This is a genomic window from Mycolicibacterium peregrinum (assembly GCF_001665625.1).
Classification (GTDB): domain Bacteria; phylum Actinomycetota; class Actinomycetes; order Mycobacteriales; family Mycobacteriaceae; genus Mycobacterium; species Mycobacterium peregrinum_B.
Map to the genome: position 1 here is coordinate 169,534 of NZ_LZSY01000110.1, position 56,886 is coordinate 226,419.

Sequence of the window (56,886 nt, forward strand, 5' to 3'; positions counted from 1 at the left end):
CGGCCGACGTACTCAGGTGCGGCGCCGTTCTGTGCGACCGGCGCAGCCCAGTTGCTGCCCGGCGCGCCCGCGGGAATCCACTGCCCCTCGGCGGGTGCCGGTTGCCAGCCTGTGGCGGCAGGTTCGGCAGCCGGTTCCGGCGTGCTCGGGGGCTCGGGTTCCGGCGCTTCGATGGTGGGTGACGGCTGCATCGGCGGCATCGTCGGCGGAGGTGGAGGCGGCGCCCAGGTCGAAGGTGGCTCAGGCAGCCTGCGGGCGGCCGGCTGAGGTTTCGGCTCCGGCCGCGGCTGGGGCTCCGGCCGCCCCTGGGGTTCGGGTTGGGGTTGGGGTTCCGGTCGGGACACCGGTTGCGGTTCTGGCCGCGGCACCGGTTGCGGTTCTGGCCGCGGCTGAGGCTGAGGTTCCTGGCGCGGGGGTTCCGGCTGTCGCGGGGGTTCCGGCTGACGCGGGGCTTCTTGCTGACGAGCCGGTTCCGGCTGACGCCGGCGACGGCGGGCAGGTTCACCGGCAGGCGTCGGCCGCGACGGCAGCCGATGCACCCCGCCCGAGGTCCCCCAGTCGCTCTCCGGTGGATGCGGTTCGGCCGGGACATCGATGATCGGGCTTTCCTGCGTGCGCGACATGCGAATGTCGGTGACCTCGACCGCCGGTATGTCCAGGCGACTGGCGGTGACCCGGCCCGCGGTCCGCACCGCGCTCTTGTCGGTCTCGATGGCCGGCCGGTCCACCAGCTCGGTGTCGAACAGGATCTCGAGGTTCGCCCGCAATGCGGCCAGCTCGGAGCGCAGTGCGGCCACCTCGTCGGCGGCCTGGGCACGCAGCTCGGAGGCCAGCTCCCGGCGCAACTGGGTCTCGACGGTCAGCTCGTACTCGCGCCGCGCCGAGATCTCGCGGTCCAGCTGCAGGTCGTAGACGAACTTCAGATCACGGGCCTTGGCCTGGTCCAGGTCACTCTGGCGCCGGTAGATGACGGAGACGAAGGCCGCCACGACGGCAGCCCACAGGGCCAGGATGACGGCGAGCTTCAGCAACTCGACGCGATCGGTGAACACCAATGCGGAACTGGCCAGAATGGCGAGCACCAGCAATACCGTTAAGAGCAGCCAGCCTGGCCTTCGGCCGCCGCGCCGTGGCCGGCCGCCGCGGGGCAGAACGGTCATGCGCCGACTGTACCCGTCACGGGTCATCTAGCCCGGGGACCGCTGCGGCGATTCGGCCAACTACCTGGCCGAAATCGTTCACTCGGTGGCGGTATCGCCGTTGTCCGGCGGTTCCTCCGGGGACTTGCAGCAATGCTGCAGCCACACCGCCGCGACGATCAGCGCCACGGCACTGACCGCGGCCACCACCGCGCCGGGAGTGTCCTCGCCGGCCACCCTCAGATCGCCGCGCCGCGGCAACAGGTACACCAGCACCCCGATCCACCAGCCCGCCACGATGGCACCGACCCAGGCCGAGGCCTTGGCGATGACAACGGACCGGGCGACGGTGAGCGGGTGCAACCGGCCCGCCCCGACCCCGATCTGTCCGTCGTTGATCCTGGCCCGCACATAGAACGCCCAGCCCGCCTCGGCGATCGCGACCGCCAGTAGGGAGAGCCCGGTCCAGATCGTGAGCGGCGGGAACCACCGGTAGAGCACTCCGACCAGCACGTAACCGACGATGGCGACGACCGCCACCGCGCCGGCCAGGTCGCGCTTGCGGGTCGGACCCATCAGTCGGCCGCCGGTTCGGTGTGAAAGTCCAGCGCCAGATCGGTGGGCCTGACCCCGGCGCGTTCGGCGGGGTCGATCTCCTCGAGCAGGTGTGCGACCCGCCGGGACCGGCCGACGACGGTCAACGTGGCATCCGGATCCACCGCCAGCCACGGGATCAGGACAAAGGCGCGCAGGTGGGCCAGCGGGTGCGGCAGCGTCAGATCCTCGTCGCGGGACAGCACCTCCACGTCACCGTCATGGCAGGTGACCAGGTCCACGTCGAGGGTGCGCGGACCCCACTTCTGTTCCCGGACCCGGCCAGCCTCGTCCTCGAGCCGCTGGCCGCGCTGCAGCCAGTCGTGGCAATCGAGGCCCGGGTCATCGGCGAGCAGTACCGCATTCAGGAAGGGACTCTGTTCGACTCCGCCCCAGGCGTCGGTCTCGAACACCGGCGACACGGCGCGAACGGCGTTCCCCAGTCCGTCGACCACTGACTGCAATCGGGCCAGCCGGTCGCCGATGTTCGATCCGATCGAAAGGACGGTGGATGTCATTGGGTACCCCCACGGCGCGACCGGCGGGCCACCACCGCGACATCGTCGAAGGTCAGCGGAATCGGGGCACTCGGCTTGTGCACGACAACCTCGACCGCGTGCAGACGCTCGTCGGCCATGACCGCGTCGGCGATCTCGGCCGAGACCATCTCGATCAGGTTCCGCGGCGGGCCCGCGACGATGTCGGCGGCCAGCTGGGCCAGCGCGCCGTAATCGAGCGTGTCGGCGAGATCGTCGGTGGCCGCCGCCCGGCGCAGGTCCACCCATGCCGTGATGTCGACGACGAACTCCTGGCCGTCGCGGCGTTCATGGTCGAACACACCGTGGTTGCCGCGAACCCGTAAGCCGCGCAACTCAATCCGATCAGCCAACCTGACCTCCAGATTCCCAGGCTTCCAGTACGGCGAGCGCGTCGACGGAAGCCACCACATCGTGCACCCGAACACCCCAGGCTCCGTGCTGGGCCGCCAGCAACGAGATCGCCGCGGTGGCGGTCTCCCTACCGTCCGGTGGCCGCAGGGTTCCGTCCGGTCCGGACAGTAGGGCGCCGAGGAAGCGTTTGCGTGACGCACCGACCAAGACGGGGATCCCGGTCGCGATGAATTCGGGCAAGGCATGCAACAGGGCCCAATTGTGCTGCGCGGTCTTGGCGAATCCCAGCCCCGGATCGATGATCAACCGCTCCGGGGCAACGCCCGCCGCGACCGCGGCGTCCACCGCGGACAGCAGTTCGGTCCGAACCTCGGCCACCACATCTCCGTAGCCCGGAGCACGGTGCGGCTGCTCGGCGCCGACCGAACGCCAGTGCATCAGGATCCACGGCACCCCGGCCTCGGCGAGCAGTGGCGCCATGTTCGGGTCGGCCAGACCGCCGGACACGTCGTTGACGATGTGCGCGCCGTGGTCCAGCGCCACCCTCGCCACATCGGCGTGCATGGTGTCGATGCTGACCGTGATGCCTTGGGAGGCAAGCGCTTCGATCACGGGGGCCACCCTGGACGCCTCCACCGCAGGGTCGATGCGCACCGCACCGGGCCGGGTCGATTCCCCACCTACGTCGATGATCGCCGCCCCGGCCGCGGCCAGCGCCAGTCCGTGTTCGACCGCGCGGTCGCGGTCGATGAACCTGCCACCGTCGGAGAAGGAATCGTCGGTGACATTCACCACCCCCATGACCTGCACGCGCTGCCCGCGAAGGTCCATCGGCTCGGGTGGGTTCACTTCCGAAGGATCAGTTCCAGCGCCTCGGCCCGAGAAGCCTTGTCGGTCTTGAACTGTCCCCGTACCGCCGACGTGGTGGTGACCGCGCCCGGCTTGCGCACCCCGCGCATGGCCATGCAGAGGTGCTCTGCCTCGATCACCACGATGGCTCCGCGCGGATCGAGCTTGCGCATCAGCGCGTCGGCGATCTGAGCGGTCAGGCGCTCCTGCACCTGCGGACGCTTGGAGTACAGGTCGACCAGACGCGCGATCTTCGACAGTCCGGTCACCCGGCCGTCCACCCCGGGGATGTACCCGACGTGTGCCACCCCGTGGAACGACACCAGGTGATGCTCACACGTGGAGTACAGCGGGATCTGCTTGACCAGCACGAGCTCGTCGTGCTCCTCGTCGAAGGTGGTGTTGAGCACCGCGTCCGGGTCGGTGTAAAGCCCCGCCATCAGCTCTTTGTACGCACGCGCCACGCGGGCCGGGGTATCCAGCAGACCCTGACGATCCGGGTCCTCACCGATGGCGATCAGCAGCTCACGTACAGCCGCCTCGGCGCGCGGTTGATCGAACACCCGCGTCGCCGTATCGGTGTTGTTGTGATGCTCGCGCAACGACTGCGACATCGAAGCCTCCGTTCTCGGATCAGCCGTGGGCCGGCGGGTTGGACCGGTCGGCCCGCTCATGACCGCCATCCTGACCCGCCTCCTCGTTGGGAGCAGGCTGGCCGGGATGAGGATAAGGCTGATACGGGTACGGATGGGGCTGCTGCCATCCCGACGGATGCGGCGGCGGGTACCAGTAGCCCGGCTGTTGCTGTTGTTGCTGCGGCGGCTGGTATCCCGGCTGCGACGGCGGGGGCGGCCAGCCAGGGGCGTGCCAGCCGGCCGGTGCACCGTAATCGGGTTGCGTGGAACCGTTCTGGTTCGACCCGTTCGGCGGGGCACCGTTGGCCCCGGCGCCGTTGGTCTCCTTGGCCCGCTCGGCCTCACGGGTGGCGGCGGCGATGGCCGCCTTGAACGCAGGCTCGGGCACCGGTGGTGGCCACGGCTCGCCGCGCTCGATGGCGATCTCACCCGGGGTCTTGATCGGCGGCTTGTCCGACGGCACCCGGCCACCGAAGTCGTCGAACATGGTCAGCCGGGGGCGCTTCTTCACGTCGCCGAAGATGGCCTCGAGCTCGGCGCGGTGCAGCGTCTCCTTCTCCAGGAGCTCACCGGCAAGTGTGTCGAGCACGTCGCGGTACTCGGTGAGGATCTCCCACGCCTCGGTGTGCGCGGCCTCGATGAGCTTGCGCACCTCGTCGTCGATGTCGCGGGCCACCTCGTGACCGAAGTCAGCCTGGGTGCCCATGGTGCGGCCCAGGAACGGGTCTCCGTGCTCGGTGCCGTAGCGCACCGCGCCCAGCTTGGAGCTCATGCCGTACTCGGTGACCATCGCGCGGGCGATCTTGGTGGCCTGCTCAATATCCGACACCGCACCCGTGGTGGGCTCGCGGAAGACGAGTTCCTCGGCGGCGCGACCACCCATGGCGAACACCAGGCGGGCGATCATCTCCGAGCGGGTCATCAGACCCTTGTCGTCCTCGGGCACCGCGACGGCGTGGCCGCCGGTGCGTCCGCGGGCCAGGATGGTGACCTTGTAGATCGGCTCGATGTCGGGCATCGCCCACGCGGCCAGGGTGTGCCCGCCCTCGTGGTAGGCCGTGATCTTCTTTTCCTGCTCGCTGATGATGCGGCCCTTGCGGCGCGGGCCACCCACGACGCGGTCCACGGCTTCTTCCAGCGCCGCACTGGTGATGACGGTGCCGTTCTCGCGGGCGGTCAGCAGCGCGGACTCGTTGATCACGTTGGCCAGATCCGCGCCGGACATGCCGACGGTCCGCTTGGCCAGCCCGTCCAGGTCGGCGTCGGGGGCGATCGGCTTGCCCGCCGAGTGCACCTTGAGCACCGCGCGACGGCCGGCCAGGTCGGGGTTGGACACCGGGATCTGGCGGTCGAACCGGCCCGGGCGCAGCAGGGCCGGGTCCAGGATGTCGGGCCGGTTGGTGGCGGCGATGAGAATGACGCCCTGGCGGTCGCCGAAGCCGTCCATCTCGACCAGCAACTGGTTCAGGGTCTGCTCGCGCTCGTCGTGGCCACCGCCCATTCCTGCGCCGCGCTGGCGGCCGACGGCGTCGATCTCGTCGACGAAGATGATGCACGGGCTGTTGGCCTTTGCCTGCTCGAACATGTCTCGGACGCGGGAGGCGCCGACGCCGACGAACATCTCGACGAAGTCCGAACCGGAGATCGTGAAGAACGGCACCCCGGCCTCGCCGGCGACGGCGCGGGCCAGCAGGGTCTTACCGGTTCCGGGCGGACCGTAGAGCAGCACGCCCTTGGGGATCTTGGCGCCCAGTGCCTGATACCGAGACGGGTTCTGCAGGAAGTCTTTGATCTCGTAGAGCTCTTCGACCGCCTCGTCGACACCGGCGACGTCGGCGAACGTGGTCTTGGGCATGTCCTTGCCGAGTTGCTTGGCCTTCGACTTGCCGAAGCCGAAGCCCATCCGGCCGCCGCCGCCCTGCATCCGGGAGAACATCACGAACAGGCCGACCAGCAACAGCAGCGGCAGCATGTAGATCAGCATCGAGCCGAGGAAGCTGCCCTGGTTGACGGTGGTGCCGAACTTGACGTTCTTGGCATCGAGTTGGTCGACGAGCTTCACCGCATAGCCGGTCGGGTACTTCGTGATGACCTTGTCGCTGTTCTCGGTCTCTTCTTTGCCGCTCTTCAGGTCGAGCCGCAGCTGTTGCTCGCGATCGTCGATCTGGGCGTTCTTGACGTTGTCGGCACCGATCTGGGCCACCGCCACCGAGGTGTCGACGGGTTTGTAGCCACGGGTGTCGTCGCTGAAATAGAAAAACGACCAGCCCAGCAACAGCACGACCGCGATCACGGTCAGCGTACGGATCACATTTTTGCGGTTCATCGATCACTCAGCCGAGTTCGGCCCGGTCCTTCCAACGTGCGCAGTTGAGACATTCAAGGCTACCGCTAGACCAACGTCCGGCAGTTCCCGACGGTATCTAGCCGACGGCGGACCACTGTGCTTGGGTGAGATCGTGCTCACACCGACCGAGCGGTTAGTCGATACCAATGGCGTGACGTTGAAGGTGACCGAGGCGGGTGAACGCGGAAATCCGGTGGTGGTGCTGGCCCACGGATTTCCCGAACTGGCCTATTCGTGGCGCCATCAGATCCCGGTGCTGGCGGCGGCCGGCTATCACGTTCTGGCCCCCGACCAGCGCGGTTACGGTGGCTCGTCCCGGCCCGACGAGATCGACGCCTACAACATCACCGAGCTGACCGCCGACATCGCGGGGTTGCTGGATGATGTCGGCGCCGAGCAGGCAGTGCTGATCGGCCATGACTGGGGCTCGCCCGTCGCCACCAATTTTCCGTTGTTCTTCCCGGACCGGGTCACCGCGGTGGCCGCACTGAGTGTGCCCCCGGTCCCGCGGGCTCCTGCTCCGCCGACGCAGATCTGGCGCAAGATCGTCGGCGACAACTACTTCTACATCCTGCACTTCCAGGAGCCCGGGGTGGCGGACGAGCAGCTCGGTGCCGACCCGCGGCACTCACTGCGTCGCTCGCTGGCGATGCAAGGTATCGGCGAACCGCTCGAAACCCTGGCCGACCAGCCCCTGCCCCCGCTGCCGGACTGGATAAGTCCGGACGAGTTCGAGCATTACGTGCAGGCCTACACCGAGACCGGCTTCACCGGGCCACTGAACTGGTACCGCAACTTCGACCGGAACTGGGAGCTGACCGAGTCCACGCCCGCGTCGACCATCACCGTGCCGACCCTGTTCCTGGCCGGCACCGCCGATCCGGTGTTGACCTTCACCCCGGCGCGACCGCGTGCGTGACGTGGTGACCGGCGACTATCGCGAGGTGTTGATCGACGGTGCCGGGCACTGGCTGCAGCAGGAACGTCCCGATGAGGTGAACGAGATACTGCTCGATTTCCTGGGAGGTCTCAAGTGAGCCCGCTGAACTTCGGCGTCTTCATCACGCCGTTTCACCCAGTCGGCCAATCCCCCACCACCGCACTGCAATACGACATGGACCGGGTCGAGGCGCTGGACCGGCTCGGCTATGACGAGGCCTGGTTCGGCGAACATCATTCCGGCGGTTACGAACTCATCGCCTGCCCCGAGGTGTTCATCGCCGCCGCGGCCGAGCGGACCAAGCACATCCGCCTGGGCACCGGCGTGGTCTCACTGCCGTATCACCACCCGCTCATGGTGGCCGACCGTTGGGTGTTGCTCGACCACCTCACCCGCGGCCGGGTGATGTTCGGAACCGGACCGGGTGCGCTGCCGTCGGATGCCTACATGATGGGCATCGACCCGGTGGATCAACGGCCGATGATGCAGGAATCCCTGGAGGCGATTCTGGCGTTGTTCCGCGCCGCGCCCGACGAGCGGATCGACCGCAAGACCGACTGGTTCACCCTGCGGGACGCCGCGCTGCACATCCGTCCCTACACCTGGCCGTATCCCGAGATCTCCACCGCGGCAATGGTTTCCCCGTCCGGACCACGACTGGCCGGCGCCTTGGGCACGTCACTGCTGTCCTTGTCGATGTCGGTACCCGGCGGCTACGCGGCCATCGAGACCACCTGGGACACAGTGCGCGATCAGGCCGCCAAATCTGGTCGACCCGAGCCGGACCGGGCCGACTGGCGGGTGCTCGGCATCATCCATCTCGCCGATACCCGCGAGCAGGCCATCGAGGACTGCACATACGGCCTGCAGGATTTCGCCAACTACTTCGGCGCAGCCGGTTTCGTGCCGCTGTCCGAGAAAGTCGAGGGAACGCGCTCCCCATACGAGTTCGTGGAAAACTATGCGGCAGGCGGCAATTGCTGCATCGGCACCACGGCCGACGCGATCGCCTACATCCAGGACCTGCTGGACCGGTCCGGCGGGTTCGGCACCCTCTTGCTCCTCGGCCACGACTGGGCTCCGCCGGCGGCGACGTTCCACTCCTACGAACTGTTCGCCCGTGAGGTGATCCCGCACTTCAAAGGCCAACTCACGGCGGCACGGGCGTCGCATGACTGGGCCAAGGGCATGCGGGATCAACTGCTGGGCCGCGCCGGGCAGGCGATCGTCAACGCGATCACCGAACACACTTCCGAAAGCAACGAGGAGAAGAACTAATGCGCGCCGCGGTCCTACGTGACGGGCGGATGATCGTCCGCGACGACGTACCCGATCCGGTGCCCGGCCCGGGGCAGGTACTGGTCGAGGTGAAGGCCTGCGGGATCTGCGGATCCGACCTGCATTTCGCCACCCACGGCGCCGACATGCTGGCTGCGAGCGCCGACCTGGAGGGGATGCCCGACATGGACATCGACCTGGCCGGCGATGTCTACATGGGCCACGAGTTCAGTGCCGAGATCCTCGACGCGGGCCCGGGAGCCGACGCCCCTGCCAGCGGGACGCTGGTGACCTCGGTGCCGGTGCTGATCTCTGCTGCCGGGATCTCACCGATCGTGTACAGCAACACCACCGTCGGCGGTTATGCCGAGAAGATGCTGCTGTCGGCACCTCTGCTGCTGCCAGTGCCCAACGGTCTGAGCGCCGCGCATGCCGCGCTCACCGAACCGATGGCGGTCGGCCTGCATGCGGTCAACGCGTCACGCATCGAACCGGGCGAGGTGGCACTCGTCGTCGGCTGCGGCCCCGTCGGCATCGCGATCATCGCCGCCTTGAAACTCCGGGGCGTGGAAACCATTGTGGCGTCTGACTTCTCCCCCGGCCGGCGCGAACTCGCCGCCACCATGGGCGCCCACACCACACTGGATCCGGCCGCGGATTCACCGTTTCATCAGTGCCGGCCCGCAGTGGTGTTCGAGGCCGTCGGCGCCCCCGGAATCATCGACGACGTGCTGCGTCGCGCACCCGCGGGCGTCCGGTTGGTGGTGGCCGGGGTCTGCATGCAGCCCGACACCGTGCACCCCTTCTACGCGATCACCAAACAGATCAACATCCAGTTCGTGTTCGGCTACGACCCGGCCGAGTTCGCGAACTCGCTGCGCGCCATCGCCGAGGGCGAGATCGACGTCGCACCGATGATCACCGGGACCGTCGGCCTCGACGGCGTCGCAACCGCATTCGACGAACTCGCCTCGCCGGAGCGGCACTGCAAAGTCCTGGTGACGCCGTGACGTCCCGGTAGGGTTTTGGTCATGCCGATCGCCGGAAATGCGAAATTACGGGTCCTCGGTGTTGCCGCGGCGGGATTGATCGCCGTCAGCGCCAGTGCGTGCGATACGACCTCAGGCCCCGCCGGGGGCGCGCCGGACGGCGCCAGGCAGGTGACCGTCGTCGGATCCGGTCAGGTGCAGGGCGTTCCGGACACCCTGACGGCCGACGTGGCGATGGAGTTCACTGCCCCGGACGTGTCGGGCGCGCTCAACCAGTCCAGCCAACGCCAGCAGGCCGTGATCGATGCGCTGGTCGGATCGGGCATCGACCGCAAGGACATCAGCACCACTCAGGTCAGCGTGCAGCCGCAGTTCACCGACAGCAAGATCTCGGGTTACCAGGCCAGCAATGCGATCAAGGTCAAGATCCGCGACACCGCCAAGGCTTCGCAGACCTTGGCTTTGATCGCCGGCACCGGCGGCGACGCCACCCGCATCAACTCGGTCGACTACTCGATCGAGGACGACTCGGATCTCGTGCGCGACGCCCGCGCCCGGGCATTCGACGACGCCAAGAACCGCGCCGATCAGTACGCCGGGTTGTCCGGAATGCACCTCGGCAAGGTGATCTCGATATCCGAGCAGTCCGGCGGCTCCACCCCGCCCACGCCCACTCCGATGCCGCGCGCGGCGATGGAAGCGGTTCCGCTGGAACCCGGTCAGCAGACGGTGAACTTCTCGGTGACGGTGATCTGGGAGCTGACCTAGTTCCCGCCGAAACGGCATTCCAGCAGCGAAAGTGCGAGTAGGAGCCTGCTGGAATGCCGTTTCGGCGAAAAAGCTCAGCCCGCCGGCGCGATGTCGACCGGAATCCCGTTGAGCACCGCTGTGCCCGACAGCGGATCGAGATGGGTGCCGTCGTTGAGCTGGTTGACGTTGGCCCCGGGATGGCTGGCCGCGAGCCGCTGCCCGGTGCCACTGCGGTCGTGACCCCAGCCGTGCGGTAGCGAGACCACGCCGCGCCGCATGCCGTCGTCGACCTCGATCGGGGCCATCAGCTCGCCGCCCGGACCCTTGATCACCGCGATGTCGGTGAGGCCCAGATCAGCCGCGTCGTCGGGGTGGATCTGCAGGGTGCACCGGTTGGAGCCACCCGACAGCGCCGGGAGGTTGTGCATCCAGCTGTTGTTGGACCGCAGGTGACGTCGGCCGATCAGCAGGAATCCGCCGGCGGAGCGGGCGAGGGCGTCGCGCAGGCGTGCCACATCGGTGACGATCGGTTCGGGCGCGAGTTCGATCTGCCCACTTGGGGTTCGGAGAATCTCGGGGATCCGCGGTCGCAGCGGCCCCAGGTCGATGCCGTGTGGGTTGGCCTTCAACCGCTCCATGGTGAGCCCGTCCGGCTTGGCGCCGAAGGCGTCGCCGTATGGCCCGACCCGCAGCATCATGTCCAGGCGCCGTTCGTAGCCGGGCCCGTCGTACAGCATGGCGGTGAGCTCGGCGACGTCGCGCCCCGCCACGGGTGAATCGGGGTTGGCGACCTCTTTCGCCAGGGTTGTCGCGATCACCTGGGCGTCGACGAGGGCGGGATCGCCGTCGGCGCCGATGCCGTAGAGGATGAGGGCGAGCCGAGACAAGATCTCGGGCTCGTCCGGCCGGCCGTCGAGCGGCAGTGCTGGCGCTGAGTACCGCACGTTGTTGCGTACCGCGAGATTGTTCAGCGCGACGTCGAAGTGGGCGCTCTGCGACGGCGGAGGCGGCGGCAGGATCACGTCGGCATGGCGCGTGGTCTCGTTGAGGTAGGGGTCGACGCTCAGCATGAAGTCGACACTGTCGAGGGCCTTGTCGAGGCGGTCGCCGTCCGGCGCGGACAGCACCGGGTTGCCTGCGATGGTGATCATCGCCTTGATCTGGCCCTCGCCCGCGGTGTCGATCTCCTCGGCGAGTGCGGCCGCGGGCAGTTCGGAGAGCGCCTCGGGATAGCCCGAGACCCGACTGGCCCACCGCCCGATCCGGAAACCGCGGCCCGGTTTCGGCGGCCGCGGCGCGGGGGCGGCGGCCCCGAGCGCGAACATCGCGCCGCCGGGGCGGTCGAGGTTCCCGGTGAGGATGTTGATGACGTCGACGAGCCAGCTGCCGATGGTCCCGAACTCGACCGTCGACGTGCCGATCCGGCCGTAGACGGCCGCGGTCGGCGCCGCCGCGAGTTCCCGGGCCAGATCCCGGATCTCCTCGGCGCCCACACCGCAGGCTGTCTCCACGGCTTCAGGCGAGAACTCGTCCGCCAGCGCGCGGACCTCCTCGATGCCGGTGACATGCTCGGCGAGTCGACCGAGATCGACGAGATCCTCCTCGAACAGCACGTGCACGACGGCGAACAGCAGCGCCGCGTCCGTGCCGGGCCGCGGGGCGAGATGCCGGTCGGCGAGTTTGGCCGTCTGGGTGCGGGCGGGGTCGATGACGACGAGCTTGCCGCCGCGTTTGCGCAGGGCCCGCAGCTTGCCGGGGAAATCGGCCGCGGTGGCCAGGCTGCCGTTGGACACCATCGGATTCGCACCGATGATCACGAGGTAGTCGGTGCGGTCGAGATCGGGCACGGTGAACGCGACCGGGCTGCCGAACATCAGACCGAGTGCGACGTGCTTGGGCATCTGATCCAGCGTGCTGGCGCTGAACACCTGCCGGGTGCCGAGGCCCTTGATGATCAGCGGCGCGTACAGGCTGCCGGCGACGGTGTGCGCGTTCGGATTGCCCAGGTAAACCCCGACCGAGCTGCCGCCGTGCTCGGCGATCACGGCGCCGAGGCGCTCGGTGATGACGGCGTAGGCCTCGTCCCAGGTGGACTCGGTCAGGACGCCATCACGACGGACCAGCGGGTGAGTCAACCGGTCCGGGTCGTTGTCGAGTTCGCCGAAGCTGGCGCCTTTCGGGCAGATGAATCCCGCGCTGAACACGTCGTCGCGGTCACCGCGGGCACCGGTCACCCGGCCGTCGGAGATCGTGAGCGTGAGGCCACAGGTGGCCTCGCAGAAGGGGCAGATCCGAAGCGCCGTGCAGGTATCAGCCATGCACCGAATTCTGCGCTGCTTAGGGCGCTTCGTACACCTTCGGTTCGAGAGTGCCGATGTAGGGCAGGTCGCGGTAGCGCTCGGCGAAGTCCAGACCGTAGCCGACGACGAACTCGTTGGGGATGTCGAAGCCCACGTAGGCGACGTCGAGTTCGGTCTTGACGGCCTCGGGCTTGCGCAGCAGCGTGCACACCCGGAGCGAGCGCGGGTGACGGGTGGCGAGGTTGCGGAGCAACCAGGACAGGGTCAGACCTGAGTCGATGATGTCCTCGACGATCAGCACATCGCGGTCGTTGATGTCACGGTCGAGATCCTTGAGGATCCGGACGACGCCGGAGGACGAGGTCGACGATCCGTACGAGCTGACCGCCATGAACTCCAGCTGCGTCGGCAGCGGGATGGTCCGGGCCAGATCGGTGACGAACATGACCGCGCCCTTGAGCACGGTGACCAACAGCAGGTCGTCGTTGCCCAAATTGTCGCGGTACTGCTCGGCGATCATCTCGGCGAGTTCGACGGTGCGCGTCCGGATCTGCTCCTCGGACAACAGCACCGATTTGATGTCTCCCGCATACAGCTCGGCAGAGTCGACAGCCACTGCAACAGCGTGCCACGTGAAGGGGCCGCATTCCAACGCGGATCGCTAGACCGGTTCGGTGTGCATCACCAACACGCCGGCCCGCCGCGCCGCGAACAACCGCTGTTTGCGCAGCCCGGAACCGACGGCCACCCCGCCCTGCCCACGCCAGGCCGCCACCAGTCGGTCCACCGCGCGGATCTGGGTGTCGGTCAGATCACACGCGCCACCGGCCAGCAACCAGGCCCGGATCACCCGGCGCCGGAGCGCGTCGGGCAACGCCGACAACCGGGCCGTGTCCAGACCGCCTGCCTCCGTTCGCGTCGCCGCCAGCGCGTCACCGGCCAGGGCATCGAGCGTCTCGGTGTCTTCCCGCAGCGCCGTGGCGGTGCGAGCCAGGGCTTCGGCCACTCCACCGCCGAGCACGTCCTCCAGCAGCGGCAGCACCTCGTGCCGCAACCGCACCCGGGTGAACCGCCGGTCGGCATTGTGCGGGTCCTGCCACGGGGTGACGCCGAGTTCGTCGCACGCCGTACGGGTCAGTTCCCGCCGCACCCCCAGCAGCGGCCGGTGCCACGGCGGGTCGTGCGGGCGCATACCGGCGATCGAGCGCGCTCCCGATCCGCGGCCGAGCCCGAGCAGCACCGTCTCGGCCTGATCGTCGAGGGTGTGCCCGAGGAGTACCGGTGCGTTGTCCCGCGCGGTTCCCAGGGCCGCATAGCGTGCCTGACGGGCAGCGGCCTCCGGCCCGCCGACACGGCCGACGTCGACCGAAAGCACTTGCGCCCCAACACAACCCAGTTTCAGCGCCTGTCGGCGGGCGGTGTCGGCGACAGCATCGGATCCGGCTTGCAACCGGTGGTCGACGATCAGCGCAGTGGTGGGCCGCAACTCCGCGGCCACCGCGGTCAGCGCCAGGGAATCCGAGCCTCCGGACAGTGCCACACACCAGCTCGCGCCGTCGATCCGCTCGCCGGCGGCGGCCACCGCCCGCCGCAGTGCGGCTACAGCACCCGATCGATCCATCGCTGCGGTTCGTCGATCTCGTCGGGCAGCGGCAGGGTGTCGGGGTTCGACCAGATCGTGTTGAACCGGGCCATCCCGACCGTCGTGACCACATGGTCGACGAAGGCCTTACCCCGCGTGTACTGGCTGATCTTGGCGTCGAAGCCCAAAAGCGCGCGCACGAGACGCTGCAGCGGCGGCTGCTTGCGCTGCCTGCGTTCGTCGAAGCGACGCCGGATCGTCGAGACGGTGGGCACCACCGCCGGGCCGACGGCATCCATCACGTGATCGGCGTGCCCCTCCAGCAGCGTGCCCAGCACCAGCAGCTGATCCAGTGCCCGGCGCTGAGGCTCGGCCTGCACGGCACGCATGAGGCCCAGCACACCGGTCGAATTCGGGTCCGGCGCTTGACCATTGCGCTGGGTCCGGACAAACTCCGCGAGTCGTCCCACCATCTCGGTGACGTCCTCGCCGGCATCCTGGGTCAGCACCGCCAGGGCCTGTGACATGTGGTCGGCCAGCCAAGGGTTGGCGCGGAACTGGACCCGGTGGGTGACCTCGTGCAGGCACACCCACAACCGGAAATCGGCTGGGGTGACCCGTAATTGACGTTCCACCGCGATGACGTTCGGATACACCAGCAACAGCTCGCCGCCGTCGGGGCCGAACGGGTCGTACTGGCCCAGGATGCCCGAGGAGATGAATGCCAGCACCGCACCGGTTTGCGCCCCGGTCACCCGCCCGGTGATGAATCCCGGCTTGTGCTCGTCAGTTTCGTCGCCCGGTTGGATCCCGGTGGTCATCACCCGCATCGAACGGGTGGCCGCCCGGATCCACTCGGGGCGGTCCACCACCCGGGCCTCGGGCACCTCCGCGCCCTCGATCAGACCCGTCACCTCGCGCACCGGCAGCTCGGCGGCCTTCGAACTCTCCGAGAGCTGCTGAATCACCTGGTTGCGGGTGTAGTCCGTGGCTGCCGGGGCCGGCCGGGCCAGCTTCGCCCCGACTGTCGCGGCGAAGTCCCAGTCGACCGCGCGGCCCGCGGTCACGGCGACCCGGTCGCTCACGTGCCACATCCGCACGACCGCAGCACGGCAGCCAGCTCGTCGATCGCGGTGCGTCCGGTGGGCCCGGCGTTGTTGGAGATCAGCGCGAACGTCAGCACCCGGCCGTTGTCGTCGGTGACGATGCCGGCCAGCGCGTTGGTCCCGGTCAGCGATCCGGTCTTGGCTCGCAGCCAGCCCGCGGCGTCACGGCCGGCAGCGGTGTCGAGGTAGCGGTTGGACAGCGTGCCGCTGCCCCCGGCGATGGGCAGCAGATCTACCAGCGGCCGCATGGCCGGTTCGGTGTTGCCCGCCGCGAGGTTGACGACCTCGTCGAGGATCCGGGCGGTCAGCCGGTCATCGGTCGACAGGCCGCTGGAATCGACCAGCTTGGCGGCCGACATGTCGATGCCAACGCCTTCGAGTTGGCTCGTCACCGCGTCGACACCACCGTCGAAACTCTGCGGCCGGTGCAGTTGTGCGGCGACCTCGCGGGCGATCGACTCGGCCATCACGTTGTCGGACTCGTTCATCATCTGGCGCAGGCGCTCGATCAGTGGCGCGGACTGCACCGCGGCGATCTGCCTGCCACCCGAGACCTCTGCGGGCAGCACCGTCACCGTCGCGGGGTCCACCCGCAGGGCGGTGGCCAGGGCCCGGCCCGCGTCGAGTGCCGGTGTGGTCGAACGCCTGGATTCCACCGTCGTCGGCTGGATGCGTCCACCGTCGAGCATCACCGGCTCCATCGGTGCGATGTCACCGCCCTCGATGTCGGCGGGATCCCAGCCCGGTGCCATCGTCGGGCCGCTGTAGTCGCTGGTGTCCACCCGCACCGCGGTGACCGTGATCCCGCTGCCGCGCACCTGCTCGGCGAGGTCGCTGATGCGGGCCGCGCCCTTGTACCAGGTATCGGTGTCGTCCGGCGCCGCCGAGAGCGTGGTGTCCCCGCCGCCCTTGAGCACCACCAGACCGGGTTGCGAGTCGACGGCCAGTACCGTCGTGGCCAGCCGGGCGTTGCGGTCCAGAGTGAGCAGCGCTGCGGCTGTGGTCAGCACCTTGTTGACCGACGCCGGCTGCATCGGCACCCCGGAATTCTGCTCCCACAGTTCGGCGCCGGTCTCGGCGTCGGTGATCCGGCCGGTCACCAGACCGAGATCGGGATTGGCCAGAGCCGGGGCCAGCGCGGCGGCCAGGCCGCTCACGGTCGGGCTCGGCGCCGACATGTCCACCGGGACGATCCCCGGGCTCGCAGTCGCAGGCGGAGGTGCAGGTGTGGCCGCCGCGGCATCACTGGAACGGTGCCCGGTGAGCACGGCAGCAAGCGCGACGACACCGGCGACCAGCATCAAGACCACGACGCCAACCGCCACATGGGTGGACTGCCGCCACCGAGTGGGCCGCATATTTCTCCTGCTCTGCCGGTGGTGGGAACGAGCCACCCGTTTAGGCCAGACTATCGCTCGATTAGGGTTGACCCGCGTCGTCGCCCGACGACCCAAGACTGACCGCAGATGCGAAGGAGCCGCGACGGTGAAGTTCGACGTCGTCATCGAGATCCCGAAGGGTTCGCGCAACAAGTACGAGGTTGACCACGAAACCGGCCGGGTCAAGCTCGACCGCTACCTCTACACCGCATTCGGCTACCCCGCCGACTACGGGTTCTTCGAAGACACCCTCGGCGAGGACGGCGATCCGCTGGATGCGCTGGTGCTGCTGCCCGAGTCGGTGTTCCCCGGCTGCACCGTCGAGGCCCGCCCGGTCGCGATGTTCAAGATGACCGACGAGGCCGGCGGCGACGACAAGTTGCTGTGCGTGCCTGCCGGAGACCCGCGCTGGGACCACATCCAGGACCTCGGCGACGTGCCGCAGTTCGAACTCGACGCGATCAAGCACTTCTTCGTGCACTACAAGGACCTGGAGCCGGGCAAGTTCGTCAAGACCGCCGACTGGGTGGGCCGTGAAGAGGCCGAGGCCGAGTTGCAGCGTTCGGTCGAGCGGTTCAAGACCGAAGGTCACTGAGCAGCCCACTCATTTAGCCTCGCTGTAACACGGGGTAACCCCCCTGTGCTCTGCGCCGCTCATGCTTGACCAGGTGTTGATGCATCAGGGCCTGGGACTTGAGGCGTACAACGCGTTGCCGACGCGCCGTGCAGTGCACGCCGTGTACGAGTGCTGTTACAGCGTGGTGCTGGCGACCGATCTTGCCGGTGGGCGTCCGTTCGCCGACCATGCCGCACTGTTCCGGCAGGCCGATGCTCTGCTGTTCAGTCTCGGCGAGGATTCCATCGACCGGGTACTGCAGGCCTATCCACACATCGGGCGGCGTCCCCGCAGCCCGAAGTCGGTGTGCGAACAGTGCTCGGTGTGGGACGACGATCCCGCGGTGATGACACAGCTCAACGCCGAGGTCCAGCACTACGCCGAACGGTTCGGGTTCGGCTTCGTGATGTTCGTCGAAGACGGAGCGGCCCCGGCCGCGACATCGGGCGCCGGCTGCGCGCACCGGGCCATGGCCGCGATCATCGACCGGCTGCACCACGACCGCGACACCGAACGCAAGGTGGTCCGCAACGAGTTGGCCCGCATCAACCGGGCCCGGCTGGAACGCATGCTCGGTCCCGAGGGCGGCTACTACAACTGGTAAACCGGGTCGATTTCACTGCCAGGCCTGCACCGACCGAGGACAGCCATGCCCTGCCCGACGGGGACCAGCGACAGGCATTTCTGGCCGAACACGCCGCCGAGATCACCAATCTGGACCGGTTTCTGGAGTCAGGGCAGCTGGTCACGCCCGTTCGGTGAATCGCGCCCGTGATGGGCTTGGTCCGGCGATGATGTCGCGATGGACGACCTCGTACACGGCCACTGCGATGCCCGCTTCTCTTCGATCCGCGATGCGTTGGCAGACGGGCTGGCCAGTGGAGAGGAGACCGGGGCGGCCATCGCGATCGACATCGACGGTGAACTCGTCGTCGACATGTGGGGCGGGTACGCCGACGCCGCCCGGACCCGCACGTGGGAGTCCGACACCATCGTCAACGTCTTCTCGTCCACCAAGACGGTGACCGCACTGTCCGGGCTCATGCTGATCGACCGTGGGCTGATCACCGCCGACACACCGGTGGCCGAGTACTGGCCGGAATTCGCCGCAAACGGCAAGCAGGACATCGAGTTTCGACACCTGCTGACCCACAGCTCAGGTTTGGCCGGATGGGACCAGCCGTTCGCGATCGAGGACAGCTATGACTGGGAGAAGTCCACGGCCGCGCTGGCCGCGCAGGCACCGTGGTGGGAGCCGGGCACCGCGTCGGGATACCACGCGCTGACCCACGGCCACCTGATCGGCGAGGTGCTGCGCCGGGTGACCGGTAAGTCGCTCAAAGAGTTCGTCCGTGACGAGATCGCGGCACCGTTGGGCGCCGACTTCCAGATCGGCGCGCGTCCCGAAGACCATCACCGCGTCGCTGACATCATCGCGGCAGACGAACCCCTCGATATTCCGCTCGACCAGATATCGGAGATCGCGCTCAAGACGTTCGCGGGTACGCCGTCACCGGAGATCGCGAACACCGCGGACTGGCGCGCCGCCGACATCGGCGCGGGTAACGGACACGGCAACGCCCGGTCGCTGGCCCGGATCCTGTCGGCGATCTCGCTGGGCGGCACGGTCGAGGGGGTCAAGCTGCTCCAGCCCGAGACGGTCGAGTCGATCTTCGAGCTGCAACTCGAGAGCCCCGACCTGGTGCTGCTCGGCCACCCGCTGCGCTGGGGCCTCGGCTTCGGCCTGCCGCAGACACAGACCGTGCCCTATGTCCCGGACGGCAAGATCTGTTTCTGGGGCGGCTGGGGCGGTTCGTGGGAGACCTGCAATCCCGATCACCGCGCCACGTTCGCCTATGTGATGAACAGGATGGGTGCGGGCGTCGAAGGATCGCCCCGTACCGCGCGCTATCTCACCCTGTTCTACGAGGCCCTGGCATGAAGGTCCGACTACACCGTTAGTATTTGGCGACGCCTCCTTGGATGCCGTCGCCATGGATGCAAGAGATACGTCGGAGGTGACCAGATGACCAGCCAACCGGACCCGGCAGGCTGCTCGGTGGAGGAAAGCCGTGTCGGTGAGGTGACTGTGGTGGCAGTGGCCGGAACTGTCGACATGCTCACCGCACCCAAACTCGAAGAGGCGATCACCTCTGCCGCCAAGAGCTCACCCTCGGCCATCATTGTCGACATGAGCGCCGTGGAATTCCTGGCATCTGCCGGGATGGGCGTGCTGGTGGCCGCCAGGGAACAGCTGGGCGACACCGCGCGGTTCTCCGTCGTCGCCGACGGTCCGGCCACGAGCCGGCCGCTCAAACTGGTCGGAATCGCCGAGGTCGTCGATCTGTATGCGACGCTCGACGAGGCACTGGCCGCATTGAAGACATAACACCGGCCACAACGGGGTAGCCAGCAGGTCGACATGACAGAAGCAGGCCAGTCAGCTCAGTTCACGAAGGATGTCAGGGCCGCACCGGAAGATGCGGCGCTGATACGCCGCGAGTTCTCCAGTTGGCTGAGCACGCATCTCATGCTCGATCCCACCAAGGCCAGCGATGTGGTCCTGGCCGTGAACGAGGCGCTGGCCAACGCCGCGGAATTCGCGTATGTCGATGCCTCGGCGCCCGGGTTGATGCACGTGCGGGCCGATTACGACGGGGACAAGGCGGTACTCACCGTCACCGTCGCCGATGAGGGCGTGTGGCGGATCGCCGAGACAGACCACAAGAACCCGGCCCGCGGTCGCGGTATCCCGTTGATGCGCGCGCTCACAGATCGAGCCGTCATCGACACGAACCACGAAGGCACCGAAGTCCGCCTTCAGTGGGATCAGATCGATCAGAACTGCGGAAGCCGCACCACCTGAACGAAGAACTCGTCGATCTGACGGACCGCACTCATGAACTGGTCCAGGTCGACGGGCTTGGTGACGTAGGCGTTGGCGTGCAGCTTGTAGCTGCGGAGGATGTCCTCCTCGGCTGACGACGTGGTCAGCACCACGATCGGGATGTGGCACAGTTCGACGTCCGACTTGATCTTCTCCAACAACTGTCTGCCGTCGTATTTCGGCAGGTTCAGGTCGAGCAGGATCAGATCCGGGCGCGGCGCACCTTCGAACGCGCCGCGCCGATACAGAAAGTCCAGGCCTTCCTCGCCATCGCGGGCAACGTGCAGGTTGTTCTTGATCTTGTTGTGCTCGAAGGCTTCCCGGGTGATGAGCTCGTCACCGGGATCGTCTTCGACCAACAGGATGTCAATGGCTCGGTTGACGGATGAGGTCACTTGGAACTTCCTTCCAACTGGGCTTCCGGCACGACGTCGGGCACGGTCGTGGGCGTGACGGGCAGGGTGAACATGAACCGGGTTCCGGGCGAGTACGACGTGTCGATCCAGATGGATCCGCCGTGGTGCTCGACGATCTTCTTGCACAACGCGAGCCCGATACCGGTGCCACTGAAGGCGTCACGTCCGTGCAGGCGTTGGAATATGACGAACACCTTGTCCACGAACTCCTCGCCGATGCCGATTCCATTGTCCGAAACACTGAATACCCAGTTCTCTGCCAGTTCACCGGTACCCGGCCGGCAGTCGATGACGATCCGGGGCACAACCCCCTCGCGACGGAACTTCACCGCGTTTCCGATCAGGTTCTGCCACAGCATGGTCATGAGTGTGGGATCACCGTCTATCTGCGGCAACGGCTCGTCCGGTCGCTCGATCTCGGCACCCGACTCCCCGACGGAGGCGGCCAGGTTCTTCAGCGCGCTGTCGAGTGCGTCGTCGAGGTTCACCTCGGCATGGGTGGCGTTGAGCCGGCCCACCCGCGAGAACGTCAGTAGATCGTTGATCAGTACCTGCATGCGCTTGGCCCCGTCGACAGCGAAGCCGATGTACTCGGCCCCCCGCTCGTCCAGTTTGTCGCCGTAGCGCTTCTCCAGCAGCTGACAGAACGAGGCGACCTTGCGCAACGGTTCCTGGAGATCATGCGATGCCACATACGCGAACTGCTCCAGTTCGGCATTGGACCGGCGCAGTTCATCTGCCTGCTGATCGAGGGCATCCTTGGCGGACTGCGACGCGTCGAGTTCTTCGACGATCCGCTGGCGCATGTCCTCGACATCGGCTGCGATCGCCCGAATGTCCTTGGGGCCCTGCGGGACGATGCGTTGCGCGAAGTTGCCCTCGGTGATCCTGCGGCACGAGGCGGCAAGCGCGGTCAGTGGCCCGGTGACGGCGCTGCGCACCAGCACGGTCATCAGAACCGCCATGGCGAAGAACGCCGCGATCATCGCGATCACCACGCCGTTGCGCCAGGCCCGGACGTGGTCCAGCTCGTCGACGCTGGCCTGCCTGGCCTGACTGAGGTTGGCGTTCTGCACGTCGAAAAGTTCGCGCAGTCCGTCGAATGCAGCCCTGCCGCGATCTGCGGTGCGGGGGTCGACAACCGCGGGCCGACCCACCTGGACGCCGGCGATGAGCGGCTCTGCATAGTTGGCCCGCCAGGCTGCCGCCGCAGTCTCGATCGAAGCGAGATCGGCCAGCAGGCCGTCGTGACCGGCCAGGTAACCGCGGATATCCGCTGCCGCAGCCGATTCCGCACCCTGTCCGTCGCCGTAGGGATCGAGGAACCGAGGGTCTGCGGCGATGGCGTATCCGCGCACAGCCGTCTCCTGATCCCGCAGCGCCGCCTGCAGTTGATACGCCGCAACCCGGGCGGGCTGAATGTTGTCGATGAGCTCTCGCGACACGGCGTCGGTTCGGGCCACCAGCGCGATGCCCGCGATCGCACCGGTCAGGACGATCACGCACATCGCCGACACCAGCAGGTTCTGCCAACCTTGCACCGTGAGCTTCATACCGACGAACGCTCCACTCTGATCATCGCGATGTCATCGCTGAGACCGCCGTGCGGCCGCGCGCGGGATTCGACCTCGGCGACCAGTGCACCGACGAAGTCGCGCCCGGGTAGCGCCGCAAGCGAATTGGCCAACTCGAGCAATCCTCCTTCGCCCAGACGTGCGCCGCCGGGGCCGGCATGTCCCTCGAACAATCCGTCGGTGAGCAGTAGCAGACCATGCTGTTCTGGCAGTGCCAGTCGGTTGACGGGCCACTCTCTTGCGCCGAGACCCAGCGCCGAACCCGCCTCCGGTTCGATCCACTGCACGGCGTCGGGACCATGCGCGAGCAGGCCGGGGTGACCGGCACGCACCACGTCGTATTCCCCGCTGTCGGGATCGAGCGCCACGCTGAGCAAGGTTGCGAAGATCCCCGGACCTGGACGCTCGGTGGTGAGCACGCGGTCCAACTGACGCATCCGCTCGTTTCCCCGCAGGCCTGCGAATGTCAGTGCACGCCAACCGATGCGCAGCGCCACCCCCAATGCGGCCTCATCCGGTCCATGTCCGGCCACATCGCCCATCATCACGTGCACCGTCCGGTCCGGCGTTTGGACGATGTCGTAGAAATCACCACCCAGCAAGGCGTCGCGGCGGCTCGGCAGCGAGTGCGTGACGACCTCGACACCCGGTTCTTCCAACAGCAGTGGTGACGGCAACAGGCCACGCTCCAGGCGCGCGTTCTCCCGTTCCCGCAGTCGGCTCGCGTGCAGGTCCACCGCGGTCAACTCGGCGCGTTTGCGCTCGATGGAGTACACGACGGCCCGCCGCAGCATCTCCGGGTCGACACGGCCCTTCACGAGATAGTCCTGCGCTCCCGAAGCGACCGCCGAGACGCCGAAGTGCTCGTCGTTCAGGCCGGTGAGCACGATGATCGGGATCGCCGGATCAAGCTTGCCCAACCGGTGCAGCGCATCGATGCCGTCCGCGTCGGGAAGGTTCAGGTCGAGCAACACACAGTCGGGGCGGGACTCGATCAATGACCGCTCGGCAGCCGACATGGACTGCACCCAAGCCAGGTCGATGTCGGCGGTGCCGGCCACGTCGGCGATCTGCTCTTCGACCAACAACGCATCGCCCCGGTCGTCCTCGACCAGCAACAGCGATAATCGCCGCCCTGGAGCGGGACCGGCGAGTGTGACTGAGGGGTAGGTCTGCTCCGCGCGCATGGGGTCACGTCCTTCACTCACTGAGGCCACCCGGTCGCGCTGACCTCTGCTTTAGTGACGACGTTGTTGAGAATACCTAGACGTACGCGTCAATTCCCCGGCAGTCGACCGATTGCGGGCTCGAGATCAGGAGGCTCGCGCCTGTGAGCGCAGCTCCAGCCGGCGCAGCACGTCATCGCCCAGCACCCGCGGATCCTGATCGGGCCCGGCCGCGATCAGGGTGACCCCGTCGGCCACCTCGGCCGCCTCGATGTCCGCGATCAGGCCGGCCAGGCCGTCAACTGTCCCGATGTAGCGCACCTGCGCCTCGGGACCGGCCGGCTCGTGCCATCTGTGCGCCGAGCGGTAGGCGGAGCTGAACTCTCCCGCCACCGCGACCGTGACGTCGAGGATCACCGAGACGTCATCGTCCTCCGACTTGAGACCGGACCGGATCCGGCGCGCCTGCGCCAGGTCGGGCGCGGAGATCCGCGCCGTCGGCGCCCCACCGTCGGTCAGTTCGGTCCACGCCTCGGCATCCGCCACGAATATCCGCACCCCGGCCACGCTAAGTGCAAATATCGCACCTACACAGAGTTACGTTCAGCCGGAATCCAAGGGACTACCGCGCGTCACGCACCCGGGTCTTGTACAGACTCGCGGCGGTGGTGATGGCCAGCGTCACGATGATCACACCGAGGCTGGCCAGCGTCGGGATCTCCGGGACGTGCACCGGCTCGCCGCCGTTGATGAACGGCAGCTCGTTCTCGTGCAGCGCGTGCAGCACCAGCTTGACGCCGATGAAGGCCAGGATGAACGCTAGTCCCTGCGACAGGTAGACGAGCCGCTTGAGCAGGTCACCGAGCAGGAAGTACAGCTGCCGCAGTCCCATCAGGGCGAACACGTTGGCCGTGAACACCAGGTAGGGCTCCTGGGTGAGGCCGTAGATCGCCGGGATGGAGTCCAGCGCGAACAGCAGATCGGTGGTGCCCAGAGCGACGATCACGAGGAACATCGGCGTCATCAGCCGCTTGCCATTGTCGTGCACCCACAGCTTCAGGCCGTCCCACTGGTCCGTGGTACGCAGGTGTTTGCGGGCGAACCGCACCACCCCGTTGTCGCCGTCGTCGTCGTGGTCGGTGTCCCGGACCAGGTTGATCGCGGTGTACACCAGGAACGCGCCGAAGATGTAGAACACCCAGGAGAACTCGTTGATCGCGACCGCGCCGAGCGCGATGAAGATGCCGCGGAAGATCAGCGCCAGGATGATGCCGACCAGCAGGGCCTGCTGCTGGTAGATCCTCGGCACCTTGAAGCTGGCCATGATGATCAAGAAGATGAACAGGTTGTCGACCGACAGGCTGTATTCGGTGAGCCACCCGGCGAAGAACTCCAGCCCGAACTGGTGGCCGTGGAAGTACCAGACCCACACACCGAACGCCACCGCCATGCCGATGTAGATCGACAGGTACGTCGCGGTCTCCCGCGTGGTGGGTTCGTGGGGGCGTCGCCCGATCACGACGACATCGAACAGCAGAACGGCGATCGTCACCGCCAGGGTGATGATCCATTCCAGCTGAGTTACCTGCATCGAGAATCCTCCGGTCGTCAAAACGCCGGAGGTCTCTTCCACCGGCTACCCGCACCGGCCCGCGACACCGATCGATCATTTGACGACCGACGTGATGACGACATCGCAGCGAAGGAATACTCCCCTCCGCCGACCAGTCTGCCTGACGGACCCCACGAATCGAAATCGAACCGGCACGCCGCACCGACCGGCGAGCCGTCTCGACGCGGGCTTAGTAGTTTGTACTCGTGACAGCTGCCGCCAGTGCACACGAGATTCCACCGCAGTACGTGCTATCCCCACTGGCCCCCGAGCCACGCACACTCGTCGACATCCTCAACGACACCGCCAGGCGTTTTCCCGATGCGCCGGCCCTCGATGACGGTTCCGTACAACTCACCTACTCCGAGCTCATCGCCGATGTCTCCGACAGCGTGGCCTGGTTGGCGGCACGCGGTATCGGCCGCGGCGACAAGCTCGGAATCCGGATGCCCTCGGGCAGCTATGCGCTGTATGTGGCGATCCTGTCGGTGCTGGCCTGCGGTGCCGCCTACGTCCCGGTGGACGCCGACGACCCCGACGAACGGGCCGAGCTGGTGTTCGGCGAGGCCAACGTGGTCGGGGTGATCACCGAGGCCGGCCTGGTCCGCGGGCCTGGATCGTCGCGCGGCTGGCGCGCCGCCGAGCCACTCGGGCGCGACGACGCCTGGATCATCTTCACCTCGGGCTCGACCGGCACCCCGAAAGGTGTGGCCGTCACCCACCGCAGCGCCGCCGCATTCGTCGATGCCGAAGCGCGAATGTTCCTGCAGGACAACCCGATTGGCCCCAGCGACCGGGTATTGGCCGGGCTGTCGGTGGCCTTCGACGCCTCGTGCGAGGAGATGTGGCTGGCCTGGCGGCACGGCGCCTGCCTTGTGCCCGCCCCGCGGTCGTTGGTGCGCAGCGGCATGGATCTGGGCCCGTGGCTGGTCAGCCGCGACATCACCGTGGTGTCCACGGTGCCGACGCTGGCGGCGCTGTGGCCGGCGGAGGCGCTGGAAGCCGTCCGGTTGTTGATCTTCGGTGGCGAGGCCTGCCCGCCTGAGCTGGCCGCCCGTTTGGCAGTCGACGGCCGCGAGGTGTGGAACACCTACGGCCCCACCGAGGCGACCGTGGTGGCCTGCGCCGCGCAGCTCGACGGCCAGGGCCCGGTCAGCATCGGCCTGCCGCTGGCGGGCTGGGACCTGGCGGTGGTGGACAAGGACAGCTTGCCGGTGGCGGTCGGTGAGGTCGGCGAACTCGTGATCGGCGGCGTCGGCCTGGCCCGCTACCTCGATCCGGAGAAGGACGCCGAAAAGTACGCCCCGATGCCGACGCTCGGCTGGAACCGGGCCTACCGCAGTGGCGACCTGGTCCGTCTGGAGAACGACGGCCTGTACTTCCAGGGCCGGGCCGATGACCAGGTGAAGGTCGGCGGCCGCCGCATCGAACTGGGTGAGGTCGACAACGCGCTGGTGCACCTGCCCGGTGTGAGCGGCGGCGCGGCCGCGGTCCGCAAGACCGCCAGCGGCACCCCGTTGCTCGTCGGCTACATCGCCAGCACCGATCCCGACTTCGACCTCGGCGCGGCCCGGGTGGCGCTGTCAGAGTCGCTGCCGGCCGCGCTGGTGCCCCGCCTGGTGCTGCTCGACGAACTCCCGACCCGCACGTCGGGCAAGGTGGACCGCAATGCACTGCCGTGGCCGCCGCCGGGCGGTGCCGATCAGGACGCCCCCGAGCTCGACGGCACCATGGGCTGGTTGGCCGGGTTGTGGCGCGACGTTCTCGGTACGGCGGTCGAAGGACCGGAAGCCGACTTCATCGCCCTGGGCGGCGGCTCCCTGTCCGCCGCGCAGCTGGTCGCCGCACTACGCCAGCGCTACCCGCTGGTGACCGTCGCCGACCTCTACGACCATCCCCGGCTCGGCTCACTCGCCGGCTATCTCGACGAACTCAAACCCCCGCCGGCGATCCAAACCCGCGAGGTCAAGCCGACCCCGCTGCTGACTCAGGCCGCACAGGTCGCACTGTCGCTGCCGTTGGCCACCCTCACCGGAATGCAGTGGGTGGTCTGGCTGGCACTGCTGAACAACGTCGCCGCCGTCTCGGGGATCTTGCCGTGGGCGCATCCGCTCAGCTGGTGGTGGGTGTTGGCCGGGTTCCTGCTGTTCGTCACGCCACTGGGCCGCATGGGCATCGCGGTGCTGTTCGCCCGGATGCTGCTCGGCGGGCTTGAGCCCGGCACCTACCGCCGCGGCGGCCCGGTCCATCTACGGGTCTGGATCGCCGAGCGACTGGCCGATGCCAGCGGCGCCGAGAACCTGGCCGGGGCACCGTGGATGGTCTACTACGCCCGCGCCCTGGGCAACACCGTCGGCAAGGGCGTCGACATGCACTCGGCACCGCCGGTCACCGGCATGCTCAAGATCGGTCACCGCGCCTCGGTCGAACCCGAGGTGGACCTCACCGGGCACTGGATCGACGGCGACCTGTTCCACGTCGGGCCCGTGACGATCGGCAACGACGCCACGATCGGCGCCCGCACCACGCTGTTACCCGGGGCCAGCATCGGCAAGAACGCCGATGTCGCGCCCGGCTCGGCAGTGACCGGCAAGGTCAAGAACGGGCAGTTCTGGAAGGGCTCACCCGCGGTGAAATCGGGCAAGGCCCGCCACCCGTGGCCCGATCACCGGCCGGGACGCGCCCCGCTGTGGGTCGGGGTGTACGGGGTGTCCTCGCTGCTGCTGGCCGGCCTGCCGCTGCTGGCCCTGGCCGCAGGCCTCGCGGTGATCGTCTGGGGCATACACGGCACCGCCTCACCGGCCGACGCGCTGCTGCCCGCACTGGCATGGACGCCGGCCGCCGCCGCGGTGGCACTACTGACCTACGCCGCGCTGACCGTGATCGGGGTGCGCATCCTCTCGGTGCGACTGTCCGAGGGCTACCACCCCGTGCGCAGCCGCGTGGGCTGGCAGCTGTGGACCACCGAACGCCTGATGGACGCCGCCCGCAACTACCTTTTCCCGATCTACGCCAGCCTGCTCACGCCGTGGTGGCTGCGCCTGCTCGGCGCGAAAGTCGGCAAGGACACCGAGATCTCGACCGCCCTGTTCACCCCGAAGTTCACCGAGGTGCAGGACGGCGCGTTCCTCGCCGACGACACGATGGTGGCGTCCTACGAGCTGGGCGGCGGCTGGATCCACGTTGCCAAGGCGACGATCGGCAAGCGCGCCTTCCTCGGCAACTCCGGTATCACGCAGCCGGGCCGCAAGGTGCCCAATGACGGCCTGGTGGCCGTCCTGTCGGCCACGCCGCACAAGGCCAAGGCCGGCTCGTCGTGGCTGGGCAGCCCGCCGGTCCGGTTGCGCCGCAACGCCACCGCCGCCGACGCGCTCCGCACGTTCCACCCGTCTACCCGGCTCAAGATCATGCGCTCGGCAGTGGAGACCTGCCGGTTGATCCCCGTGATCGTCACCTTCGCGATCGGCGTCGCGGTGCTGGGGGCGATGCAGGCCGTGACGATCCGGTTCGGTTTCCTGTGGACGGCGCTGACCGGGGGTCTGGTCCTGCTCGCCGCCGGCCTGCTGGCCGGGGCCATCGCCGTGATCGCAAAGTGGTTGGTGGTCGGCCGGATTCGCGCGGTCGAGCATCCCTTGTGGTCGTCGTTCGTCTGGCGCAACGAGGTGTCGGACACCTTCGTCGAAACCGTCGCCGCACCGTGGTTCGCCCGGGCCGCCAGCGGCACCCCGGTGATGAACCTGTGGCTGCGCGGACTGGGCGCCTCGATCGGGCGCGGCGTGTGGTGCGAAACCTACTGGCTGCCCGAAGCCGATCTGGTGGCGCTGGGGACGGCGTCGACCGTCAATCGCGGCTGCGTGGTGCAGACCCACCTGTTCCACGATCGCATCATGCGATTGGACAGCGTTGTGCTCGAAGAAGGTTCGACGCTGGGACCGCACTGTGTGGCGTTGCCCGCGGCCCGCCTGGGCGCCGGCGCCACGGTCGGGCCGGGGTCGCTGGTGATGCGGGGCGACGAGGTGCCACCGTCGACGCGCTGGCAGGGCAACCCGATCGCACCGTGGAACATGTTCGGTAAGAAACGCGGGGGCGACAAGGCCCCCGAGAAAAACGCGGACAAGACTGCGAAGAAGACAGAAGACCCGGCCGCGTGACCCGATCGAAGAAAGCCGCAAAGAAGTTGGTGCCCCAACCCGTGATCGACCCGTATCTGCCGCGCAACGGCAACTTCGGGTACCGGGTGTCGCGCTACGAACTCGACCTGGAATACAAGGTCGCGATCAACCGGCTGGCCGGGACCGTCACCATCACCGCGGTGACCTTGGCCGCGGTGCGCAACTTCACCCTCGACCTGTCCGACGCTCTTACGGTCTCGCGGGTCTCGGTGAACGGCCGCCGCCCCGCCCAGTACCGATGTTCGGGCGGGAAGCTGTCGATCACGCTGCCCACGGCACTGCCGGCCGGCGCCGCGATGACCGTCGTCATCCGCTACAACGGAACCCCGCGCCCAATCGAATCCTTCTGGGGTGACGTCGGTTTCGAGGAACTGTCGAACGGCGCCCTGGTGGCCGGCCAACCCAACGGGGCGGCTTCCTGGTTCCCGTGCGACGACCATCCGAGTTCGAAGGCCAGCTACCGGATCCAGATCAGCACCGACAGCCCCTACTACGCCCTGGCCAACGGCGAGTTGATCTCCCGAAAGGCCCGCGCCGGGCACACCGTGTGGACCTACGAGCAGGCCGAACCCACATCGACCTACCTGATCACCCTGCAGATCGGCCAGTACGAGAACCACCGGCTGACCAAGACACCGGTACCGATGCACGCAGTGCTGCCTGCCCGGTTGCGCCGCAATTTCGAGCACGACTTCCAAGACCAGCCGCAGATGATGAAGCTCTTCATCAAGATGTTCGGCCCCTATCCGCTGGCCAGCGGCTACACCGTGGTGGTCACCGAGGACGATCTCGAGATCCCGTTGGAGGCCCAGGGCATCTCAATCTTCGGCGCCAACCACTGCGACGGGCACCGCGGCGCCGAGCGGCTGATCGCCCACGAACTGGCCCACCAGTGGTTCGGCAACTCGGTGACGGCGCGACGCTGGCGCGACATCTGGCTGCACGAGGGATTCGCCTGCTACGCCGAGTGGCTGTGGTCCGAACACAGCGGCGGGCATACCGCCGCGGAGTGGGCCGAGCACTATTACGAACGGCTGCGCGACAAGCCCCAGGATCTGCTGCTGTCCGATCCCGGGCCCGAGGACATGTTCGACGACCGGGTCTACAAACGCGGCGCACTGACCCTGCACGCGTTGCGCACCCTGATCGGTGACCGCAATTTCTTTGCGCTACTGAGGGATTGGACAGCCCGCTACCGCCACAGCACGGCGTTCACCGACGATTTCACCGGGCTGGCCGCCGGCTACACCGACGAGCCGCTGCAGCCGCTGTGGCAGGCGTGGCTGTATTCGAAAGAGCTGCCAGACCTGTGACCGATGGCGGCGCCGCCCCAGCAACTGGACCGATAACGCGCAGCAGCGTCGCCCGCGTCGGGCTGGCGACGGCGATCAGCGCACTGTGCGGCTATGCCGTGCTGTATCTGGCCGCCCGCGACCTCGAGCCGGCAGGCTTCTCGATCTTCAGTGTGTTCTGGGGCGCGTTCGGCCTGGTGACCGGCGCCGCCAACGGGCTGTTGCAGGAGGCCACCCGCGAAGTCCGCTCGGCACGTCACCGTGACCTCTCCGGAAGCCCCAGCACCCACCCGATGCGGATCGCAGGGCTGGTCGGCATCGTCGCGGCCATGGTGATCGCGCTCAGCTCACCGCTGTGGAGCTCGCACGTATTCGCCGAGTCCCGGGCGCTGAGTGTGGTGCTGCTCAGCGTCGGGCTGGCCGGATTCTGCCTGCACGCCACCCTGCTCGGCATGCTCGCCGGAGTGAACCGCTGGACCGAGTACGGGGCCCTGATGGTCACCGACGCCGGAATCCGGGTGGCTGTCGCGGCCGCCACGTTCGTTCTCGGCTGGGGCCTGGCCGGATTCCTGTGGGCCACCGTGGCCGGCGCGGTGGCCTGGCTGATCATGCTGATCGCGGCACCGGCGGCGCGCCTGGCCGCCGGCCTGCTCACCGCGGGCAGTCCCGCGACGTTCCTGCGCGGGGCGGCCCACTCGATCGCTGCGGCCGGCGCCAGCGCGATCCTGGTGATGGGGTTCCCGGTGCTGCTCAAGGCCACCTCCGGTGATCTGGGTGCGGCCGGCGGTGTGGTGATCCTGGCCGTGACGCTGACGCGCGCACCGCTGCTGGTTCCGCTCACCGCGATGCAGGGCAACCTGATCGCGCACTTCGTCGACCAACGCGACAAGCGGCTGCGGGCATTGCTGGCCCCCGCCGCCGCCGTGGCCGCGCTGGGTGCCGTGGGTGTGGCCGCGGCCGGACTGCTGGGGCCGTGGCTGCTGCGGGTGGGATTCGGCGACGAGTACCGGGCGGGCGGACCCCTGCTGGCCTGGCTGACCGCCGCCGCTGTCGCCATCGCCATGCTCACGCTGACCGGCGCCGCGACGGTCGCGGCCGCCCTGCACCGGGCCTACGCACTGGGCTGGATCATCGCCACTGTCGCGGCCGTGGCGCTGCTGCTGCTGCCAGTCGGGCTGGAGACCCGGACCGTCATCGCGCTGCTGTGCGGACCGCTGGTGGGCATCGCGGTTCACCTGGGCGCGCTGGCGCGCGCGACGCTGGAACGAAACGGAGCGGCTCCGGCCGCGACATAAGGCCGGAGTGTAGTTTGGTGCCCATCGACATGCGCTTTCACGACATTTGGATCATCATCCCCGCCTTCAACGAGGCGAGCATCATCGGCGACGTCATCTCGGACGTGCGCTCGGTTTTCCCTAACGTGGTGTGTGTCGACGACGGGAGCCGCGACGGCACGGCCGACCTGGCCGTGCAGGCCGGCGCGCACGTGGTCCCCCATCCGGTGAACCTCGGTCAGGGCGCGGCGATCCAGACCGGCGTCGAATACGCGCGCAGCCGGCCAGGGGCCCGGGTGTTCGCCACGTTCGATGCCGATGGTCAGCACCAGGTCAAGGACGTGGTGCGAATGATCGACCGGCTCGACACCGACGGCGCCGATCTTGTGGTGGGCACCCGGTTCGCCAATCCGGACGCCCATGCGGTGACGCACACCCCGCCGTTGAAGCGGATCATCCTGCGTGCGGCGGCATTCCTGAGCCCGCAGAGCCGCGCCTTCGGGCTCACCGACGCGCACAACGGACTGCGGGTGTTCAACAAGTTGGTCGCCGACGAACTCAACCTCACGATGAACGGCATGAGCCACGCCGGCGAGTTCATCTCTCTGGCCTACGAAAACCGTTGGCGCGTAGTCGAGGAACCGGTCGAGATCCTCTACACCGACTACTCGAAGTCGAAGGGGCAACCACTGCTCAACGGGGTGAACATCGTCTTCGACGGGCTGTTACGCAGGAGGATGTCCCGGTGAACTGGATTCAGGCACTGCTGATCGTCGCGGTGCTGGTGCTGTTGGCGTACCTGCTGGGGTCACGGCGCAGCGCGCGGTCCAAGGCGTGGGTGAAGGTCGGTTTCGTGTTGTTCGTGGCCGCCGGCATCTACGCGATCCTGCGCCCCGACGACACCACCGTGGTGGCGAATTGGCTTGGTGTGGACCGCGGTACGGACCTGATGGAGTACATGCTCATCATCGCGTTCGTGTTCGTCACGCTGTCGACGTATTTGCGCATCAAGGATCTCGAGCTGCGCTACGCCCGGCTGGCCCGGGCCGTGGCGCTGCAGAACGTGCGGGTGCCGGCCACCTCAGAAGATGAATGACGAGCCATCCGGCCCTACCGACGACCCGGCGTCGCTGAACGCGCTGCTGGCTGTCGCGGCCGAGCGCCAGAGCGCAGGCGATCTGCGCGGGGCGCTGCGCAGTGCCATCGAGGTTCACGAAGCCCGACGCGCCACCCTGGGCAACGATCATCCGGACACGCTCGCCGTGGCGTGGCTCGTGGTCAGCTGGCGATACGACCTCGGCGAAGCCGGGGCCGTCGAAGCCATCCGTGACCTGCTCCCGACCATGGAGCGCATCCTCGGTGCCGAGCATCGCGATACGTTGTGGGCACGGCACACCCTGGCCGCAATCGACGACAGCGCCACAGATCCGGCCGATCGGCTGCTGCGATGGGTTCACCTGTGCGGTGCCGGCACTCGTGCCTTCGGCGCACGCCACCCGCTGACGCTGGCCGCAGCATACGGAGCGGCGTTGGCTCGTCGCGATCTCGGCGATCCCTACGGGGCGAGTATGGAGGCGCTGGTCGTGCACCAGCACCGGGTCCGCCTCCTCGGTGACCACCATCCCGAAACTTTGGCGGCGCGACTGGCATACGTGAGCTGGCACGGTGAGGCGATGGGGGTTACCGCAAAGACCCTCGACGACCTCGACGACCTGATCCCGGTGCTGGAGAAAGCGCTCGGCCACGACGATCCCACCACGTTGACGGCCCGGTATACCCGAGCCCTGTGGACCCCGGAATCAGCTGACAACACCATGGATCGCATTTCGGAATGGGAGGTCCTCGCAGAGGATCTCGCCCGCGGACGAGGCGATGCAGACCCATTGACCCTCTCGGCTCTGGGCAAACGGGACGCGGCTCGCATGGAGTGGCAGGACCTGCTGGAGGCGACCCGCGATATCGCCTACAGCGTTGAGTTCCAAGAGCAGAGCAACGACCCGCACTGCCCCGGCGCCGAAGCTGAGAGCAGGGCGACTGATGCCGCAGACGAGGAAGAGTCCGAGCAAGCACACTTCTTCGAATGCGTTGTGACGGCGAAAAGGGCGTTGTCGCAGTGCGTCCGGGGCGCCGGTAACGATGCACACCAGACGTTGCTGTGGCGTTACTACCTCGCATGGTGCCTGTGGGCCGGACACGAATTCGCTTCGGCCGGTCAGCGGGCCCGACGGCTTGTCGAGGACAGCACGATCATCGTCGGGAAGGACCATCCATTGACCGAGGCAGCGCGGATCTTGTTGTCCTTCAGTGACACCCAGGCATGGAATGGACTCTCACCGTTCTGGGACGGCAGCGACGCCGCTGAACTGACCGGAAGTTAGCGACTGAGCAAACTCCGCCAACATGGCGATCCGGGCGTCCTCGAGTTCCGGCATCGGCAGCACGCGGCGCACCATCGCGGCGCCGTCGAACGTGTTGATCACGATGGTCAGCAGTACGGCGAAGACATCCTCGGGGATCTGGTCCATGCCGGGCCCGTGCTTGGCGGTTTCGTAGATGTTGTGGATGTACTCGGTAAGCACCGCCTGGAGCGGGCCCCGCAGCTTTTCGTCAGTGCGCGCCGCCATCAGCAGTTCGTGCCACACGGTATTGGTTTCACTGCCGGCGATGTCGCGCAGGATCGCCAGCGCCGCCGGCAGCGCCGGCTGCTCGGCGGCGATATCCGCACCCAGCTTGCTGCCCAACTCCACCTGCCGGCGCGCCACCTCCCGCGCCGTCGCCGCCATGAAGTCGCTCATCGTCGGGAAATGCCGGAACAGCGCGCCGTCGGAAACCTTGGCCCGCTTGGCGATCACCGCCGCCGAGGCCTTGGCGTAACCGACCTCGATGATGGTGTCGATGGCGGCGTCGAGTAGCCGTGCGACGGTCTCCTCGCGGCGCTGCTGCTGGGTTCTGGCCATCTCTATACGGGCGTGCGGTCCAGTTGCTCGGCACCGGCCCGCAGGTACCGGCCCGACTTCACCGATTCGCCGTAGCCGTCCCGGAACTGACCGTTGCGGAACACCACAGCACCGTTGACGGCGGTGGCGATGACGGCGTCGTCACTGCGGTTCACCATGCGGCTCAGCCCGCCGTAGAACGGGACCGGCTCCTCGTGATAGGCCTCCACGGTGTCATTGAGGCCGGCCGGGTCGATCACCACGAAGTCGGCCCGGTCGCCTTGGCGCAGAGTTCCGGCCGGGACACCGAACCAGTCGGCCACCTCGCCGGTCAACCGGTGGACGGCATGCTCGGTGGTCATGAACGGCCTGCCCGCCAAGTGGGCGTCGCGGACCCGCTTGAGCAGCTTCACCGGGTAGTTGTAGAACGCCATGTTGCGCAGGTGCGCACCGGCATCCGAGAAACCCATGTGCACCGACGGTTCCTTGGCCAGCTTGTCCAGGAACTTCGGGCGGTTGTTGGCCACGATGGTCGTCCAGCGAACGTTGCGCTCACCGTTGTCGACCAGGACGTCGAGGAACGCATCGAGCGGGTGGATGCCGCGCTCGTCGGCGATCTGGCCGAAGCTCTTGCCGATCAGCGACCGGTCGGGGCAGTCGACGATCGTGGCGTCGTGGAAGTCGCGGTGCCACAAGGTCGGTCCGAGCACACGCCGGTCGAAGGACTTGCGGAACCGGCGGCGGTATTCGGGGTCGGCGAGCAGCTTGTTGCGCTCGAACTGGTCTTTGAGATGCAGCGCGGCCGTTCCGGCGCCGAATTCCTCGAACACCGGCAGATCGATTCCGTCCGAATACAATTCGAACGGCACCGGCAGATGCTGGAACCGCACCTTGGCGCCCAGGATCCGGTTGAGCAGGCGGACGCCGGGCCCCAGCACCCGCACCGCGCCGGGCGAGGACTTGGCGTCGGCGGACACCAGCAGGCTCATCCGCACATCCCGGCGCCGGCCGAACTGGCCGCTGCTCTCCAGGAAGAAGTTCAGTGCCTCATGGACTTTCGCCACATTCGGCGCGCTCTGCAGCATCCGTCCGCGCTTGCGCAGGACCTTGATCAGGCGTCGACGCTCACGCCAGGTCGCGAACGTCGACGGCAATGCGCGGGAGCGGAACCGGTCACCGTCGAGCTTGTCGATTGCCGCGTCCATCCCGGACAGGCCGAGCATGCCCGCCTCGAGGGCCTCGTCGAGCTTGGCCGCCATGGTCTCCAGCTCGGCATCGGTCGGGGTGACACCACGGGTGGTGGCCCGATCCAGCCCGAGCACCGAGGCCCGCAGATCCGAATGTCCCAGCAGCGACGCGATATTCGGGCCCAGCGGCAACTCGTCGATGGCCTTCACATACTCGGCCGGACCCGACCAGGTCTTGTGCTGCTCCAAGGCGCCCAGCACGAACTGACGCGGAACCGCCTCGACGCGACTGAACAGGTCGGCGGCGTCCTCGGTGTCGGCGTACACCGTCGACAGCGAGCACATGCCGAGCAGCACGGTGGTCACCCCGTGGCGCACCGATTCCCGCAGACCCGGATCGAGCAGCACCTCGGCGTCGTAGTGCGTGTGGACGTCGACGAAGCCGGGCAGCACCCATTTACCGCCGGCGTTGATGACGTCGGGACAATCGGTCTCGTCGAGCGGGGTGGCGGATACCGTGACCACTACCCCGTCGCGAATCCCCAGCGTACGGACCTGCGGCGGGGCGCCGGTGCCGTCGAACCACAAGCCGTTGCGAACGATGACGTCGTAGGACATGACGCAACGCTAAACGAGAAAGTGAGTACTCACAATCTTTTAGCGGGAATTACTCCGGAAGTACTCGACCGTCTTGGGGATACCCGCGGCCAGATCCACCTGCGGCCGCCAGCCCAGCACATCCCTGGCCCGGCTGATGTCGAGCTGGGAACGACGCAGGTCACCGAGCCGCGGCGGGTGCATCTCCGGTTCGTCCGCGGCACCGACGGCCAGCGCGATCGCGGTGTGCATCTCGCGGGTCGAGGTCTCCACGCCCGTACCGACGTTGAACCGTTGACCGCCGCCGTCCGCCCCGGAGGCCTTGACGAAGGCGTCGACCACGTCGTCGACATACACGTAATCGCGGGTGTCGGAGCCGTCGCCGAAGATCTTGGTGGGCCGCCCGGCCAGCAGGGCCTGGGCGAAGATCGCCACCACTCCGGCCTCACCGTGCGGGTCCTGACGCGGGCCGTAGACGTTGGCCGGGGCGATGTGTGAGCAGTCCAGGTTGTACAGATTGCGGAACATGTTGAAGTAGACCTCGCCGGCCACCTTGCTCGCCGCGTACGGCGAGGCCGGATTCGTCGGGGTGTCCTCGCTCGTCGGATACGACGGAGGAGTGCCGTACACCGAGCCGCCCGACGACGTATGCACCACCTTGCGCACTCCGGACTGCCGGGCCGCCTCGGCCAACCGCACCACGCCCACCACATTCACCGTGGAATCCAGCTGGGGATCGTCCACCGAACGCTTCACCGAGATCTGGGCGCCCAGGTGGAAGATCACCTCGGGCTGAGTGTCCTTGAACAGGCCCAGCAGATCCGCGTCGACGATGTCGGCTTTGACGAACTCGAAGTTGTCGCTGTTGTCGGCACTGCTCAGGTTCTCTGCCCGCCCCGAGCTCAGGTCGTCGAGCCCGACGACGCTGTGCCCGTCCGCCAGCAGTCGGTCGACCAGCGTCGAACCGATGAAACCTGCCGCTCCTGTCACCAGTGTTCGCACGGGCTCACCATACCGACGGCAGATGTACCCCCGCTGGGTCCGTACAGTCGGCAAGAGTGAACAAGGTCGCCCGCATCGCCGCTGCGCTGATCGCGCTGCATCTGGTGGTCCGGGCGACACTCGCATTCGGGGGCTATTTCTACTGGGACGATCTGATCCTGATCGGCCGGGCCGGGACCCAGAATCTGCTGTCGCCGTCCTTCCTCTTCGACGATCACGACGGCCACGTCATGCCCGCGGCGTTCCTGGTGTCGGGCGCCGTGACCCGGGTCGCGCCGTTCTCCTGGGTACTGGCTGCCGTGAGCCTGGTCGTGATGCAGCTGCTGGCATCGCTGGCATTGCTGCGGGCACTGTGGGTGATCCTGGGCTGGCGGCCGGTAATGCTCATCCCGCTGACCTTTGCGTTGTTCACGCCGCTGGCGTTGCCCGGATTCGCATGGTGGGCGGCCGGGCTGAACACACTTCCCATGCAGGCCGCGCTGGCCTGGGTGGTCGGTGAGGCCGTGCTGCTCGTGCGGACCGGTAATCCCCGCCATGCCGTCACCGGGATTCTGGTGTTCCTCGGCGGACTGCTGTTCTTCGAGAAAGCCGCGGTGATCCCGTTCGTGGCGTTCGCGGTCGTCGCTCTCTTGGGGTACGTCACGGGGACCTTCGGCCTGCGCGACGTGTGGCGACGCGGTCTTCAGCTGTGGGTCGGGTGCCTGGCCCTGACCGTGGCCTGGATCGGGGTGTACCTCGTCGTCGTCGATCAGAAGCGGTGGAGCTTCGATCTGGGGATGACGTGGGACCTGCTGAGCCGCTCATTTACCCACGGCATCGTCCCCGGGATCGTGGGCGGGCCGTGGTCCTGGCAACGCTGGGCACCCGCCTCACCGTGGGCCACCCCGCCCGTCTCGGTGATGGTGCTGGGCTGGGTGGTGCTCGTAGCCGCCCTTGCGGTGGTGTTGGTGCGCAAGACCCGCATCTGGCCGGTATTGGTTGTTGCCCTCGGTTACGCCGTCGCATGCCAGATCCCGATCTATCTGATGCGCTCGTCGCGGTTCACCGCATTGGAGTTGGCGCAGACGCTGCGCTACCTGCCGGACCTCGTGGTGGTGCTGGCGCTGTTGGCGGCCGTGGGATTCTGTGCGCCGAACCGGGAATCCTCTCGTGTGCTTTCGGCGTCACCGGCGCGCACAGCCGTATGTGTCAGTGTCGCCGTGCTTTTCGTGGCGAGCAGCCTGTATTCGACCTTCACTTTCTTGAAGGTGTGGCAAGACAACCCCGTGCCCGCCTATCTGAACAATGCGCGCGCTTCGCTGGCGTCCACCTCATCGGCTGCCCCACTGCTCGACCAAGAGGTCGATCCGCTGATCCTGCAACGCGTCGCCGCTCCGGAGAACCTGGCCAGCCACATGTTCGCACTCGCCTCGCCACGGCCCGAGTTCGCCTCGGCGACAACCGATCTGCGGATGTTCGACCGGACCGGAACGCTGCTGCCCGCGAAAGTGACATGGGTACGCACCATTGTCGAGGGCCCGGCACCCAAATGCGGCTTCCTGGTCCAGCCCGACGAACCCGTCGTCATGCCACTCGACGGGCCCCTGCTGCCGGCCGATTGGACCGCCGAGATCAACTACCTGGCCAACAGCGACGGTTCCCTGACCATGGCCCTGGCCGAAGGACCTGAAGTGAAGGTGCCGGTACGGCCCGGCCTCAACCGGGTGTTCGTCCGACTCCCCGGCGCCGGGCAGTCCATTTCCGTGCAGGCCAACACCGCCGCGCTCTCGGTCTGCATCTCTCCCGGACCCGTGGGATTCCTGGCACCGAAGTAGATCAGCTGCTGAGATACTGACGGTTGACTGTCGGGATTCTGCTGGGGGGACGTTCTGTGAGCAGACTGCAATGACAACGCTGCTCCCCTGGCGACATCCCCGAGGAAATCGAAGCTTCCGGTGGCTGAGCCTCGCGGTTAGCGCGACGGAGAAGCCAAAAACGAGAACTCCCGAGAACCGAGGTGATGGCTCGCATGCCCGCACACGAGCGATCCCCAGCTACCTCCATCGGACCCCAGAAGGGTTCTGCAGTGTGACGCCACAACGAGTAGTGGCAGCAATCCTCGTATGCCTGACTTTCGTTGTCTCCGCGTGCAACCCGACCGGTGACGCTCCTAGCGGCGACGCAACTTCCGACCAGATCCGCCACGATCTCGAACCCCTCACGAAACGCTTCCCGGCGATCGGCCACCCCATCTCGGCCACCTGGATGGGCGGCACGCTCGGTGTCCAACCAGATGGCCGGGCAACGGTTCCCGGGCCATCGGACTACTGGATCGAAGCGATCATCGAACTCGAACCGGCCACGGCAGATGCGCTGCGGTCGAAGTACGTCCCCACCGCAACAGCTGAGGCCCCAGAGCTCACAGAGAAGCTGCAAAAGGATGTGCCAGGCGGCCCCTTCCTCACCGGCCCAGCATTGGATACCGCACTCAGCAACGATGACTGGCGGTCGACCGCCTATCTCCACAGCGGATCGAACACACTCGTGATGCGATCGGTCGACGACTGATTCGGAGCGCGTGCCAAGCTGGCAGGCATGACTGACGTACGCGAACAGGGTCTGCGGGTCCTCCAGGAGATGGTGCCGCATCTGCCGGCAGACGTTGTGGAGCCCGACGGCAGCTTCGGCGACGAGCTGATGGGCATCGGCGTCGACAATGTCTTCGGCCGGTTGTGGAGTCGCGAGGGCCTGAGCCGGCGTGACCGCAGTCTGGTCACCATGGGCATCTTGATCGCCCTGCGGGCCACCGATGAGTTCGAGTCGCACGTCAGGATCGGGCTGCGAAACGGCCTCACCGAGGACGAGATCGCCGAAGTCATCTACCACGCCAGCGGTTATGCGGGATTCCCCGCTGCGAATACCGCCCGCAACGTGGCGCGTGAAGCACTGGCAAAGGGCTAGAAGACCCGGCTGCCCGTCTTCGACAGCTCGAAGCCGTGGTCACCGATCACGCACACCGTGCTCACGTCGGTGACGGCGCACGTCCCGGTGTCGGGGTAGACAAGCTTGCTGCCCGCGGGAAGCAGCTTGTAGTCAGCGGGGTCAACCGTGCGGTCACGCGGCTCTTTGTAGTCCGTGTACTTCTCCATGTTGGCCAGATCCCCGGTGGAGAATTTTGCCGGATCGAGTTGCATGGCCGCGAAAACGCTGACGAAGTTGCTCGTGGTACCGGGCAGCGCACCCCAGCAGGTGGCTTGCTTCATTGGTGGATTGGCACGGCCGGTGTAGGTGATCCGGCAGCGGTACCCGCCCGGGGTGACGAACTGCGCGCCGTTCGTCGTCGGATAGTTGTAATACGTGTTGTAGGGGTGAACATCCACCGCGGTGTAACCACCGAGATCCGGGATCTGCCCCGGATCGGCCCCGGCCACCGGCGATGTCAGTGAAACCACTGCTAGGAAGGCCGCCCCCACCACGATCCGTGCCATGCGGTGAGCCTATCGGCCCGGCGGGAACACCGAACGCAGCATTTTCACGTCACCCTGGAAAGCTCCGTCGGCGATGGCCTGGTCCACGGTGATCGCGCCGACGGCGAGTCCTACGACGCTGTCGGGCGAGGCGGTGAGGACCGCACCGGGCCGCTCCTTCGGGACGAAGGCACTCGGACCGTGCTCATCGATGCGCAAGGTCATCAGAAAGCCGTCGGTCTCGATCCCGAGTTCGACGGCCGGGGTGGCCGTGACGCCGAGAAGCAGGGCAGGCAGGGCGAGGGTGAGCCAGCGCGGCCGGAACTCATCTTCGCCACGCCCCGTCGCCAGCAGCGGAACGCCCCACCTTCCGAGCGCCTCCATCGGCTCACGGAGCGTCGCACCCCAGGGCGTGAGTCCGTAGACGACCCCGGTGTCATCGAGGCGTCGTTCGACGATTCCGTTCGTCTCCATGGTGCGAAGCCGCTCCGCCAGGAGATTGGTGGCAATCCCTGCGAGCGAGGCCTTCAACTCGCCGTACCGCATCGCACCGGGAAGCAACTCCCGCACGATCAGCAGCGTCCAGCGGTCACCCACAACATCCAGCGACCGAGCGAGAGCGCAGAACTGCCCATAGGAGCGGGAAACCTTCCCGGTTTGATTGATGTTTTCAACCATACTTGATTTTATCAATCAGGTTGGGAGGATGTCGGACGAGGAGGGGTGATTTCGCATGGTGTTGAGCATCAGTTGGTTGGCAGTAGTCGCGGCCACCGCGGTCGGAATGGCGATCGCGTGGGTCTGGTACAGCGACTGGGGCCTGGCCGGCAGCGCCTGGCGACAGCTGACCGGGGTGACCAAGGAGGACTCGGAGCGAGTGGGCAAGCGCCCCTTCGTCGTTCTACTGGTGTCGCTACTCGTGACGGCGATCGCGCTCACCGCCGCCTGCTCTATTACCTTCGGGTTCTTCGGCAGTGATTCCCTCTGGCTCGCCCTGGCGGTCGGAGCTGCGGCCTGGCTCGGGCTGTCGCTGTCTACGTTGGCACAGCACAACGCTTTCGAGTTGAAGCCGGCACGGCTCACCGTGATCAACAGCGCGTATCAACTGGCGTTGTTCATCGGCATGACTCTGGTCATCGGCCTGCTGGCGTAGGCCCCGCCTCACGGCCCTAGCAGCGCCAACGGAATCACCGCCACGCCATCTGGCCGTCGGTACGCGAATTGTCCGGTGTTCACGACGATCCGCTCCACCAACCGGTCACCGATCTGCCCCTTGAGCCAGTTGAGATGGCGTACGTCCTTGTCGTCGACGGTTGGCGCCAGCTTCACTTCGATCGCGATCACTCTCATCCCCGGCCCTTCGACGATCAAATCGATCTCGTGGTCGCCGTTTTGAGTGCGAAGGTGCCCGACCGTTGCTTCGACAGCTTCCGCGTATACCCTAATCGACTGCGCGACAAGAGATTCGAACAGCGCTCCGAGCCACATGCCGGCCGGCCCCGGAGCGGTCATCCCACCGAGCAATGCATCGACGTCGACGCCGAACAACGCTGCCGCAAGTGCTGGGTCTACAAGGTGATGCTTGGGAGTCTTCGTCAGCCGCTTGAGCGGGGTGAAGGACGGAATCCATGGACTGATCGGGTCAAGAATGAACAGTCGCTGCAGGTGTTCACGGTATTGGGCGACGGTCTGCCTGGCAGGCTTATCAGACTCGCCCGGCGTAGCGGAATCGAGGATCACGCTGTAAGCCGCATCCGTCGACGTTGCCGCCCCGTACGCTGCGAGCCAAGCCCGCAACGCAGCAGGTTGACGGACTGCCATCCCGTTCTCGGGAAGTTCGCGCTCAACGATTCGGCTCAAGTATCCGTTGAGCTGCGCACGCCGGACCCGCGGAGGTAGATCCCGAATCCCCGGGAATCCAGAGCGCACAATTTCTTCGGCATAATCGGGCAAGGCAACGTCGGTCTGCCCTTCAACCAGCCTCTGGCGGCCGCCCAGTAGGGAACGAAGCGATACCGCCGTGCTGGTCAGGCCTCGCTCGGAAACGGACATCGGCCGCATGATCACGCTGAGGATGCGGCCCGCACCGGAATGGATCCTGGTGCCTGCCGCTACCTGCGCCGATCCCGTTAACAGAAATCTCCCACCTTCCGGCGACTGATCGACGCCACGGCGGACTCGGTCCCATATCGACGGGAGTAGCTGCCATTCATCGATGAGAATCGGCGGAGTCAGCCGATCGATCAGTCCGAGGTCAGCCGCCAGTGCCGATCGCTGCCCATCGTCATCCAGTTTCAGGGTCGACGTGGCTCGCTGGGCCGCGGTGGCCGTCTTCCCCACTCCCTTGGCGCCTTCCAGTGCGATGGCGGCGGTGTACGGAAACAGGTCGTCGAGGAGCTGGTCAACCAACCTCGGTCGATATGCCACGAAGCGAATCTAACAAATCGCAGGGTATCTATCTAACAAATCGCAGCAATTCGACCTAACAGATCGCAGCATAGTCAGCGTTCGCGTGTGGAAAACGCCGACCGGCGACTAGATGAAAAACCAGGTGAATGTATGCCGTCGGCCTGCCGGAGCAGAAAGGGACGGTCCACCAGAGCCGACCAAAAACGCGTGGAGCCACCCAGGGGAATCGAACCCCTGACCTATTCATTACGAGTGAATTGCTCTACCGACTGAGCTAGGGTGGCGCACCCGGGCGAACCGGGCGGCACCACTTTACGGCAGACGCTGCCCAGGACCCAACTCACCCACGTAGCGCCTGCCCGACGGTCGCCACCATGGCGTCGACGGCGAACTTCGGCTTGACGTTGACGGCCAGCGCTTCACGGCATTCCAGCACCGCCTCAATACAGCGCAGCAGCCGGTCGGGTGGCACGTGGGCGGCCATGGCCTCCACCTTCTCGGCCATGTCCGGGTGGTTCGCCGTGACACCGCCGGCGCCCGACGACACCAGCAGGGCATCGCGGAAGTAGGTGGCCAGGTCGATCAGGGCCCGATCCAGCGCATCGCGGGAGGCGCGGGTCTGCCGTGATTTCTGCCGTCGCTCCAGCTCTTTGAGCGCACCGGCAGTCCCGCGGGTGGTGGCGGCGGTACCCTTTCCGGTCCCACCTGCCCCCAGGGCGGTCTTGAGCTCCTCGGTCTCGGTCTCGTTGCGCCCCGCGGTCAACGCCAGTGCCTCGGACTCGGCCACGGCGACCATCTCCTCGGCCGCCGCGAACGCCCGCGCCGGCGTCGCAGCGTCGCGGGCCAGCCCGAGCGCCCGCTTCCGACGGTCCCTGGCCTCGGGATCGGTCGCCAGCCGCCGGGCCCGCCCCACATGGCCGCCGCTGACGGAGGCCGCCCAGCGTGCGTCTGCCTCGGGCAGCCCGTCACCGGAGATCAGCACATCGGCGATGGCGTCCACCGACGGCGTGGTCAGCGCCACGTGCCGGCACCGGGAACGCAGCGTGATCGCGATGTCCTCGGGGTCCACCGACGGCGCGCAGAGCAGGAACACAGTCGACGCCGGTGGCTCCTCCACCACCTTGAGCAGCGCGTTGGCCGCGCCCTCGGTGAGCCGGTCGGCATCCTCGATCACCACGACCTGCCACCGCCCGGTCCCGGGCCGGCGCGAGGCGATCTGGACGATCTCGCGCATCTCCTTGACCGCAATCGACAGTCCCTCGGGCACGATGCGGCGCACATCGGCGTGGGTTCCGGCCATCGTCGTCGTACAGGCCCGGCATTCACCGCACCCCGGCGTCCCCTCTGACGTGCACTGCAGGGCCGCCGCGAAGCACAGTGCGGCAACCGAACGCCCCGATCCGGGCGGGCCGGTGATCAGCCAGGCATGTGTCATGGTCCCCACGGTGATGCCACTGTGTGGCGAATCACCTCGGGCCGCCGACGCGGCCGCCACCAGCTCCTGTTCCACCGCATGCTGGCCCACCAGCCGCGAAAAGACCCCGCTCATCGTCCCCAACAGTAGTGGTCAAGCCGACACAACCACGTCACAGCAGGCGCTCAACGTCCCTGGGGCCCGATACGGTGAACGGGTGACCGCGGAGGCAATACCCATGAGGCGAATCAATGCATTCGTCCGATGGGTGGCGCGTACCCCGTGGCCGGTGTTCACACTGGGCATGCTGCAGGCCGACATCATCGGCGCGCTGTTCGTGCTCGGCTTCCTGCGCTTCGGTCTGCCTCCCGAGGACCGCATCCAGCTCCAGGATCTGCCAGTGCTCAACCTGGCGATCTTCCTGGGGTATCTGTTCGTGTCGTTCACCGTCGGCGCCTACCTGGCCCTGCGCCTGCTGATCCCGGTGATCCGGTGGCAGCGCCGCGACACCCTGCTGACGAAGTCGGACCCCGGCATCACCGAGTTGGCCCGCGTACGGGCGCTGAAGATGCCCTTTTACCGCACCCTGATCAGCGTCACGAACTGGCTGCTGGGCTCGATCGTGTTCATCGTGGCCAGCTGGCCGGTGGCCAGTAAGTCGGCCCCCGTGGTTCTCGTCGCCACCGCACTCGGGGCGACGGCCACGGCGATCATCGGCTACCTGCAGTCCGAGCGGGTGCTGCGGCCGGTCGCGGTAGCCGCGCTGCGCGGCGGGGTTCCGGAGAACTTCCGCGCCCCAGGGGTGATTCTGCGCCAGGTGCTGACCTGGGTGCTGTCGACGGGCGTGCCGGTCCTTGCCATCGTCCTGGCGCTGGTGGCCAGCAAGTTCTCGATCCTGACCGCATCGGCGGACCGGCTGATCACCCCGCTGTTGCTGTTGGCCGTGGCCGCGCTGGTGATCGGGCTGTCCGGCACCGTGCTGGTGGCGATGTCGATCGCCGACCCGCTGCGCCAGCTGCGCTGGGCGTTGGGCGAGGTGCAGCGCGGTAACTACAACGCGCACATGCAGATCTACGACGCCAGCGAGCTGGGCCTGCTGCAGGCCGGGTTCAACGACATGGTGCGCGAGCTGGCCGAGCGGCAACGACTACGTGACCTGTTCGGTCGCTATGTGGGTGAGGACGTCGCCCGACGCGCCCTGGAGCGCGGCACCGAGCTCGGCGGCCAGGAACGCGATGTGGCGGTGCTGTTCGTGGACCTGGTGGGTTCGACGCATCTGGCGTCGACGATCCCGGCCGGCGACGTGGTGAACCTGCTCAACGAGTTCTTCCGGGTCATCGTCGACACGGTCAACCGGCACGGCGGATTCGTCAACAAGTTCCAGGGTGACGCGGCCCTGGCCATTTTCGGTGCCCCGATCGAGCATCCCGACGCCTCCGGCGGCGCGCTCGCGGCGTCGCGTGAACTGCACGACGAGCTGCTCAGCGTGCTGGGCACCGACACCGAGTTCGGTATCGGTGTGTCGGCCGGGCGCGCGATCGCCGGCCATATCGGTGCTCAGGCCCGGTTCGAGTACACCGTGATCGGTGATCCGGTGAACGAGGCCGCCCGCCTCACCGAGCTCGCCAAGCTGGAGGAGGGCCATGTGCTGGCCTCGGCGATCGCGGTCAGCGGCGCCCTGGACGCCGAGGCACTGAGCTGGGACGTCGGCGAGATCGTCGAATTGCGCGGACGCACCGTGCCCACTCAGCTGGCCCGCCCGATGAATCTGGTCCTGCCACGGGATCTGGAGCGCGAAGCCGAACGCGATGTCACCGACGACGATGTGCGGAGCTCGACCTAGACGCACCTCACCGCCGAATGGCCAGTTATTGCACACCTTTTCGCGAAGCACGTGACATAACTGGCCGCTCGGCGCACAACACGGGGCTCGAGCAGGTCAGGCCTTCTTGGCGGCGGCCTTCTTCGCCGGGGCCTTCTTGGCAGCGGTTTTCTTGGCAGCAGCCTTCTTCGCCGGAGCCTTCTTCGCGGCCTTCTTCACCGGACCACGGGCCCGACGATCGGCCAGCAGTTCCGAGGCGCGCTCGTCGGTGATCGAGGCGACGTCGTCGCCCTTGCGCAGGCTGGCATTGGTCTCACCGTCGGTGACATACGGACCGAACCGCCCGTCCTTGATCACCATCGGCTTGCCCGAGGCCGGGTCGGTACCCAGCTCACGCAGCGGCGGGGCCGCAGCGGCCTGGCGCCCACGGCGTTTCGGCTCGGCGTAGATCTTGAGAGCCTCGTCGAGGGTGATGGTGAACATCTGTTCCTCGGTGGCCAGCGAACGAGAGTCGGTGCCGCGCTTGAGATACGGACCGTAGCGGCCGTTCTGCGCGGTGATCTCCTCGTTGTTCGACGGGTCGACACCGACCACCCGGGGCAGCGACAGCAGCTTGAGCGCGTCGTCCAGCGTCACGGTCTCCAGATCCATTGTGCGCAAGAGAGATCCGGTGCGCGGCTTGGGTCCGGTCGGCTTCTTGCCCTTCTTGGCCGTCGTACCGGCATCCGGATCCTCGGGGGGTTCCGGGAGGATCTCGGTGACGTAGGGACCGAATCGTCCGTCCTTGGCGACGATCTCGTGCCCGGACACCGGGTCGATACCCAGCACGCGGCCCTCTTGCGGTGTTGCGAAAGCCTTCTCGGCCAACTCGAGGGTCAGCTCGTCGGGCGTCAGCTCATCCTTGAGGTTGGCGCGCTGCGGCTTGAGCTCCCCTGGATTGTCCGGATCCGCGATCATCCGCTCCAGGTACGGGCCGTTGCGACCGACCCGGACCACCACAGCGCGACCTTCGTCGTCATCGAAGAGCTTGATGGAGTTGACTTCTCGCGCGTCGATGCCTTCGAGGTTGCCGCCGACGAGGTGCTTGAGGCCCCCGGCGCGGGCGATGGATCCCTCGACGCCGTGCTCACCGCCGAAGTAGAAGTTCGACAGCCAGTTGGTGCGTTGTTCCTGGCCGTTGGCGATCTCGTCGAGCTCGTCTTCCATGGCCGCGGTGAAGTCGTAATCCACCAGCCGGCCGAAGTGTTGCTCCAACAGTCCGATGACGGCAAAGGCGACCCACGACGGGACCAGCGCACTGCCCTTTTTGACCACGTAGCCGCGGTCCTGGATGGTCTTGATGATCGAGCTGTACGTCGACGGGCGGCCGATACCGAGTTCTTCGAGGGCCTTGATCAGCGACGCCTCGGTGTAGCGGGCCGGCGGGCTGGTGGTGTGCCCGTCGGCGGTCAGATCGGCGGCGTCGACGCGCTGGCCCTGGGTCAGGTTCGGCAGCTGGCTCTCGGCGTCGTCGGCCTCACCGCCGGCCTGCTCGTCGAGGCTCTCGACGTAGGCCTTCAGGAAGCCCGCGAACGTGATCGTGCGGCCGGACGCGTTGAAGACGACCTGATGAACGCCCGCGGTGCCCCCGTCCAATGTCGCCGCCGGGGCGGCTCCGGCGATTCGCAGCGACAGCGTCGTACCGCGCGCATCGGCCATCTGGGAGGCCACGGTGCGCTGCCAGATCAGCTCGTAGAGCCGGAACTCGTCGGTGTCCAGCTGCGCGTGCAGCTGCCCCGGGGTCTGGAACACGTCACCGGCTGGGCGGATCGCCTCGTGCGCCTCCTGGGCGTTCTTGACCTTGCGGGTGTACTGCCGCGGCGACGGATGCACGTACTCGTCACCGTAGAGCTGCCGCGCCTGATTGCGTGCGGCGTTGATGGCCGACTCCGACAACGTGGTCGAGTCGGTACGCATGTAGGTGATGTAGCCGTTCTCGTACAACCGCTGCGCGATGCTCATGGTCCGCTCCGAGGAGAACCGCAGCTTGCGGGCGGCCTCCTGCTGCAACGTGGAGGTCATGAACGGCGCGTAGGGCTTGCGCGTGTACGGCTTCTGCTCGACGGAGCTGACGGCCAACTGGGCGCCGCGCAGACCGGCGGCCAGGGCCCCGGCGCTCGCTTCGTCGAGCACGAGCACCTCGTCGGGCTTCTTCAACTGGCCCAGCGAGTCGAAATCACGACCGGCGGCGACGCGGCGGCCGTCGACGGTGTTGAGCTTGGCGGTGAACTTGGGCGGGGTGGCCTCCGGGTCGGAGACCGACGCGTCCAACTCCGCGCTGACGTCCCAGTACCCGGCGCTGCGGAACGCCATGCGCTCCCGCTCACGCTGCACGATGATGCGGGTGGCCACCGACTGCACCCGGCCCGCCGACAGCTTCGGCGCGACCTTCTTCCACAGCACGGGCGACACTTCGTAGCCGTAGAGCCGGTCGAGGATGCGGCGGGTTTCCTGCGCGTCGACCAGCGCGATGTCCAGGTCACGGGGGTTTTCCGCGGCGGCCCGGATCGCGGGTTCGGTGATCTCGTGGAACACCATCCGCCGGACCGGCACCTTGGGCTTCAGCGTCTCCAGGAGGTGCCAGGCGATCGCCTCACCCTCGCGGTCACCGTCCGTTGCGAGGTAGAGCTCGTCGACACCCTTGAGCAGGTCTTTGAGCTCGGTGACAGTGCTCTTCTTCTCGGGGCTGACGATGTAGAGCGGTTCGAAGTTGTCGTCGACGTTGACCCCGAGGCGTGCCCACGGCTCGGATTTGTACTTGGCGGGCACGTCAGCGGCATTGCGCGGCAGGTCACGGATGTGCCCACGGGAGGATTCGACCACGTAATTGGAGCCCAGGTAGCCGGCGATCTTGCGCGCCTTGGTCGGCGACTCGACAATCACGAGTCGCCGGACATTCCCCTTGCTACCGCTGCCGCTATCGCCAGCCAACGTGCTTACGCTCCACTTCTATAGTTGCCGCGCCACGCCCGGCAACTGACAATTTCGCATTACGCGCGAGCCTACGCAAACCGGCTCTCCGCATGTGCACCATTAAATACGTGGCCATTGCGCCAACGCGGAGGCCTCCCTGGGCGGTTCCCCGACATTCTCCACCAGGCGTGACAGGCGTCGACGCCCACTGATCCGCAGGGCGGGATGGGAGCCTCTGGTCCCGATCAGAGTCGGGGCGATTCCCACCCGCATCATGGCCGCGGCCAGCGGAGCGTGGGTATCGGGCGCATGCGGGTCCAGCCCCAGCAGGTAACGGTCGTCGGCCTCGGGTGTGCCCGCCGCCAGCGTCCAGGCCCGCAACTCGCGGGCACCGGGCAGCCATCGGGGCGGCACTGTCTTGACCGCGCCCCTGGTCCATTCCCCGGCGATCAGCATCAACTGCGGATCCAGCGCCGTACGCACCAGCGGGTTGTTCTCGTCGGTCCGGGAGATCTCCGGCACCAGCCCAACCTCGGTGATCATCTCGGCCAGGCCGTTGGCCCGCCACAGCTCGGCGACGACCACCGAGATCCGGGCCGCCTGCCGACCGCCGCTGCTCGCCAGAACGATCTGTCCCGGCCCGGCAAGCACCCCGGTCAGGTCGGCCACCGCAGGCGGCACCGACTCAGCCGAGAAGAAGGACAGCTGGCTCACAAACCGACACTAGGCCAGCACAGGCTGCAAAAACGAGAACACCCCCGCGGTGTCCGATTTTGGACTCACACGGGGGTGTCTCTTTGGGTTTGTTTGGCTCAGATGGCCCGAACACCCGTGGCCTGCGGCCCCTTGGGGCTCTGGCCAACCTCGAACTCAACCTTCTGGTTCTCCTCCAGGGTGCGGAATCCGCTGCCCTGGATTTCCGTGTAGTGGACAAACACGTCGGCAGAGCCGTCCTCCGGAGCGATGAAGCCGAAGCCCTTTTCCGCGTTGAACCACTTCACAGTTCCCTGTGGCATCTTTTGTTCTTTCCTTCTCTTTCAACCGGGTGCGGTCCACCGACTTCCGGTGCACCGGGCCCGTTCCGACCGCCATCCTTCGTGGAGTCGCCCGGAACTGACCCGACCTACAACCCTCGCAGGAACCGCGATCGCAACGACGATCCTGCGAGTGCGAGTACAAACACAGAAGCTGCGACCGTGATCAGTCAACCATGTTCGGGTCGGCTGCGACAGTCTTGTCTTGCGGCGCGTGGTGAACAATTCGTTTACAAATCCGGGCCGTTGTCGGCGGGGTAGATCGTAGGAGGACGGACAGTGCTGGATCAGGGGGCGGATTTCGGCCGTGAGCTGCTGGCTTGCGCTGTCGACGGCACCCCTTCCGGGGAAGATCCGCTACGCCATGTTGCGGATATACCGGCGCGGCCCGGCAAACCAGATCGATGGCCGCAATGGGCCCATCCGGAGGTCATTCAGGCTTTGCAGGACCGCGGCGTGACCGCACCGTGGTCGCATCAGCTCGCCGCCGCCGAATTGGCCCGCGCCGGCCGACATGTGGTGGTGTCCACGGGAACCGCATCGGGTAAGTCCCTGGCCTACCAATTACCGATCCTCTCGGCGTTGGCCGAGGACCGGCAGACCCGGGTGCTGTACCTGTCCCCGACGAAGGCGCTCGGACACGACCAGCTGCGTACCGCACAGAACCTGACGGAGACCGTCGCCGCTCTGCGGGACGTGGCGCCGGCGCCGTATGACGGTGACAGCGCCACCGAGGTCCGTCGGTTCGCCCGGGAACGGTCGAGATGGATTTTCTCCAATCCGGACATGATCCATCTGTCGCTGCTGCGCAACCATGCCCGATGGGCGGTGTTCCTGCGTCACCTCAAGTACGTCGTAGTCGACGAATGTCATTACTACCGTGGCATTTTCGGTTCCAACGTGGCGATGGTACTGAGGCGCCTGTTGCGATTGTGCGAGCGATATTCCGCCGACGGCTCGGTACCGACGGTGATTTTCGCGAGTGCCACCACGGCGTCACCGGCCGAGACGGCCGCGGAGTTGATCGGGCAGACAGTGGCCGAGGTGACCGAGGACGGCTCACCGCAGGGCGCCCGCACGATCGCGTTGTGGGAACCGGCCCTGCTCGACGATCTCACCGGTGAGAACGGCGCGCCGGTCCGGCGTTCGGCCGGCGCCGAGGCCGCCCGGGTCATGGCCGACCTGATGTCCGAGGGCGCACGCACGTTGACCTTCGTCCGGTCCCGGCGCGGCGCCGAACTCACCGCGCTGGGAACCCGGGCCCGGTTGGAGGACACCGCACCAGAGCTGGCCGATCAGGTGGCGTCCTACCGGGCCGGTTTTCTCGCCGAGGACCGCCGCGAACTGGAGCACGCCCTGACCGACGGCCGGCTGCGTGGGCTGGCCACCACCAACGCACTCGAGCTCGGTATCGACATCGCCGGACTCGACGCTGTGGTGATGGCGGGGTTTCCCGGCACCGTCACCTCGTTCTGGCAGCAGGCCGGGCGGTCCGGCCGGCGCGGACAGGGCGCGCTGATCGTGTTGATCGCCCGCGACGATCCCCTGGACACCTACCTGGTGCACCATCCCGCGGCGCTGCTGGACAAGCCGATCGAGCGGGTGGTCATCGACCCGACGAATCCACACGTGCTGGGCCCGCAGTTGCTCTGCGCCGCAGCCGAGCTACCGCTCACCGCGGCCGAGGTCCGGTTGTGGAACGCCGAGGCGGTGGCCGAAACCCTGGTCGACGACGGACTGCTCCGGAAGCGTCCCAGCGGCTATTTCCCCGCACCCGGGGTGGATCCGCACCCGGCCGTGGACATCCGCGGCTCCAGCGGCGGTCAGATCGCGATCCTGGAGGTCGACACCGGCAGGATGCTGGGCAGCACCGGCGCCGGGCAGGCGGCGTCGTCGTTGCATCCCGGCGCCGTGTATCTGCACCAGGGCGAGACCTTTCTGGTCGACTCGTTGTCCTTCGAGGACGGGGTGGCGTTCGTGCATGCCGCCGATCCGGGCTACAGCACGTTCGCCAGGGAACTCACCGACATCGCCGTCACCGGTCCCGGCGAGCGCAGGACGTTCGGCCCGGTCACCGTGGGCCTGGTTCCGGTGTCGGTGACCAACACCGTGGTGGGTTACCTGCGCCGGCGGATCGATGGCGAGGTCATCGATTTCGTGGAACTGGACATGCCGCCGAGCACCCTGGACACCATGGCCGTGATGTGCACCATCACCCCGGAAGCGTTACAGGACAACGGCATCGATCTGCTGGCCATGCCGGGAAGTCTGCATGCCGCCGAACACGCAGCGATCGGTCTGCTGCCCCTGGTGGCCAGCTGCGACCGCGGCGACATCGGCGGAGTCTCGACGGCCGTCGGACCGGTCGACGGTTTGCCGTCGATCTTCGTCTACGACGGCTATCCCGGCGGGGCGGGTTTCGCCGACCGCGGATTCCGCAATCTGAGTACGTGGTGGGGCGCCACTGCCGACGCGATCGAGGCTTGTGAGTGCCCGCAGGGGTGCCCCTCGTGCGTGCAGTCACCGAAATGCGGCAACGGGAACGACCCGCTGGACAAATCGGGCGCGATACAAGTGCTCCGCCTGGTGCTCGGCGCGCTGAGTACGTCCTCAGCGGACCCCCGACCGCGTTGACGACCGACCCCTCGACGGCCGACTACGTGGATCTACTACTGCGTGGCTGCATTCGGCCACGCCGAACACACAGACGGTGCGACGAACGGTCGGACAACGCGATCCGTTCCCAATCCCGGAGGCCGGGCGCAGTGGCAAATTACGTGAACTCACTCATGTTTGCAACCCGACAGACCCGGCTTCGGGTATCTGCGACCGTAATCCGCAGTTTTCTCCTGCGGATCACGTCGTCGTCGCAGGCGTAATACAGCTACCCACACCCCGGTAAAATGCCGCGCATGACCCACGACTGGCTGCTCGTGGAGACACTGGGTAGCGAGCCTGCCGTGGTCGCGCGAGGTCTGCAGACGAAGAACCTTGTCCCGATCAGTGTGTTTCTACGACGAAATCCGCACCTGATGGCAATTCAGAGCGCCATCAGGGAAACCGTCCAGGCCGGCCAGGGCCTCAGCACCATCACACCCAAGAATGACCGCGTAATCCGCACCGAAGTGGTGCGGATGTCCGACGGGCACATCCACGGCGTCCACGTCTGGATCGGACCGATCGACGTCGACCCGCCCCAGCGGCCGGTTCCCGGCCCGCTGGTCTGGGACCTGACCGCAGGCGTGGCCACCGATACCCCTGAATCGCTGCGTAACAGCGGAATGAACCCCGAAACCGAAGCCACCCACGACCGGACGTTCGCCGACGATCTACCGGCCCGGGACCTCAACGGCAGCGAGGCCAAGGTGCTGGCCATGACCGTCAAGCCCGTGGTCGGCAACACCTTGTGCACCACCTGGGATGTCACCGACCATCGCGGGGAGACCATCACGGTGGGATTCGTGGCCCGGGTGACCCTGGAGCCACGCGACGACGGCGCCGACCGGATGGTCTGCCGGGCCATGAACTGGCGCAGCGAGCGCGACTCCCCGGTGACACCCGTCGACAACCTGGCGCAGCGCATCCTCAACGGACTGGCCTGCCCCGGTGTGCACCGGGCCCTGGTCGGCCTCGACGACTGGAAGTTGTTGAAGTGGCTCGACGAGCCCGCACCGTTCTTCGACTGGCGTCACCGCGACGGCGGGCCCGCCCGCATCCACCCGGCCGATGCCCGGCACATGGCCCGGATGACCTCGGATTTCACCGACGGTGTCACCACCGCGGTGCTGCGGATGCGCGCTGAAGACGGCGGCTGGCAGCCGGTGCACATGACGATCAACCGGATCGAACTCGACGACGACACCTTCGCCGGTCTGATCGCGCTGCGGCTACCGACCGACGACGAGGTCGCCGCGGCGGATCTCGACCGGCTCGACTAATCGGCGGTGCCCACCGGTCCGGCGCGAGAGGCTGCGCGGGCTAGACCGACGCCCCATCGGCCGAGTCGCACCGGGACGGATACCTCGAGCACCACGTCGAGGCCGTCGATCCGGCAGGCGCCCAGGTCCGAACGCAGCCGCACCGCGATCTGGGTGGCCCGCGCGCACGCCGCGTCCGGTCCGGACACCACGGCGCCGGCGGCGCCCAAGGCCGCCAGATCCGCTGCGGCCTGGGCCCGGTGCCGGGCCGTGACGGCAGCACCGAGGTAGGCACCACCGGCCGCGAACGCGATCACCGTCGCGATCATCGCCGCGGCCAACACCGTGGCCGAACCGCGCTCACCCGATTCCGGGTTCGGGCACCGCGGCCGCCTCGGCGGACACCGTGAACCCCGGCAGTGCCGTCGCGGCGCTGACCCGGGCGACCACCAGACCGCCGTCGCGGGCGAGATGCACCACCGCGCCGGACGGGGCGATACGCCGAGCGGCCGCCGTGGCCGTCTCGCCCTCACCCCGGGCCGCCAAGCGGGCGGCTTCGCGCGCTGCGTCGATGCACCGGATCTGCATGCCCACCGCGCCAAGGCCACCGACACACAACACCAGGACAGCCACCAGAGCTGCGATGGCAAAAGCCGCCTCGACCGTGACCGCACCCCGGTCATCCAGCCGGTCATCTAGACGTTGGTGTTCAGCGCCCGACTGATGATGTTGGTCAGCGCGCTCACGATCGAATCGCCCGTGACCACGGTGTACAGGATCGCCCCGAACGCCGCGGCGGCGATCGTGCCGATCGCGTATTCGACGGTGCTCATCCCTGATTCGTCGAGCATCAGCAGTGCCGCCCTGGCATTTGCCCGCTGAATCATGTTTCCCGCCATGATATTTCCTCCCTCTGCGATGTGTACTCACAACAAACCTGAACCCAGCACGTCACCGGCCAGGCCGGCGACCACAGGAACGACTCCGAGGCACACGAACGCCGGCAGGTAACACAGCCCCAACGGTCCGGCGACCAGTACCGAGGCCCGTTCTGCCACCGCGTCGGCCGCGGCAGTGGCATCGTGTCGAGCCTGGGCGGCCAACTCGGCCACCCCGTCGGCCAGAGCACTGCCCGATGCCGCCGAGCGGCGGGCCAGCCGCAACAGGGCCTCTGCGTTCTTGTCTTGCGGCACTGTGTCATTGCCACCGGACCAGGCCGTGGCCGGATCCGCTCCGAGCGCCAGCAGCTCAGCCGCGCGCCGCAACATCGGTGCCAGTGACGGTGGCGCCGACGCGGTGGCGGCTGCGGCCGCGGTCGACACCGCCATCCCGGCGGCCAGACATGCGGAGAACAGGTCGAACGTCGAGGCCGCAGCGAGCGGATCATCGGTGTGCACCCGCCGTGGGCCCGTCTGCGGCCCCGGTCCGGGCGCAGCACGGGACCGCACCCGCGCCGGATCCGCACCGACCAGCAGTGCCAGAGCGAGAAGCACTGCTGGCCAACTCATCCCAGTGCCCTTTCGGTGATCCGGTCCGACCACATCAGTCCGGCGCAGGCCAGCAGTACGCCGATCACCAGCAGCCAACCACCTACCCCTGGACCGCACAGGAACACCAAGGGCTGCGCTCCGATCAACTGCCCCAGTGCAATGCCCGCCACCGGCAACCCGGCCAGCACCGCTGCCGTCGCCCGTGGGCCGGCCATCGCCGCTTCGACGTGAGAGGAAAACCGTTCGCGCTCGACGATGTCGCGCTGCGCGGTGCGCATCAGGGTGGCGATCGACAGGCCGTATGCATGAGCCAGTCGCCAGCAGACCGCAAGCCGTTGCCAGTGCATCGGCAACTGCGAAGTTGCCGCGACATCTTCCAGACCGGCCGCGACATCGGCGCCAAGACGGGCCCGGGCGGCGACGGCACCCATGCCCTGACGTACCGCTCCGGACACCTCGCCGGCCGCAGTGCCGAAGGCGCTCACCGGATGGACGCCGGTACGCAGCTCACCCACCAACACGTCCAGGGCGGCCTGCAGTGACGCCGATTCCTCCAACCGCTGCCGACGCGCATGACGGCGCCTCCGGCGTACGACGACCGTCCCGGACACCAGTGCCGTGGCCACGGCGACCGGCGGCGAAATCAGCCAGCCCAGAACAACTCCCAGGACCACCACCATGGGCCCTACCCGAGCGCGCCGCCGAGGAGCCTCCGCCCGCCGCAGCGCGGCAGCGCGCCGAGGCATGACCGGCCACAGCAGAAGTGCGGCAGCCAAGGCCAGTGCACTCCCCGTCACGGCGATACCCGCCGGTCCACCAAAGCATCGAGAATCTCAGCACCGCAGCCCAATCCCGTGTCGGCGTCCCACGCCGTCACCACCTCGAGCTCACCC

The 56,886-nt window shown here is 67.3% G+C and carries 54 protein-coding genes, 1 tRNA gene and 1 pseudogene (2 of these 56 cut by a window edge); 22 read left to right on the forward strand and 34 right to left on the reverse strand.

Going from position 1 to position 56,886, the window contains the following annotated elements:
• From A5779_RS17340 to ftsH, 7 genes are all read right to left on the reverse strand, one after another.
• Nucleotides 1–1,160: the 5' portion of a DUF6779 domain-containing protein gene (locus tag A5779_RS17340; RefSeq protein WP_064884071.1), read on the reverse strand. It extends 379 nt beyond the left edge of the window; the window shows 1,160 of its 1,539 coding nt (coding positions 1–1,160); the start codon lies at nucleotides 1,158–1,160; the stop codon falls past the left edge of the window.
• 78 nt (nucleotides 1,161–1,238) lie between these two features.
• The gene (locus tag A5779_RS17345; RefSeq protein ID WP_064883945.1) at nucleotides 1,239–1,715 is read right to left on the reverse strand and encodes a DUF3180 domain-containing protein; all 477 of its coding nucleotides are present in this window, start codon (nucleotides 1,713–1,715) and stop codon (nucleotides 1,239–1,241) included.
• Complete coding sequence (gene folK / locus A5779_RS17350) at nucleotides 1,715–2,251, reverse strand: 2-amino-4-hydroxy-6-hydroxymethyldihydropteridine diphosphokinase (protein ID WP_064883947.1); 537 nt, start codon at nucleotides 2,249–2,251, stop codon at nucleotides 1,715–1,717. The genes A5779_RS17345 and folK overlap by 1 nt, the downstream gene beginning before the upstream one ends.
• Nucleotides 2,248–2,622 carry a dihydroneopterin aldolase gene (gene folB / locus A5779_RS17355; RefSeq protein ID WP_064883948.1) on the reverse strand — a complete coding sequence of 125 codons (375 nt, stop codon included), beginning with the start codon at nucleotides 2,620–2,622 and terminating at the stop codon, nucleotides 2,248–2,250. Before folB ends, folK begins: the two co-directional genes overlap by 4 nt.
• Complete coding sequence (gene folP / locus A5779_RS17360) at nucleotides 2,615–3,454, reverse strand: dihydropteroate synthase (RefSeq protein ID WP_064883950.1); 840 nt, start codon at nucleotides 3,452–3,454, stop codon at nucleotides 2,615–2,617. Before folP ends, folB begins: the two co-directional genes overlap by 8 nt.
• A 14-nt stretch (nucleotides 3,455–3,468) precedes the next feature.
• Nucleotides 3,469–4,086, reverse strand: a complete 618-nt coding sequence (gene folE / locus A5779_RS17365; protein ID WP_044520882.1) for a GTP cyclohydrolase I FolE — start codon at nucleotides 4,084–4,086, stop codon at nucleotides 3,469–3,471.
• Nucleotides 4,087–4,105: 19 nt separating this feature from the next.
• A complete protein-coding gene (ftsH, locus tag A5779_RS17370) occupies nucleotides 4,106–6,433 on the reverse strand; it encodes an ATP-dependent zinc metalloprotease FtsH (RefSeq protein WP_064883951.1) in 2,328 nt (775 codons plus the stop codon).
• A gap of 133 nt (nucleotides 6,434–6,566) precedes the next feature.
• On the opposite strand from ftsH, the pseudogene A5779_RS17375 reads away from it, so the two are divergent.
• From A5779_RS17375 to A5779_RS17390, 4 genes and pseudogenes are all read left to right on the forward strand, one after another.
• Nucleotides 6,567–7,491, forward strand: a pseudogene (locus A5779_RS17375) (alpha/beta fold hydrolase).
• Complete coding sequence (locus A5779_RS17380; protein ID WP_064883953.1) at nucleotides 7,488–8,672, forward strand: LLM class flavin-dependent oxidoreductase; 1,185 nt, start codon at nucleotides 7,488–7,490, stop codon at nucleotides 8,670–8,672. The pseudogene A5779_RS17375 and the gene A5779_RS17380 overlap by 4 nt, the downstream one beginning before the upstream one ends.
• A complete protein-coding gene (locus A5779_RS17385) occupies nucleotides 8,672–9,682 on the forward strand; it encodes a zinc-binding dehydrogenase (protein ID WP_064883955.1) in 1,011 nt (336 codons plus the stop codon). The genes A5779_RS17380 and A5779_RS17385 overlap by 1 nt, the downstream gene beginning before the upstream one ends.
• A 21-nt stretch (nucleotides 9,683–9,703) precedes the next feature.
• The gene (locus A5779_RS17390; RefSeq protein WP_064883956.1) at nucleotides 9,704–10,429 is read left to right on the forward strand and encodes an SIMPL domain-containing protein; all 726 of its coding nucleotides are present in this window, start codon (nucleotides 9,704–9,706) and stop codon (nucleotides 10,427–10,429) included.
• Between the two features lie 74 nt (nucleotides 10,430–10,503).
• Here the strand turns inward: A5779_RS17390 and A5779_RS17395 are convergent, their stop codons facing one another.
• From A5779_RS17395 to dacB, 5 genes are read right to left on the reverse strand one after another with little or no spacing between them, the layout of a single operon-like run.
• Nucleotides 10,504–12,729 carry a molybdopterin-dependent oxidoreductase gene (locus A5779_RS17395; RefSeq protein WP_064883958.1) on the reverse strand — a complete coding sequence of 742 codons (2,226 nt, stop codon included), beginning with the start codon at nucleotides 12,727–12,729 and terminating at the stop codon, nucleotides 10,504–10,506.
• A 19-nt stretch (nucleotides 12,730–12,748) separates the two neighbouring features.
• On the reverse strand, nucleotides 12,749–13,327 hold the full coding sequence (gene hpt, locus A5779_RS17400) for a hypoxanthine phosphoribosyltransferase (protein ID WP_064883960.1): 579 nt from the start codon (nucleotides 13,325–13,327) through the stop codon (nucleotides 12,749–12,751).
• Between the two features lie 45 nt (nucleotides 13,328–13,372).
• On the reverse strand, nucleotides 13,373–14,332 hold the full coding sequence (gene tilS / locus A5779_RS17405; RefSeq protein WP_064883962.1) for a tRNA lysidine(34) synthetase TilS: 960 nt from the start codon (nucleotides 14,330–14,332) through the stop codon (nucleotides 13,373–13,375).
• Nucleotides 14,311–15,387, reverse strand: a complete 1,077-nt coding sequence (locus tag A5779_RS17410; protein ID WP_064883964.1) for an Rv3626c family coenzyme F420 biosynthesis-associated protein — start codon at nucleotides 15,385–15,387, stop codon at nucleotides 14,311–14,313. Before A5779_RS17410 ends, tilS begins: the two co-directional genes overlap by 22 nt.
• Nucleotides 15,375–16,757 carry a D-alanyl-D-alanine carboxypeptidase/D-alanyl-D-alanine endopeptidase gene (gene dacB / locus A5779_RS17415; protein ID WP_064883965.1) on the reverse strand — a complete coding sequence of 461 codons (1,383 nt, stop codon included), beginning with the start codon at nucleotides 16,755–16,757 and terminating at the stop codon, nucleotides 15,375–15,377. The genes A5779_RS17410 and dacB overlap by 13 nt, the downstream gene beginning before the upstream one ends.
• 127 nt (nucleotides 16,758–16,884) lie before the next feature.
• Between dacB and A5779_RS17420 the strand changes: the two genes are divergently transcribed.
• From A5779_RS17420 to A5779_RS17440, 5 genes are all read left to right on the forward strand, one after another.
• Complete coding sequence (locus A5779_RS17420) at nucleotides 16,885–17,373, forward strand: inorganic diphosphatase (RefSeq protein ID WP_064883966.1); 489 nt, start codon at nucleotides 16,885–16,887, stop codon at nucleotides 17,371–17,373.
• A 79-nt stretch (nucleotides 17,374–17,452) separates the two neighbouring features.
• Nucleotides 17,453–17,998, forward strand: a complete 546-nt coding sequence (locus tag A5779_RS17425; RefSeq protein ID WP_064884072.1) for a 2-oxo-4-hydroxy-4-carboxy-5-ureidoimidazoline decarboxylase — start codon at nucleotides 17,453–17,455, stop codon at nucleotides 17,996–17,998.
• 198 nt (nucleotides 17,999–18,196) lie between these two features.
• The gene (locus A5779_RS17430; protein WP_064883967.1) at nucleotides 18,197–19,336 is read left to right on the forward strand and encodes a serine hydrolase domain-containing protein; all 1,140 of its coding nucleotides are present in this window, start codon (nucleotides 18,197–18,199) and stop codon (nucleotides 19,334–19,336) included.
• A gap of 84 nt (nucleotides 19,337–19,420) precedes the next feature.
• Nucleotides 19,421–19,783 carry an STAS domain-containing protein gene (locus A5779_RS17435; RefSeq protein WP_064883968.1) on the forward strand — a complete coding sequence of 121 codons (363 nt, stop codon included), beginning with the start codon at nucleotides 19,421–19,423 and terminating at the stop codon, nucleotides 19,781–19,783.
• A 33-nt stretch (nucleotides 19,784–19,816) separates the two neighbouring features.
• Nucleotides 19,817–20,260, forward strand: coding sequence for an ATP-binding protein (locus tag A5779_RS17440; protein ID WP_064883969.1), 444 nt, complete (start codon nucleotides 19,817–19,819; stop codon nucleotides 20,258–20,260).
• On the opposite strand, the gene A5779_RS17445 is transcribed toward A5779_RS17440, so the two are convergent.
• From A5779_RS17445 to A5779_RS17465, 5 genes are all read right to left on the reverse strand, one after another.
• Complete coding sequence (locus A5779_RS17445) at nucleotides 20,233–20,676, reverse strand: response regulator (RefSeq protein ID WP_036442566.1); 444 nt, start codon at nucleotides 20,674–20,676, stop codon at nucleotides 20,233–20,235. The genes A5779_RS17440 and A5779_RS17445 overlap by 28 nt on opposite strands.
• Nucleotides 20,673–22,250, reverse strand: a complete 1,578-nt coding sequence (locus tag A5779_RS17450; RefSeq protein WP_064883976.1) for a sensor histidine kinase — start codon at nucleotides 22,248–22,250, stop codon at nucleotides 20,673–20,675. Before A5779_RS17450 ends, A5779_RS17445 begins: the two co-directional genes overlap by 4 nt.
• Nucleotides 22,247–23,458, reverse strand: coding sequence for a PP2C family protein-serine/threonine phosphatase (locus A5779_RS17455; protein ID WP_082941722.1), 1,212 nt, complete (start codon nucleotides 23,456–23,458; stop codon nucleotides 22,247–22,249). The genes A5779_RS17450 and A5779_RS17455 overlap by 4 nt, the downstream gene beginning before the upstream one ends.
• Nucleotides 23,459–23,584: 126 nt before the next feature.
• The gene (locus A5779_RS17460) at nucleotides 23,585–24,004 is read right to left on the reverse strand and encodes a hypothetical protein (RefSeq protein WP_064883977.1); all 420 of its coding nucleotides are present in this window, start codon (nucleotides 24,002–24,004) and stop codon (nucleotides 23,585–23,587) included.
• Nucleotides 24,005–24,059: 55 nt separating this feature from the next.
• Nucleotides 24,060–25,028, reverse strand: a complete 969-nt coding sequence (locus tag A5779_RS17465; RefSeq protein WP_064884074.1) for a TerC family protein — start codon at nucleotides 25,026–25,028, stop codon at nucleotides 24,060–24,062.
• Nucleotides 25,029–25,255: 227 nt separating this feature from the next.
• On the opposite strand from A5779_RS17465, the gene A5779_RS17470 reads away from it, so the two are divergent.
• From A5779_RS17470 to A5779_RS17495, 6 genes are read left to right on the forward strand one after another with little or no spacing between them, the layout of a single operon-like run.
• The gene (locus A5779_RS17470) at nucleotides 25,256–29,200 is read left to right on the forward strand and encodes a Pls/PosA family non-ribosomal peptide synthetase (RefSeq protein WP_064883979.1); all 3,945 of its coding nucleotides are present in this window, start codon (nucleotides 25,256–25,258) and stop codon (nucleotides 29,198–29,200) included.
• Nucleotides 29,197–30,534: a M1 family metallopeptidase gene (locus tag A5779_RS17475; protein ID WP_064883981.1), complete on the forward strand. Its 1,338-nt coding sequence runs from the start codon at nucleotides 29,197–29,199 to the stop codon at nucleotides 30,532–30,534. The genes A5779_RS17470 and A5779_RS17475 overlap by 4 nt, the downstream gene beginning before the upstream one ends.
• The gene (locus tag A5779_RS17480) at nucleotides 30,531–31,808 is read left to right on the forward strand and encodes an MATE family efflux transporter (protein ID WP_064883983.1); all 1,278 of its coding nucleotides are present in this window, start codon (nucleotides 30,531–30,533) and stop codon (nucleotides 31,806–31,808) included. Before A5779_RS17475 ends, A5779_RS17480 begins: the two co-directional genes overlap by 4 nt.
• Nucleotides 31,809–31,837: 29 nt before the next feature.
• On the forward strand, nucleotides 31,838–32,536 hold the full coding sequence (locus A5779_RS17485) for a polyprenyl-phospho-N-acetylgalactosaminyl synthase PpgS (protein ID WP_064883984.1): 699 nt from the start codon (nucleotides 31,838–31,840) through the stop codon (nucleotides 32,534–32,536).
• Nucleotides 32,533–32,883: a DUF2304 domain-containing protein gene (locus A5779_RS17490; RefSeq protein ID WP_064883986.1), complete on the forward strand. Its 351-nt coding sequence runs from the start codon at nucleotides 32,533–32,535 to the stop codon at nucleotides 32,881–32,883. The genes A5779_RS17485 and A5779_RS17490 overlap by 4 nt, the downstream gene beginning before the upstream one ends.
• A complete protein-coding gene (locus tag A5779_RS17495) occupies nucleotides 32,876–34,165 on the forward strand; it encodes a tetratricopeptide repeat-containing protein (protein WP_082941723.1) in 1,290 nt (429 codons plus the stop codon). The genes A5779_RS17490 and A5779_RS17495 overlap by 8 nt, the downstream gene beginning before the upstream one ends.
• On the opposite strand, the gene A5779_RS17500 is transcribed toward A5779_RS17495, so the two are convergent.
• From A5779_RS17500 to A5779_RS17510, 3 genes are read right to left on the reverse strand one after another with little or no spacing between them, the layout of a single operon-like run.
• Nucleotides 34,118–34,744 (reverse strand): TetR/AcrR family transcriptional regulator, encoded by a 627-nt coding sequence (locus A5779_RS17500; protein WP_064883987.1) that lies wholly within the window; start codon nucleotides 34,742–34,744, stop codon nucleotides 34,118–34,120. The genes A5779_RS17495 and A5779_RS17500 overlap by 48 nt on opposite strands.
• Before the next feature lie 2 nt (nucleotides 34,745–34,746).
• A complete protein-coding gene (locus A5779_RS17505; protein ID WP_064883988.1) occupies nucleotides 34,747–36,528 on the reverse strand; it encodes an N-acyl-D-amino-acid deacylase family protein in 1,782 nt (593 codons plus the stop codon).
• 39 nt (nucleotides 36,529–36,567) lie between these two features.
• Nucleotides 36,568–37,509, reverse strand: a complete 942-nt coding sequence (locus A5779_RS17510; RefSeq protein WP_064883989.1) for a GDP-mannose 4,6-dehydratase — start codon at nucleotides 37,507–37,509, stop codon at nucleotides 36,568–36,570.
• Between the two features lie 56 nt (nucleotides 37,510–37,565).
• On the opposite strand from A5779_RS17510, the gene A5779_RS17515 reads away from it, so the two are divergent.
• The 3 genes from A5779_RS17515 to A5779_RS17525 all read left to right on the forward strand — a co-directional run bounded on the left by A5779_RS17515 (nucleotide 37,566) and on the right by A5779_RS17525 (nucleotide 40,449).
• Entirely contained in the window at nucleotides 37,566–39,323 is a 1,758-nt protein-coding gene (locus A5779_RS17515) for a hypothetical protein (protein ID WP_064883990.1), read from the forward strand.
• Nucleotides 39,324–39,576: 253 nt separating this feature from the next.
• Nucleotides 39,577–40,056, forward strand: a complete 480-nt coding sequence (locus tag A5779_RS17520; protein ID WP_064883992.1) for a hypothetical protein — start codon at nucleotides 39,577–39,579, stop codon at nucleotides 40,054–40,056.
• A 27-nt stretch (nucleotides 40,057–40,083) separates the two neighbouring features.
• Nucleotides 40,084–40,449, forward strand: a complete 366-nt coding sequence (locus A5779_RS17525; protein ID WP_064883993.1) for a carboxymuconolactone decarboxylase family protein — start codon at nucleotides 40,084–40,086, stop codon at nucleotides 40,447–40,449.
• On the opposite strand, the gene A5779_RS17530 is transcribed toward A5779_RS17525, so the two are convergent.
• Nucleotides 40,446–40,976 carry a hypothetical protein gene (locus A5779_RS17530; protein WP_064883996.1) on the reverse strand — a complete coding sequence of 177 codons (531 nt, stop codon included), beginning with the start codon at nucleotides 40,974–40,976 and terminating at the stop codon, nucleotides 40,446–40,448. The genes A5779_RS17525 and A5779_RS17530 overlap by 4 nt on opposite strands.
• Before the next feature lie 9 nt (nucleotides 40,977–40,985).
• Nucleotides 40,986–41,633 (reverse strand): winged helix-turn-helix transcriptional regulator, encoded by a 648-nt coding sequence (locus tag A5779_RS17535; protein ID WP_064883997.1) that lies wholly within the window; start codon nucleotides 41,631–41,633, stop codon nucleotides 40,986–40,988.
• Between the two features lie 55 nt (nucleotides 41,634–41,688).
• Here A5779_RS17535 and A5779_RS17540 point away from each other — a divergent pair, with 55 nt between their 5' ends.
• Nucleotides 41,689–42,108 carry a DUF1761 domain-containing protein gene (locus A5779_RS17540; RefSeq protein WP_082941725.1) on the forward strand — a complete coding sequence of 140 codons (420 nt, stop codon included), beginning with the start codon at nucleotides 41,689–41,691 and terminating at the stop codon, nucleotides 42,106–42,108.
• An 8-nt stretch (nucleotides 42,109–42,116) separates the two neighbouring features.
• Here A5779_RS17540 and A5779_RS17545 read toward each other — a convergent pair whose 3' ends face one another.
• From A5779_RS17545 to A5779_RS17555, 3 genes are all read right to left on the reverse strand, one after another.
• Entirely contained in the window at nucleotides 42,117–43,382 is a 1,266-nt protein-coding gene (locus A5779_RS17545) for an ATP-binding protein (RefSeq protein ID WP_064883998.1), read from the reverse strand.
• 190 nt (nucleotides 43,383–43,572) lie between these two features.
• Nucleotides 43,573–43,648, reverse strand: a tRNA-Thr gene (locus tag A5779_RS17550).
• A gap of 56 nt (nucleotides 43,649–43,704) precedes the next feature.
• Nucleotides 43,705–44,913 (reverse strand): DNA polymerase III subunit delta', encoded by a 1,209-nt coding sequence (locus tag A5779_RS17555; RefSeq protein WP_064884000.1) that lies wholly within the window; start codon nucleotides 44,911–44,913, stop codon nucleotides 43,705–43,707.
• A gap of 82 nt (nucleotides 44,914–44,995) precedes the next feature.
• Here A5779_RS17555 and A5779_RS17560 point away from each other — a divergent pair, with 82 nt between their 5' ends.
• The gene (locus tag A5779_RS17560; RefSeq protein ID WP_064884001.1) at nucleotides 44,996–46,621 is read left to right on the forward strand and encodes an adenylate/guanylate cyclase domain-containing protein; all 1,626 of its coding nucleotides are present in this window, start codon (nucleotides 44,996–44,998) and stop codon (nucleotides 46,619–46,621) included.
• Between the two features lie 96 nt (nucleotides 46,622–46,717).
• On the opposite strand, the gene topA is transcribed toward A5779_RS17560, so the two are convergent.
• From topA to A5779_RS17575, 3 genes are all read right to left on the reverse strand, one after another.
• Nucleotides 46,718–49,570, reverse strand: coding sequence for a type I DNA topoisomerase (gene topA / locus A5779_RS17565; RefSeq protein WP_064884003.1), 2,853 nt, complete (start codon nucleotides 49,568–49,570; stop codon nucleotides 46,718–46,720).
• A gap of 102 nt (nucleotides 49,571–49,672) precedes the next feature.
• The gene (locus A5779_RS17570; RefSeq protein WP_064884004.1) at nucleotides 49,673–50,266 is read right to left on the reverse strand and encodes a hypothetical protein; all 594 of its coding nucleotides are present in this window, start codon (nucleotides 50,264–50,266) and stop codon (nucleotides 49,673–49,675) included.
• Nucleotides 50,267–50,364: 98 nt separating this feature from the next.
• On the reverse strand, nucleotides 50,365–50,568 hold the full coding sequence (locus A5779_RS17575) for a cold-shock protein (protein WP_003882601.1): 204 nt from the start codon (nucleotides 50,566–50,568) through the stop codon (nucleotides 50,365–50,367).
• 297 nt (nucleotides 50,569–50,865) lie between these two features.
• Here A5779_RS17575 and A5779_RS17580 point away from each other — a divergent pair, with 297 nt between their 5' ends.
• The gene (locus A5779_RS17580) at nucleotides 50,866–53,220 is read left to right on the forward strand and encodes a DNA 3'-5' helicase SftH (RefSeq protein ID WP_064884006.1); all 2,355 of its coding nucleotides are present in this window, start codon (nucleotides 50,866–50,868) and stop codon (nucleotides 53,218–53,220) included.
• 278 nt (nucleotides 53,221–53,498) lie between these two features.
• On the forward strand, nucleotides 53,499–54,524 hold the full coding sequence (locus A5779_RS17585) for a PAS domain-containing protein (protein ID WP_064884080.1): 1,026 nt from the start codon (nucleotides 53,499–53,501) through the stop codon (nucleotides 54,522–54,524).
• On the opposite strand, the gene A5779_RS34540 is transcribed toward A5779_RS17585, so the two are convergent.
• The 6 genes from A5779_RS34540 to A5779_RS17615 form a co-directional block, all read right to left on the reverse strand.
• On the reverse strand, nucleotides 54,521–54,847 hold the full coding sequence (locus A5779_RS34540; protein WP_064884009.1) for an Rv3654c family TadE-like protein: 327 nt from the start codon (nucleotides 54,845–54,847) through the stop codon (nucleotides 54,521–54,523). The genes A5779_RS17585 and A5779_RS34540 overlap by 4 nt on opposite strands.
• 16 nt (nucleotides 54,848–54,863) lie before the next feature.
• A complete protein-coding gene (locus A5779_RS34545; RefSeq protein WP_064884012.1) occupies nucleotides 54,864–55,136 on the reverse strand; it encodes a TadE family type IV pilus minor pilin in 273 nt (90 codons plus the stop codon).
• A 62-nt stretch (nucleotides 55,137–55,198) separates the two neighbouring features.
• The gene (locus tag A5779_RS17600; RefSeq protein ID WP_055118101.1) at nucleotides 55,199–55,402 is read right to left on the reverse strand and encodes a DUF4244 domain-containing protein; all 204 of its coding nucleotides are present in this window, start codon (nucleotides 55,400–55,402) and stop codon (nucleotides 55,199–55,201) included.
• Nucleotides 55,403–55,429: 27 nt separating this feature from the next.
• Nucleotides 55,430–56,011, reverse strand: a complete 582-nt coding sequence (locus A5779_RS17605; protein WP_064884014.1) for a type II secretion system F family protein — start codon at nucleotides 56,009–56,011, stop codon at nucleotides 55,430–55,432.
• The gene (locus A5779_RS17610) at nucleotides 56,008–56,790 is read right to left on the reverse strand and encodes a type II secretion system F family protein (protein ID WP_064884017.1); all 783 of its coding nucleotides are present in this window, start codon (nucleotides 56,788–56,790) and stop codon (nucleotides 56,008–56,010) included. Before A5779_RS17610 ends, A5779_RS17605 begins: the two co-directional genes overlap by 4 nt.
• Nucleotides 56,787–56,886, reverse strand: the 3' portion of a protein-coding gene (locus A5779_RS17615; RefSeq protein ID WP_064884020.1) for a hypothetical protein. The gene runs 77 nt beyond the window's last position; the window shows 100 of its 177 coding nt (coding positions 78–177); its start codon lies beyond the right edge, outside the window — the gene reads right to left on this strand; its stop codon occupies nucleotides 56,787–56,789. Before A5779_RS17615 ends, A5779_RS17610 begins: the two co-directional genes overlap by 4 nt.

What these genes read in the sequence shown, in the direction of transcription:
- A5779_RS17410 (WP_064883964.1), bottom strand. Translation starts at nt 15,387, where the DNA reads ATGTGGCACGTGAGCGACCGGGTCGCCGTGACCGCGGGCCGCGCGGTC.
- A5779_RS17385 (WP_064883955.1), top strand. Translation starts at nt 8,672, where the DNA reads ATGCGCGCCGCGGTCCTACGTGACGGGCGGATGATCGTCCGCGACGAC.
- folP (WP_064883950.1), bottom strand. Translation starts at nt 3,454, where the DNA reads ATGGACCTTCGCGGGCAGCGCGTGCAGGTCATGGGGGTGGTGAATGTC.
- A5779_RS17450 (WP_064883976.1), bottom strand. Translation starts at nt 22,250, where the DNA reads ATGAAGCTCACGGTGCAAGGTTGGCAGAACCTGCTGGTGTCGGCGATG.
- A5779_RS17585 (WP_064884080.1), top strand. Translation starts at nt 53,499, where the DNA reads ATGACCCACGACTGGCTGCTCGTGGAGACACTGGGTAGCGAGCCTGCC.
- A5779_RS17435 (WP_064883968.1), top strand. Translation starts at nt 19,421, where the DNA reads ATGACCAGCCAACCGGACCCGGCAGGCTGCTCGGTGGAGGAAAGCCGT.
- A5779_RS17605 (WP_064884014.1), bottom strand. Translation starts at nt 56,011, where the DNA reads ATGAGTTGGCCAGCAGTGCTTCTCGCTCTGGCACTGCTGGTCGGTGCG.
- A5779_RS17575 (WP_003882601.1), bottom strand. Translation starts at nt 50,568, where the DNA reads ATGCCACAGGGAACTGTGAAGTGGTTCAACGCGGAAAAGGGCTTCGGC.
- ftsH (WP_064883951.1), bottom strand. Translation starts at nt 6,433, where the DNA reads ATGAACCGCAAAAATGTGATCCGTACGCTGACCGTGATCGCGGTCGTG.
- A5779_RS17535 (WP_064883997.1), bottom strand. Translation starts at nt 41,633, where the DNA reads ATGGTTGAAAACATCAATCAAACCGGGAAGGTTTCCCGCTCCTATGGG.
- tilS (WP_064883962.1), bottom strand. Translation starts at nt 14,332, where the DNA reads ATGGATCGATCGGGTGCTGTAGCCGCACTGCGGCGGGCGGTGGCCGCC.
- A5779_RS17440 (WP_064883969.1), top strand. Translation starts at nt 19,817, where the DNA reads ATGACAGAAGCAGGCCAGTCAGCTCAGTTCACGAAGGATGTCAGGGCC.
- A5779_RS17530 (WP_064883996.1), bottom strand. Translation starts at nt 40,976, where the DNA reads ATGGCACGGATCGTGGTGGGGGCGGCCTTCCTAGCAGTGGTTTCACTG.
- A5779_RS17525 (WP_064883993.1), top strand. Translation starts at nt 40,084, where the DNA reads ATGACTGACGTACGCGAACAGGGTCTGCGGGTCCTCCAGGAGATGGTG.
- folE (WP_044520882.1), bottom strand. Translation starts at nt 4,086, where the DNA reads ATGTCGCAGTCGTTGCGCGAGCATCACAACAACACCGATACGGCGACG.
- A5779_RS17540 (WP_082941725.1), top strand. Translation starts at nt 41,689, where the DNA reads ATGGTGTTGAGCATCAGTTGGTTGGCAGTAGTCGCGGCCACCGCGGTC.
- A5779_RS17395 (WP_064883958.1), bottom strand. Translation starts at nt 12,729, where the DNA reads ATGGCTGATACCTGCACGGCGCTTCGGATCTGCCCCTTCTGCGAGGCC.
- A5779_RS17390 (WP_064883956.1), top strand. Translation starts at nt 9,704, where the DNA reads ATGCCGATCGCCGGAAATGCGAAATTACGGGTCCTCGGTGTTGCCGCG.
- A5779_RS17465 (WP_064884074.1), bottom strand. Translation starts at nt 25,028, where the DNA reads ATGCAGGTAACTCAGCTGGAATGGATCATCACCCTGGCGGTGACGATC.
- folK (WP_064883947.1), bottom strand. Translation starts at nt 2,251, where the DNA reads ATGACATCCACCGTCCTTTCGATCGGATCGAACATCGGCGACCGGCTG.
- A5779_RS17600 (WP_055118101.1), bottom strand. Translation starts at nt 55,402, where the DNA reads ATGGCGGGAAACATGATTCAGCGGGCAAATGCCAGGGCGGCACTGCTG.
- A5779_RS17555 (WP_064884000.1), bottom strand. Translation starts at nt 44,913, where the DNA reads ATGAGCGGGGTCTTTTCGCGGCTGGTGGGCCAGCATGCGGTGGAACAG.
- A5779_RS17500 (WP_064883987.1), bottom strand. Translation starts at nt 34,744, where the DNA reads ATGGCCAGAACCCAGCAGCAGCGCCGCGAGGAGACCGTCGCACGGCTA.
- A5779_RS17485 (WP_064883984.1), top strand. Translation starts at nt 31,838, where the DNA reads ATGCGCTTTCACGACATTTGGATCATCATCCCCGCCTTCAACGAGGCG.
- A5779_RS17425 (WP_064884072.1), top strand. Translation starts at nt 17,453, where the DNA reads ATGCATCAGGGCCTGGGACTTGAGGCGTACAACGCGTTGCCGACGCGC.
- A5779_RS17430 (WP_064883967.1), top strand. Translation starts at nt 18,197, where the DNA reads ATGGACGACCTCGTACACGGCCACTGCGATGCCCGCTTCTCTTCGATC.
- A5779_RS17495 (WP_082941723.1), top strand. Translation starts at nt 32,876, where the DNA reads ATGAATGACGAGCCATCCGGCCCTACCGACGACCCGGCGTCGCTGAAC.
- A5779_RS17505 (WP_064883988.1), bottom strand. Translation starts at nt 36,528, where the DNA reads ATGTCCTACGACGTCATCGTTCGCAACGGCTTGTGGTTCGACGGCACC.
- A5779_RS17455 (WP_082941722.1), bottom strand. Translation starts at nt 23,458, where the DNA reads ATGCGCGCGGAGCAGACCTACCCCTCAGTCACACTCGCCGGTCCCGCT.
- dacB (WP_064883965.1), bottom strand. Translation starts at nt 16,757, where the DNA reads ATGCGGCCCACTCGGTGGCGGCAGTCCACCCATGTGGCGGTTGGCGTC.
- A5779_RS17345 (WP_064883945.1), bottom strand. Translation starts at nt 1,715, where the DNA reads ATGGGTCCGACCCGCAAGCGCGACCTGGCCGGCGCGGTGGCGGTCGTC.